Origin of the sequence: Paenibacillus sp. FSL W8-0426 (assembly GCF_037969725.1) — a bacterium.
Classification (GTDB): domain Bacteria; phylum Bacillota; class Bacilli; order Paenibacillales; family Paenibacillaceae; genus Paenibacillus; species Paenibacillus hubeiensis.
Map to the genome: position 1 here is coordinate 3,484,021 of NZ_CP150203.1, position 57,671 is coordinate 3,541,691.

Here is a 57,671-nt window from a genome sequence, read left to right on the forward strand (position 1 = left end):
TGAACTCGGATCCAGAAACAATATGACGTGAAAAAGGAGGTGCTGCAATGCGTTTGGATCTTACGGGCAAAATCGCGCTTGTCACAGGCTCCACCGGTCAGTTGGGACGTGTTATTGCTCGTACACTGGCTGATTGCGGCGCGGATATCGCGCTTCATTACATAAACAATCAGGCCCAGGCCGAAGAACTTCGGCAGCAGATCGAGGCCGCCGGCCGCAAAGCCTTAACCGTGCAAGGGGATATCACGAAAGAAGAAACGTCTCTTCGGATTCGCGATGAGATCCTGGCGGGTTTGGGCCCGGTCGATATCGTCGTTGCCAATGCGGTGATTCAGTATGCGTGGACGACGGTGCTTGAACAATCTCCGCAGGATTACATGAGTCAGTTCGAGTCTTGCGTAATGCAGAGCGTGTACTTGGCCAAAGCGTTCATTCCGCACATGAAGGAAGCCGGGAGCGGACGTTTCATCGGTATCAACACGGAATGCGCCATGCAAAATTTTGCCACGCAGTCCGCATACACTGCAGGCAAACGCGGCATGGATGGTCTGTATCGCGTGCTTGCGCGCGAAGTGGGGGAGCATCAGATTACGGTCAATCAAGTCGCTCCGGGATGGACCATCAGCGATCGCGACCGCGCCGCAGAACCTGGTTACGATCAGGCTTACGCCGATCAAGTTCCCTTGAAACGCAGAGGCGAGGATCAGGAAATTGCCAATGCCGTCGCTTTCTTGGCTTCCGATCTGTCTTCGTTCATTACCGGGGCGTACATCCCGGTGAGCGGCGGCAATGTCATGCCAGCCATTTAATGGCGAAGTTTGTGTTTGATTTGAAATATGTTCATCATGGTGCGCTGCCCGTGTGGGCAACTGTTCCATATATGTATCCGCATATGTATCCGCCTGTCTCTGCGACAGGCGGATTTTTGCGTCATCTGGTTCGGGTTGAATGATTTCGGGTATGCGAATAGGTATATCGGCGAGGTGGAAGCATAACTCATATTCAGCGAATAAAGGAGATTGTCCATGAAGAAGACAGTAGCGGATGTTGTCATTAAAGCCTTGCTAAACGCAGGCGTTAAACGTATTTATGGTATTGTTGGAGACTCGTTGAACGCGATCCTCGATTCCATTCGCCGTTCGGGTGAAATCGAATGGATCCACGTGCGTCACGAGGAAGTCGCGGCGTTTGCCGCCGGAGCGGATGCGGCCGTTGCCGGGAGCATTGCCGTTTGCGCCGGAAGCAGCGGCCCGGGGAATATGCATTTAATTAACGGTTTGTACGACTGTCACCGGAATCGCGTTCCCGTTCTGGCCATTGCGGCACATATTCCGAGCGACGAGATTGGAAGCGAATATTTTCAATCCACGCATCCGGAATATTTGTTTCAGGAATGCAGCCATTATTGCGAGGTCGTCACCACGGCCAAGCAGATGCCGCGTTCGATTACGATGGCCATGCAGACCGCGGTGGCGCGTTCGGGCGTTTCGGTTATTGTGTTGCCGGGCGATGTTGCTGCTCTGGAGGCGGCCAATCTTCCCGTACCCGAGCATGTATTCCAAACCCCCAAACCCGTCGTTCACCCTTCCGTTCCCGAACTGCAAAAACTCGCAGAGTACTTGAATAGCGACCGAAAGATAACGCTACTCTGCGGGGCCGGATGCGCTGGTGCACATGAGCAGCTGATGCAGCTGTGCGACAGGTTGAAATCGCCGATGGTCATCGCGCTCCGGGGCAAGGAGCATCTGGAGTATGACAATCCGTATTCAGTGGGATTGACCGGATTGATCGGATATTCATCCGGATATCATGCGATGATGGATTGCGATATATTGCTGATGTTGGGCACAGATTTCCCGTATCGGCAGTTTTATCCCGAGGAGGCCATCGTTCTGCAGGTGGACATTCAAGCTTCGCACCTTGGCCGAAGAACCAAGCTGGATTATGGGGTGTGCGGGGACGTGAAGGCTACCATCGAAGCATTGCTGCCCTATTTGACACAAGAGCACAGCGACAAACATCTGCGCAAAAGTGTGGAACATTTCGAAAAGGTGCGTAAAGACTTGGATGAGTTGGCCGTGGGCAAACCCGGCAAAAAGCCGATCCATCCGCAATACCTTACGCAAGCGATCAGCGACGCAGCCGCGGAGAATGCCATTTTTACGTGCGACGTAGGCACGCCTACCGTATGGGCGGCACGTTACTTGAAAATGAGCCAAAATCGCCGTCTGCTCGGCTCGTTCAATCATGGCACGATGGCCAACGCACTGCCTCAGGGCATTGGGGCGCAAGTAGCCGATCCTGGCCGGCAGGTCATTTCTTTGTCCGGCGACGGCGGATTAGCCATGCTGATGGGTGACCTGCTTACCCTGAAACAGCACAATCTGCCGGTGAAGGTTGTGGTTTACAATAATGGAGCGCTTAGTTTCGTTGAACTTGAAATGAAGGCGGCCGGTTTTTTGGAATCAGGCACCGAGCTCGTCAATCCCAACTTTGCGACGGTGGCGGAAGCTATGGGCATCAAAGGCATTCGAGTAGAAGATCCGGCCGATGTCGAAGGAGCGATCCAGCAGGCGCTGCAGCATGACGGCCCTGTCCTGATTGACGCAGTCGTCAACCGGCAAGAGCTGTCCTTGCCACCAAAAATCAGCATCAAACAAGCGGAAGGCTTCACGCTGTGGATGATGAAGGCTGTACTTAACGGGCGTGGGGATGAGCTCATCGAGCTGGCCAAAACGAATTTGCTGCGCTAACGGCTTGGAGGGAAATTCCAGGCGCGTTATGCTGTGCATCATCTGCAGCGTTTATCGGATGCGTAGGGAGAGCGGGTTCAAAACATGTCCTGTTTTGGACGCTCTCTTCTTTGCACCATTTTTATATACTTATGAAACGATATTATATGTACCAATATAAATATAATTTGATTTTTTTGTCGTAAGTCATTTACAATAAGTAAGTCAGGAAGGATACTTTTTTATCTTACATAGGTTATGTTTGAGCTGCTTCAAATCGACTTAACCATCCGATGACGAAAAACGTACAGACATGGAGGAGATCAACATGAGTCACACCGGAAAAGTAGCTATCATTACTGGAGCAGGAAGCGGTTTGGGACAAGCTGCCGCGTTGAAGCTGGCGGAAAAGGGAGCATCCATCGTTGTCGTTGATCTCGTAGAAGAGACAGGTCAGGAAACGGTTAAACAAATCAAGGAACTTGGCGGAAAAGCCATTTTCGTCCAGGCAGACGTAAGCAAGGCTGCGGACGTGGAAAACTACGTAAAAAAAACGATCGATGAGTTCGGACGCATCGACATGTTCTTTAACAATGCCGGAATCGCGGGCCCAGGCGTCAAATTGATCGAGCACACGATTGAACAGTTTGACAAAATCATCGACATTAACTTGAGAAGCGTATTTTACGGATTGAAATATGTCATTACCGAAATGCTCAAAACGGGCGGCGGTTCGATCGTCAACACCGCCTCAACGGCAGGCGTAGTCGGCGTACCCGCCGTGGCTCCTTATGCGGCGACGAAACATGGCGTGGTTGGTCTGACACGTACGGCGGCTATCGAATACGGCAAAGATCAAATTCGCGTAAACGCCATTGCGCCGGGAACGATCGAAACGCCAATGGTTGTGCAATTCGGCAAGGACAACCCGGAGGTGTTCAAGGCTACCGTTGACAGCATCCCTTCGGGACGCCTCGGCAAGCCGGAAGAAATCGCGAACCTGGTTGCTTTCCTGCTTGGAGACGAAGCTCCGTACATCAACGGTGCTGTATATCCCATTGATGGTGCCGTAACGGCACAATAATGGATGAACAAAGAAAGAGAGGCGCTGTATGTGACAGAGCCTCTCTTTTTCTTATTACCAAGTGATTATTGTTCCTTATGCGGCACTTGAAGCATTTGAAGTTACTTTCCTGTGTGCGGATCGATAGGAGACCCCAACCACCACAAAAGCAATGGCGACTCCGGCTGCACCGATCCAGGTGATGGACGATAACGATATGGCGCTGACGGCAATCCCCCCAATACCGGCACCTGCAGCCATGGAGAGCTGCATAACGGAGCTGTTCAGACTGAGCATGATGCTGGAGGATTCAGGAGCCATCGTAACGAGATGATATTGTTGAGTCGGACCGGACGACCAGGCCGCAAAAGACCACAAAATAAGTACGGCTACGATGGCGAATGAAGAGTGGGATGTCCAGTTTAACATCGCAAGGCTAAACACATGCAGAGCCATTCCCACAAGCAGCGTGCGTTTTACGCCTTGACGGTCTGCACTGTAACCTCCTGCCTTCGAGCCGATCAGACTTGCAATGCCGAAGGCAAGCAAGGTGGTGCTTAACAGGGCTTCACTCATGCCGGAGATTTCGATCAGATACGGCGAAATGTACGTATAGGTGATCGAATAACCGCCCAGCCAGAAAAAGGTCACAAGCAGGGCCAAGCCGATTCGGGGCTGCTTCAAGAGGGACAACTGTTTTTTCAATGGAACATGAGCTTCGGCTTCCAATGGCGGAATGGTTGATGCAATAACCAGCATGGATAATAGGCCAAGGAACGCAATCCCTGCAAAAACGAGTTTCCAATCCCATGAGGCGGCAACGAGCCTTCCCAAAGGCACACCCACGATCAGGGAAGCGGTGAAGCCGGTAATGACCGTAGCAATGGCACTGGCCTGTTTACCCTCAGGGGCGATTTTGGAAGCGACGGTTAGCGCGGTAACGACAACCACTCCGGCGCCAAGCGCCATCAGAATACGGGCAGCAATAAACCATTCGTATCCTGGCAGCAGGAAGGCTAGCACATTGGCGATGACGAAAAGACCGAGGAAATAAAGCAGCAATTTTCGCCGATCGAAGCGGGAAGTCAGGGCGATGATCACTGGAGTACCGAGGGCGTAAACGAGTGAAAATACGGTAATCAGCTGACCGGCAGCAATCAGTGAGATGTGCATCGTGGCGGCGATGCGATCCAGAATGCCGGCAATGATATACTCGGAAGTGCCGACAAGAAAACTGACCAAAGCGAGAACAACGATTTTCAGCTGTTTAGACATCAAGATCAACCTCTTTCGATAATAGTTTTTTGATATTATTAGAAATATAGAAATAAAGACAAAGAAAAACCGTTATACCATCCATTGAATGCATTGAGTGAGCTAACATGCTGATGTTCATCCGAACAGCCCTATTTTCGATATTTCTAGTTTTATAGAAATAACGATCAAAATTTTTAGCTGTTTAACAGATAGGGAGCATACCGCTGTACGGTGTCTGTATTCAGGCTGTAGTAGATATAGGTTCCTTTTTTTTGGGATGTAAGCAAGCCGCAATCGGACAGCTGCTTCAAATGATGAGACAAGGTGGAAAGGGCCACCGTGACAAGGCGGTTCTCCAGATCGGCAGGACAAAGATTGCTTTCACCGGACAAGATCTGAACGATTTTGTACCGTGTTTGCTCACCCAACGCTTTATGAATTTTCACGGCTTGTTCCATATCAATCGGGTTATTCACCATTATGGTTAGTCCCTTCATCTTTATTTCTTATTTCTAGGAATATAGAAATAAGATAGCATGGAACGATGAAAATGTAAACTCCCTGCTGAAAATTCGTCTTAGACAGCAAGGATGCATGCCAAGAGCGTAAGGATTTCCGCAGGGAGTAGGGGTGATACTATTTAGTTTCGTTCAAGAGCTTCAACAACATCCTTGGCATCCTTGAGCGACAGCCTTCCTGCCTCGCGCAATTCCTTGATAGCCCTGATTGTGTTGCCAGCGCGAATAAGTTCGATCAGCCTGTGCTCAAGCGCTTGTTGATCCACAGACAACGCTGCCGGCTCCGGGTTTGTTGTTGAAAGATCGGTTTCTGTTTCTAGCTTAGTTGAATAGGGAGGGCCTTTACCCCTCTTACAATCAGACCTGCCCGCCATTCCAGCGAATCCACGTCGGATGCAAGACGCATGTGCGGAAATCGTTTCAACAAGGTTGCAATGGCGATTTCCCCTTCCAGGCGGGCGAGCGGCGCTCCGAGACAAAGGTGAATGCCTGTTCCGAAAGCCAAATGCGGGCTCTTCTCGCGCGTGATATCGAACAGGTCTGCATCGCTGAAGCGTGCTTCGTCCCGATTGGCCGAATCCAGCGCAACGATGACAATCTCTCCTTTGGCAATATGTTGTCCGCGAAATTCAATATCTTCCAAGGCCCAACGCGTTGTGCTGAATTCCACGGGGCCATTATAACGCAGCATTTCTTCGACGGCTTGATGGATCAACTCCGGCTGCTTGATCAACAGATCGCGCTGCTCCGGATGTTCCAGCAAAGCAAGAACGCCGTTGCCGATCAGGTTTACGGTGGTTTCGTGGCCGGCAATGATGAGCAGGGCGACAACGCCAAGCAGCTCTTCTTCGGACAGTTTCTCGCCCGCTTCCTCTGCCGCTACAAGCTGGCTGATCAGATCCTTTCCTGGCTCCTTCCGTACTTTGGCGAACCATTCGGTCAAATAAGCCCTGAATGCCTCGCTATGCTCCTGAAACGTATCCGCATGCTCGGCGCTGTTTGCGTCAATGATGGCATTGGACCAGACCCGGAATTTGTCCTGATCCTCCAAGGGTACGCCCAAAATTTCGCTAATGACGATAATCGGCAGCGGGAATGCATATTCGTCGATCAAGTCCACGCGTTCCGTGGATGACAGATTGTTGAGCAAGTCGTCGGCAATGTCCTGGATGTGATCGCGCATGTCCGCAATGAGTTTAGGCGTAAATGCCTTTTGCACGAGTCCTCGCAGGCGTCGATGGTCGGGCGGGTCGGCGAACAGCATGTTATTCGTCATCATGGTTGCGTGTTCCGCCCCGTATCGTTTGACCACGTCCTTGCTGAATCGCGGATCTTTAAGCACTTGTACCGCATCTTCATATTGCGTGATAAGCCAGACGTATTGCCCATCGGGGAACAAGATGCGAAAAACGGGTTCCTGTTGTCTCATTTTTGCATAAACGGGATACGGATTCCGGGTGAATTCGGGCGTGAAGAAATCGGAATAATTCGAACCAGGCTGATTGCTCAAATGAATATCCCCTCTCTTTGCTCGTTTGGATACAACTCTATTTTTCCAGATGCTTGGGCAATATGCAAATGTTGCTACGAATGATCCCGGATTGGTCTGGACAGGGACAATTCTGTTACGTATTTATACGCGGATCTGTGTCCAAGGGCTTAGTATAGATGCTGATAAGAAGGACATTTCAACCATTTTTGGCGTTTATGCCTGTAGGCTGAAAAGGAGTATGTTAATATAACATCAATAAGAACATACGATCTGTTATGTGAGAGGAGAAAGCTTCACGATGGAAATGATTAAACCACCGGCCGAAACATTGTACGAGGAGCAGCTGCGTGCACTGCGGGAAGAAGACAAGGGCAAGCGGCCTCCAAATTGGCTGTTATCGCCTGTGCATGTGCGGGACTTCATCATTGGGCGCGACGAGCCGGCGGTGCTGGACGGCAAGCAGGTGCCGATTACGCGAAAATTTTACGGCAACGACGTGCTGATCGAGCGGGCCGTGGTGACGCTGGCGGGAAACCGGGGGCTCATGCTGGTCGGGGAACCGGGAACGGCCAAAACGATGCTGAGCGAGCTGTTGACCGCAGCCATTTCAGGTACCAGCCTGAACACCATTCAAGGTACGGCCGGCACGACGGAGGACATGATCAAGTACTCGTGGAACTACGCGATGCTGCTTGATAAAGGACCTTCGGAAGCCGCGCTCGTGCCATCCCCGTTGTATAACGGAATGAAAAAAGGCATCCTGACCCGTTTCGAGGAAATTACGCGTTGTCCTTCGGAAGCGCAGGATAGCCTGATCAGCATACTCAGCGACAAGGTCATGAGCATTCCCGAACTGGATGGCGGAGTATTGTTCGCCAAACCGGGCTTCAACGTGATCGCCACCGCGAACATCCGGGACAAAGGCGTTAACGAAATGAGCGGCGCGCTGAAGCGCCGATTCAACTTTGAAACGATCAAGCCGATCAACAGCGTGAAGATGGAAGCCAAAATCATCGAATCCCAGGCACGCAGCCTGCTGATGCATAGCGGCATCGAGGCAGAAATCAATACCGACGTGGTGGAACTGCTCGCGACGACCTTCATGGAGCTTCGCACGGGCATGAGCCGCGAAGGGTACAAGCTGGACACGCCGCAGGCTTCCATGAGCACGGCCGAAGCGGTATCCGTTTATGTGCAGAGCGCGATGACATCCCATTATTATGAAGGGAAGGACATTGCGCTCGACCGGCTGGTGCAGAACATGCTGGGTACGATCGCCAAGGAAAACGACAAGGACTTGTCCGTGCTCAAAACGTATTTTTCCAAGGTGGTCAAGGAGCGTTCCAAAGATGAAGGCATTTGGAAGCAGTATTATGAGGAAAAAAAATGGATCGGGTAAACGCCGCGTCCGGCTTGGACATGGATGAGCTGCTGCGTCTGTTTGAGACCAGCGTGTTCAATACGGACGGCGGAACCTTGTATTTTCCAGTGAGGCATCACAGTCCTGCTTGTTCCTACCATTTATTGAAGCTGATTGATCTGTATAAGCCGGATATGATCCTGATCGAAGGCCCGGAAAGCGGAAACCCGCTGCTTGGCGTCCTGGCAGACGAAGCAACAGTTCCTCCGGTCAGCCTGTATTATACGTACGAAAATGAAGACGGCAGAGATGCTTGCTATTATCCGATGCTGCGTTATTCTCCGGAGTACGTGGCCATCAGGGAGGCAGCCAAGCGCGGCATCCCGGCCCGTTTCATCGATCTGGACTACCACCACCTGGCCGGAACACAAACATCGGAGCGAAGGGAAGTGTCGGGCCAGGATGAAACATTGCTCGCCGGATCGGAGTTCATTCAGCGCTTGTGTCAAAAGGCGAATTGCCGCAGCTTTGACGAGCTTTGGGAGAAAGTGTTCGAGATCGGCGGTTTGGCCAAAACGACGCGCGAATTTGTGCTGGACGTATTTACGTACTGCACATGTTCTAGAATGTGCTATACGCCGAGCCAGCTGCTGGCATCCGGCGATTTGGCAAGGGAAGCCCGGATGCGCGAGCACATCGCGGAAGCCGCCGGCGCATATGAACGTGTGCTGGTGATTACGGGAGGATTTCATACCTATGGCTTGCTTATAGAGACGGCAACCGCACCGGGCGGCGGAGCATCACATCAAGATACGTTACCTCAGACAGCTCCCGTATCGCATCAGATTTACCCAATGGTTTATACCTATGCAGAGGCGGATCGGTTGAACGGTTATGCCAGCGGCATGCCTTTCGTCAGCTATTATGAATGGATCTGGGAACATTTGCAGCGAAAGAAAAACCGCCCATACGAACGAGTCGCCGTCGATTTGCTGGCCAAACTGACGCGCAAACTGCGGAGTCGCGATGAACATGTGTCCACAAGCGACGCCATTGAAGCGTATCGCATGATTCAGGACCTGGCGGCGCTGCGAGGCAAAACGGAAGGCGGGGTCTATGAGCTCATGGACGCGGCGTTGTCCGCCTTTATCAAGGGCGAGCTTACGCTCGCGACGGAACAGCCTATGAAAGAACTGCAGCAATTGCTGACCGGAGATGCCATCGGCACTGTGGCACCGAATCCTTTCAGCGTTCCAATCGTTGAAGACTTTAAAGCTTGGTGCAAAGAGCTAAAACTCCAGATCGGAACGACGGGCCAGCATAAAAAGGTGTTGGATCTGTATGCGAAAACGGAACATCGCCGATTAAGCCAGCTCTTTCAATGCGTTACATACTTGGTGCCGCATTTCGCGGAGCGGCAATCCGGTCCGGATTGGGTAGCCCGGCGCGATATGAACCTGGTTCGTGAAACGTGGGTCTATGCGTATTCATCACGCGTTGAAGCCCGTTTGATTGAAAGCTCGCTGTATGGAGGCACCCTTCGCGAGGCGGCAGCCCGCAAAATGGAAGAAGAGATGCAGGGTATTCCTGATCATCACAGCGGAGAGCTTGCCCAGCGCATGCTGCGTGCCCTGTTGATGGGGCTGCAGGATACCGCCGAACGGTTATACAGTCAGGTACGCGCCGCTTTGCGCAAAGACGGCCATTTCCTTTCTTTATGCGACAGCCTGCACACGCTGAACCGGATTCGTCAGCATCGCCACTTGCTCGGAATTGCAAATGATGACGGGCTGCGATTGCTGGTGGTGGAGGCATATCGAAATGCGGTGGACAAGCTGCCGCAGCTAGCCCATACGAACCAGGACGAGCACGCTGCCATCATTCAGGGATTGAAGCTGTTATCGATGCTGGCGGACTCGGCCGAACAGCCATTCGAGGACGAAACGTTCCGTTCCTACTTGAACGATCTGCTTATGGATCAGGGACTTCCCCCTCAATTGGAAGGGGTCTGCGTTGCCATATCCTCCGGGCTCGGCGACAGGCCAAAGCAGGAAATTGCCCAGCGCGCTCGGTCTTATATTCGCGGTACACCGGAGCAAATGCTGCAAACCGCGCTGTATTTGCAAGGTGTTTTTGCGATTTCGCGCGATGCATTCCTGTATGAAGATGAGCTGTTGCAGGAATTGAACTATTTGGTGGCGCAGCTGCCTACGGAGGATTTTATCGGCATGGTTCCCGAATTGCGCCTGGCCTTTACGTTTTTTACGCCGATGGAAGTTGCGTTGATTGCGGAACGGGTAGCCGGCCTCTTCCAAGTTCGGGTGGACGATCTTTCCCTTCCCGCTATGGACGAAAGAGTGCTGGTACAGGCAAAGGCTTGGGATGAAGCCATCCGAAAGGAGTTTGAGGCATGGAAACTGATCTGAATATGCATGAAGCCGCTGGCGAGTCGGCGAAACGCAGTTCATCGGAAGCGCTCAATCGCTGGCGATTGATCCTCGGAGAATCGGCGAGCGAAGGTTTATGCCAGGCTGACGGGTTTGACGAGCAGCATTTCCAATATAACGAAGTGGATGAAATACTGGACTATTTATACAGCCGCGAATACGGGGAAGATCAGGGCTATCGGCAAGAAGGGGGCCGAGGTCCTTCCAATCTGACGGTACCCAAATGGCTGCATAAGGTTCGGAAGCTGTTTCCGAAACAGACGGTCGAGATTTTGGAAAAACAGGCATTGGATCGTTACGGACTCACCGAACTGTTGACGGACAAAAAATTGCTTGAGTCGCTTGAACCCAATATGGGCTTGCTCAAAAACATTATGCAGTTCAAAGGCCGCATGAAGGGCGAGGTGCTGAAAAGCGCCAAAGAGATCGTGCGGCAAGTCGTGGAAGACTTGCGCAGAAAACTGGAGTCGCAAACGCGCGCCAGCATTATGGGCAAACGCTCGCGATATGCACATAGCCCGGTTCGCTCGCTGCGCAATCTGAACTTCAAGCGAACGGTGACCAAAAACCTGAAAAACGTCGATCGCGTCAATCGAAGGTTCATCATAGACCGGCTGTATTTCGACGGCAATATTCAACCGCACAATAAGTGGAACGTGATCATCGGCGTGGACGAAAGCGGCAGCATGCTGGATTCGGTAATCTACAGTTCAGTGATGGCGAGCATTTTTTACCGGCTCAATGCGCTGCGCACCAAACTGTTCATTTTCGATACCCAAGTTGTTGATCTCAGCGACCGGCTCGACGATCCGGTGGATCTGTTAATGAACGTGCAGCTTGGCGGGGGCACGCATATTGCCAAAGCACTGCGTTATGGTGAAACGTTGATCGATAACCCCGGAAAAACGATTTACATCCTCGTCAGCGATCTGGAGGAAGGTTATCCGATCCAGCACATGTATAAAGCTTGCAAAGATATTCTGGATTCGGGCTGCAAGCTGCTGGTGCTGACGGCGCTTGATTTCAACGGAGATTCCGTCTACAACAAACATGCCGCACAGACACTCGCCAATATGGGAGCGCACGTTGCCGCCATTACGCCGAACGAGCTGGCAGATTGGATCGGAGAGATCATCAGCTGAAAGGACGCAATTTTTGTATAAATTTGTTTGGATGAACCAGAGCTACACATTTAAAAGGAGGCATGTATGATGTTAACCGCAGATCGTGCAGTGGAGGCCTTGATCGAAAAATTCGCCACCGAGTGTTCGCGGGAATACTCGATACAAACGGATCGAAGCGGCTCCATCTATGACTATATTATGGGCAATACCGACGAATTTCCGGATATGTTGGGCAAATCGAGCCACTATGCCTATTACAGCATGGAAACGCTCATGAAAATTGGCAAAAAGGATGCGGGAGACGTGTTTTTCCGTGCCGGCTCCATTCTCATTCATCTGGAGTCCCGATACTCCCGAAATTCGTGGAGACAGGATGCCTTTTCCGTTTGTCTTGGCGACGATGCCAACGCGTACGGATTGGGAGGCAAGACCAAAGGCAAAGATCGGATGGGGCCTGTTATTGCCCGTCTGGACAAAATTCGTGCATTTGCGGGCGAGCGCGAAATCGTGGATGAGTTGAAAAGCAGGCTGGGAGCGATCCAGACACATCTGAAACAAAAGAAAGCCAATCGATCCAACAGCTGTTATGACATCGTAAACGCGCTTCTTTTGCTCCGTGCCTATGCCGGCCTGAATGGCGATGCACAGCACGGCGCACAGGTTCAGCTGTTCCATCAAGGTTTGCCGGAACTGTTCCAAGCGGTCTTCGCGGGAAATGTTTCCGAGCTTCGTACGCTTTTGCACCGGATGTGCGAACCGCTCGTGGTCGGCTACATGCAGACGAAGGACAATCGATCATGGTATGAGCTGGATCATGAATACCTTGAATCCAAACGCAAGCAACTCATCGATGAAAAGTATGCGGATACGGTTTTGCGGGAAAAAGATCGGGTATCTGCCGGCGATTTCCATTCCACGATGCTGCTGATCAGCAGCGCTTTGCTATACGTGATCAACATCAAAGGGGGAAAGAACGCATTTCTAGAGCACCAAGACGAGCTGAGCCTCGTCTTGCTTGAGTCGATGCGAGAACTGCACGAAATCTATCCTTTGGAGGTGCGTCAATACCTGCTCGCGATGGATTACCGCGCGAAAAACGTGGATGAGCTGCTGAGCGGATTGGTCCCGACGGACGAGCCTTATCAGCTGATCGAGCAGCTGCGCACGGATCTGTACAGTTATTTTGTGCCGTGGCAGTCGCTGGAAGCCGCCGTGTTGGCCGACGCTGAGCGGGCAAAGCGCACGTATGCGCTCTCGCGCTCTGCTTATTTCAAATTATATATTCACTACGTGCTTGAAAAGCATGACATTTCGCTACCGTCCGGATCGGGAACGATCGAAGAAGCCGTCTTCGCCGCACTCGCCCATCCAACGGACGGAGGCCGGCACGGCCTGAACATGTCCCGATATTTGAAAGGGGAAACCTCGCTCGAGGATTATTGGAAAGATAACTTGAATCGCGGGTTGTTCACCCATTTGAATCGGGATGCCAAACGTATTGCCAACCTGATTGCAATTACGTTCCTGCCGGTACGTTCCGAAGCGATGCGGCGGTTTGCCATCCTGATTTCCCGTCCCCAAACCGGGACGTTGGAGGCTTTGTCCGATCTCTACTCCTCCTATGCGTTCAGCGGAGAGAAGCTGCTTGATGCGTACAGCAACGATCCGGACGTGGACGATGAAAACCTGCTTTCGAGTTTGCTTCAATTGAACGGCATTCGTGAATACAGCTACCGATCGATGCCTCAGGATGAATATACCCGGATCATCGGAAACCATCTGGATGCTGCATTCAAACAGTACAAAAACCTGCCTGCAGAAACGCGCCAGCTTGCGCTGGAAATTGCGTTTGCGGAAGATCAAGAGCTTTCGGTCGAGCAGTTGTCGCAGGCGCTTCGATTGGGACTGCAGGATTCGTCCAAAAAAGCCAATGCGCTCGCCACGTCACGCTTCAACCGCACGCCGGATGCGGAGCTGTACATTCACATCTATCGTGCGGAGAAAAAGGCCGGCATCAAGGAAATGGTGTTGAACGCCATTCGCGGGCTGCCTGATCCCAAAACGGCCTATCAAACGCTTCTACAAAGCGAGAAATCCGCAGAGTGGAGAGCATTGATTCAAATTCTGCTGGATGCCGCCGATTTGAGTCCGGTACACGCCCATGCCGCACTGGCAGACCAAGCCGATGCCAAAAAAGTATCCCGTTTGAACTGGCTGTCGTTGAAGGATCTGCCTGATCTTATGGATCACGAAGGAACGCCGCTCGATGAACGAATCAAAAAATATGTACTGCTTCAGTCCATGGACTATACGGCCGCCCCGAATGAAAGCTTGAATGAAGTACGTACCTATGCCACCGAGGAATCGCTCTCCCGTTTCGCCGTTGAATTGCTGCAGCTTTGGATTCAGGAAGGGGCGCCTGCCAAAGAGAAATGGGTAATGTATCTGTCCGTGCTGTTCGGCGATTTGCAGCTCGTTGCCATTTTCAAGCGTCAAATCAAGGAATGGACCGAGTCGAGCCGGGGAGCGATTGCCGCCGATGCGGTCAGAGTATTGGCTTATTTGAAGGCTCCTGCCGCTCTAATGGCGATCGATTCGATCAAACGTACCGTGAAAAATCGCCAGGTCAAGGGTTCCGCAGAGGAAGCGTTGCTGCTGGCCGCCGAAAATATGGGACTGACGACGGAGCAGCTGGAGGATCGGCTGGTTACTTCACTCGGTTTTGACGAAAAAGGGACGCAGCGGCTCAGTTATGGCGAACGCACCTTCTTGATCAAGGTGAACAGCGATTTGCAGCTTGCGGTATGGAATGAAGAAACCGGAAAATCGGTCAAATCGCTGCCCGCGCCTGCGCAAAAAGACGATCCGGAACTTGCTGCCAAGGCGAAAGCCAGCTTTGCCCAATTGAAGAAAGACCTTAAAGCCATGGTCACCATACAGTCTCAACGTTTGGAGGAATCGTTGTCCAAGCAGCGTCTGTGGACGGCGGAGGAGTGGAAAAACCTGTTCGTCGATAACGTGATCATGCAAAAGTTTGCGGTAGGCTTAATTTGGGGCGTGTATGAGGACAATGAACTTGCAGCAACCTTCCGCTATATGGAAGACGGCACGTTTAATACGGTGGATGAAGACGAATATGAATTGGACCCTGCCTTCATGGTTGGTCTGGTTCATCCGCTTGAATTGGAGGCATCCGACATTGCCGCATGGAAGACGCAGCTGGAGGATTACGAGATCAGCCAGCCGTTCGCCCAGCTTGAACGCGAGATTCATGTTGTGGACGAGGAAGATCAGGCGAAGAGCGAATATGATCGTCTGCCGGAGTCAGACCTTTCACCAACGGCGTTTCCGAAAGCTTTGGAGAAATACGGCTGGATCAAGGGGCCTGCCATGGATGGCGGCTGGTTTAACGAATTTTACAAAGAATACGGCGAGCTTGTTGCAGAGCTGCGATTCAGCGGTACAAGCATTACGTATTATGAAGGAATGGAAGACATTACGCTCGAATCCCTGATTTTCTTTAACCCAGGGAACCAGAAACAATATTATTACAGCGACCACAAAGCGATTTCTCTGGGCAAGGTCCCGGGGCGCGTGTTTAGTGAAACGTTGTATGACATCTTGAGAGCATCGGGGCGCTGATTACGTGACGTCATTTGAACGGAAATTTCAGGCATTCGTCGAGCTGTGTACCGAAGATTATTTGATCCGCCATGCCAATAAAGGATTGTACAAGCGTTCCTTGAAGGACATTGCCCAAGGCGTGAGCGTGCAGTACGAATGGGGAGAGACAGCCGTAACGTGCCATCTGGGCGACGGCATCACGTGCACCTTGGAAAGCACCTTGGATCACTGGAACTGCTCATGCCCTTCGGATCATTTGTGCAAACATGTGTTGATCTCCATTTTGTTTTACCAACAGACGCATGCCGCAGCCGAGGTGCCTGCCGATAAAGCACATGACGTTAATCCTGAACAGGCCTTGACGGAGGCGGAATCCGGATCGGTTAAGACTCATGTGGCGACTGACGGGGCTGATCGAGAGAACGCTGTTGCCCCGGAAGCCCGGTCGCGATCCCGGTTCGAATGGATGCTGCACGCCGACTTGCTTGCATTGATCCGATCGTACAGTGCCTCTGCCCTGGAAGAAGTCATGTTCCGTCTGAGTTATCCCGAAGACATTGAAGTCATTCATGACTCCTTGCTCACGGTGCGGCTTGTTCGGCAAAACATCGAAGTCTCTTTCACGGAAGAACCTGGTTTAAGCAAAGCGCTATGCAAGGTGAAACAGGCTGCCGGGAATATGGCCAAACTGGAAGCATTGCTTCGTTATCGGAAGAAGCACGGACTTCACGATGCGGACACGCTTGGCGGAAAGGCATATGAAGCTAAATTCTCGCTGGAGACGGTCAAAGAGTGTCGTCGCATGTTAGCGGAAATGTTACGGGTAGGGTTAGCCCGCTTGCCAGAATCGTACATGGCCCAGCTCGAAACGTTGGCGATCACAGCCCACAGCGGCAATCTGCCGGATATCGAACGCAGTTTGCGAGGAATCCAGGGGGAGCTGCAGCTTTTTCTGACCAGGCATATTCGTTTCTCCATGCCAACCATGCTTGATCGGGTCACGAAGCTGTACCTTGCTCTGCAGGTATTGGAACAGAAACAGGTATCCACCATGCAGCAAAGCCAGCTGATCGGCAGCTTTCGCAGCAAGTATTATACAGTCCCTGATCTGCATCTATATGGACTTGGGGCAGATGCTTGGGAGACGCAGTCGGGTTATCGGGGGATCACGTACTATTTTTACGGGCTGCAGGACCAGCAAATCTATACCTTCAGCGACGTTCGCGCCGTATATTACGACCAACAGCAATTCCAGTTCGACGATCATTACCGTTCGACGATTCCGTGGCTGCCCAACGTAAGCTACCGACAATTTGCAGGCGAAGAGCTGTGTTTCCACGGGATTAAGGTCAACGAAGATCGCAGACTCTCCTCCGGAGAGGGAGCCAAGCTGAAACTGTTGACACGCAGGCCGGTAGAAGACATGGATTTTGGCCCCTTTACACAAGAGTTTTCTGCCCTTTCGAATAGTGGAGGGCCAAGATCGTGTCAACTGTTCTCCATGCCTCAGGAGCAGCTTGCTCTGGTAAAAGTCACCCGTATTTTCGATCAAGCCTATGACAAACAGAAGCAAGAGCTGACGCTTACGGTAGAGAGCGACACCGGAGAACTGCTCGATCTGTCGTTTCCTTACGACAAGGATTGGAGCACGATGATCCAGCGTCTGGAGTCGGGGCACGGCATCGCCAAGCTGGAACATTTCCTCGTATTTATGCGTGTCGAGGCCGGACGCTTGCGTCCCATCAGTTTTCTGAAAGGGCAGCAGGTGATCAACCTGAAGCTGGATGCCGGTTATGGAAGGATGGGACGGTTTGCAAGAATATAATGCCATATTGGAACGAATCCAAAGCTGGGGTGAAGAAATGCTGCTGCGGGGACTGACCCAATTCAGCATGAAGGATGTTGACGTACTGGAAGCGATTCTTGAACAGGTAAAGCGCTTTGAGGCGTCTTTCCTGCAAGAGTTAGTGGGTCACCTCGTGGATCAGGGGAGGAAAATGGCGCTGGGTGATGGCGATGAGGTTCAGCTCCTGGATCTGTATTGCCGCATCACCCAATATGTGAGACTTGGATTGCAAGAGCCATCCTCGTACAAATAGGCAGGATCAAAGATTTGCAGGGGAGGAATCCTCTGTAAATCTTTTTTTGTTGGCATTAAGTAAATTCGAGGTTTCATTCGTATATAAAGTGAATTCGGTTTGAGCATTTAACCCTATAAGAAAGGAGGCTTACGATGACAGATCAGAACATACGGGATGCCATCGTCAGGCGTGATGCAAATGTGATGGAAAGTCTGATGAACGAATACGCTGGTCTGCTGTGGAACGTGGTACGGTCCATTTTGCGGTTAGCACCTGAAGAAGAAGTTGAAGAGTGTGTGGCAGACACTTTTTTTGCGTTTTGGCAAAACCCGCACGCCTATGACCCGGAGAGAAGTTCATTGAAAAATTACTTGGCGATGGTGGCCAAACGCAAAGCGATTGATCGTTATCGCAAGTTGATGCGGGCCAAAGAAGCCAAATACGAGGAACAAATTCATTTTCAGTCCAGCCCGGACGTGCTTACTCAAGTCATCCGTCAAGAAAATCGGGAAGAACTGGAACAAATGATAGACCTTTTTCCGGAACCCGACCGGGAAATTATGAAACGCCGATTATATGACGATCAGAAGCCCGGCGAAATATCGGAATCCATGTCTTTGCAGCTTAGACAGGTACATAACAAGCTATACCGTTCAAAACAGCGACTCCGCACTTGGTGGGAAAATCGAAAATAAAGGAGGTGTGATTTTCATGTCCAATCCGAATCAACCATTCACCGCACGTAACCTGGCAAACATCAAACGAAGGTTTTATGAAAAAACCGATGAGGCCGGATTGTTACCCGACAAGACCCATGAACAACAAGAGCCGACCCTCCGCCGAACGCGAATGCGTAAAGCCGTATCTATCCCCATCGTCGCGATCCTTTCGATCGGCGTACTTACTGGAGCCGCGGCGGCCATGAACATCGTTGATCTGTCAGCCGTTCTGCATTTCCTGGACAAAAGCCGTTTGGACATCTTGTCTCCCGTAAACCGTTCCAGCGAGGATCAAGGCATCCGCATGGATATACTGGGTGCGGTTCGCGACGGAGATACGGCTGAAATATATGTCGCCCTTACAGATCTAACAGGCCATCGCGTAACCGATACGCTCGATGTCTATGATTTCAGTGTGACTGGTGGCCGGGCACACAATGCACAGCTGGTCCATTACGATGAAACAACGAAAAAAGCCATTGTTCGATTCCTGGTCCAAGGGGAACATCTCAAAGACCGAATTACGGTTAAGATCAGTTCTTTCCTGACTGGTGCACAAACGAATGAAGATATTGACGTGGATTTGAACTGGTCCGCATTGTTGGAACAACAAACAGAAGACTCCATTATCACCTTGGATCCAATGAAAGATTGGATTAGCGGAGGGGGAGGACCGCAGTATGATGAAATCACGAGTCAATCCACGATCCCTGTACTTAAGCCAGATCAAATGCATATTCCCGTGCCGGGCCTGGAGTGGATGTATATTTCCAACGTAGGAATGGTTAATGGCAAACTGCATATTCAGATCAATCCAGATGCTGAAATGGGCACCTATAATCATGGCTATTTTTACTTTGTGGACGACCAGGGACAGGAGCAGGATATTCCCTTGTCTTCCATCAGCTATGGCTCATATGAAAAAGACGGCGTTCGAATGGGTGGGGATTTTGAGGAGTATATTTTCGATATTCCGGATATTCGCGAGCTCCAGCACCTTCATTTGAAAGGAAAGTTCACCAGTTACGATGCATTCGTGAAGGGAACGTGGAAGACCACGTTTGATTTGAAGCAGAGCACCGTCAAGAAAAAGGCAGCGCTCCAGCATGCCTCTACTCATTCAAATTCAGGGCCCTTGAACGTGGAAGTCTCTGAGTTAGGCGTGACGCTTACAGGGGATTTATCTGAAATCGATTCGGAGCACCTCGATCTGCGAATTGTTATACAGGACGGAACAACCATTGAGGCCGATTCAGGGTTTGTGCAGTTGGATCAGGAAATCGTCAAATGGATCTCAACCGAAACGATCCCCGTGAGCCACGTTAGGGAGCTTATTTTGAACGGAATATCCGTTCCGCTGCACGATTAAAAAAGAGGAAACGCTGCGAGAAAATTAAACAGCAAATGTCATATCCTGGCTTATCCCGCATACGATAGGCGTACGCGGACATAAGGGAGGAAACAGGCATGTCCATGAGCGAACCGCTATTGATTCAAATTGTGAATGAACAGCTCCCGGCAGGAGCCACGATGGTCACGATCGAGAAACCGGTCAAACACCCGGCTGTCTATGCGGCAGACCTTACCGGGGACGGCTCGCCGGAAATTGCGGCCGTATATGAGCAGGACGGGCAGCTGATGCTGCTTGTATTGACGTTTATCGCAGGCAAGTGGGTTAAAATGTCCTTGACGAAAGGCATGGGCTATGGCGTTACGCTTCTTACAGCCGCACAAGTTACTTCCACGGCACGAAACAACTTGATCGTAGGATGGCAGATCGGAGCGATCTGGTCCAAATTGTCCGTCTATGAATGGACCGAATCCGGACTGACGGATCTCGCGCCAGAGGACATGGTCTACAGCATGGCTGAAATTATGGATATGCCTGGCCAACACGGAAGAGATGGAAAAGCCGAAATCGCATTATGGGTGCATGATACCGGAGAGGCATACCGAGTAGATGTCGTTCGCTGGGATCACCAGCACTGGGTATCGGCCCCGGACATCTACCCGTATTACTTTCCAAAAGTGGTCCAATATTATGAACAGTTGGTACGCCAGCATCCGGATTATCCGTTCTATTGGAGTTATTTGGCGGAAGCGCAGTATCGGGCGGGGTTATGGCATGCAGCGCTTATTTCGGTACAAAAGGCCCTTAGCTTCGATCAGCCTTATCCTTCGAGAGCGGCGCTTCTGGCACTGGAGCAACAGATTAAACAAGCGCTTGGCCATCATGGCCACCATGAGCGTGCATTGACGTGGCTGTATCCCGTTTCGGTCCGGACGACCAACGGTACCAAGTGGGGATATATGGACGCTGACGGACGTATCCGCTTGGAACCCGTGCTCGATCAGGCGGAGGCTTTCCAACCCAACGGGTTGGCCGTCGTTGAGAGTCGTGGCAAAGCCGGAATAATCGATCTTCAGGGGCGGTTTGTTGTTCAACCGGTTTATGATTCGATCTATCCTTTTTCGGAAGGCCGGGCAAATGCCATTGACGCCCAAGGCTTTAACATGATCGATGAACAAGGACGCGTGCTCACTTCCAGAGCCTATCCGTATATCGGCGATTTGCAGGATGGCCGGGCTGTATTTTACGAATCCATTCAAGGCCAAGCGAATACGAGCGAGATTCGTTACGGTTATCTGGATGCATCCGGTCAAGTCGCCATTCCGGCCCAATTTATGGCTGCGGGTGATTTCCAGCAAGGTAAAGCTGTCGTTCAGACGAAAGAACGGGAATACGCCCTGATCGATCAACGTGGACAAAAATTGGCCGTGTATCCATACGCCTATGTCGGACCGCTTGGAGAAGGGCTGCTTTCGTTTCAGCAGGAATTGTCCGGTCCTTACGGTTACATCGACGAACAGGGGCGCATCCGCATCGAGCCCAAATTCAATACGGCATTTCCTTTTAAAAACGGGCGTGCCATCGTAAGCATTGCAGAAGATTCCAATTGGAAGTATGGCGTCATTGACCCGCAGGGGGTATATATCGTCCAGCCTTCGTATAACGACATTCGGGATTTGGGTGAACACCGGCTTGCGCTGGGCAAAGCGATCAAGGCGGAAGAACCGTTTCTTGGCTCCGTTTATGCGATTGCAAATGCGGATGGCCGCAGGCTAACCAAGTTTGTGTATACGGGCGTGGAGGATTATAAGCATGGGCTTGCTTCCGTAACCGACGGCAAACATACCTTTCTGATCCAACTGAACGGCCAGCCGGCCGAGGGATATCCACGTGTTGAAGGAGCCGGAACGCTGGAGGTATTGGAGCCTGATCTCATCCGGGTGTTCGTCCAGCAACGCTTGTCTTATGTGAACAGGGCAGGGCAGACCATTTGGAAGCAAAATACCGTCGTTCCGCTTCGTCCGCCGTTTCGCGTCGTGGAGCGGCAGTTCAATCCGAATCCGGACTACTTTGTGTATTACCCGCAGGTCGAAGGCTTTTCGAGTCCTGCCGTTGAAAAGGACGTCAATACCAAACTCAAAGCGATGTCCGGGATAAAACCGATTCCTTCTGACCAGAAGCTTGATTATAGTTATACGGGCGATTTCGACATCACCTTTTATCAATATAAGCTCCTGCAGCTGCAGCTTACCGGTTACAATTATCCGTTTGGCGCCGCTCATGGCATGCCGACCATGGTCTACGCCATCATCAATCTCGATACCGGGGAAATGTATGAACTGAAGGATCTATTTAAACCCGACAGCGATTATGTCAAGGTACTCAGCGACATCGTTGGTGAACAGATTAAAAATGATCCGCAATATTCGTATGTGTTTCCCGATACGTATAAGGGCATCCGTCCCGATCAGCCGTTTTTTGTTACTGCGGACGCGCTCCATGTTTATTTTGCGCCTTACGAAATTGCCCCATATGCGGCGGGATTCCCGACCTTCACGATTCCATTCGCGCAGATCCGTGAGATCATTGATACCGAGGGCTCGTTTTGGAGAGCTTTTCACGCGCCTGAACCGACGCTGTATCATCCATAAAATCAAAATCCGTGAAGCCATATGAACATATGGCTTTTTGGTATGGTCAGAACATCGTCGCTCCCGCCGATTTGCTCGGACTTCATCGATACCGCACCGCGCACCGGTGGAAGAAGTGAACAGGTGAACGTTAGCCCCCATGTCGCCGTCGTACATTTTAACCATGTAACGGTACGTAGGGACGTAACTATTTTCGGGCCGTGGGCGTTTATTCATTTGAGGTGATTTCAAAAATGGCAGGGAGTATCGTTCGGCGTTTTCTGCTGCAAGGTTTGTGTTTCATGATTGCTGCATTCGGAGCTGCCTTTGCGCTGGAAGCCATTGAGGGCATGAAAATCGGGACCACGGAATACTATGGCTTAATGAATGCAGGGAACATGTATTTTCTTTTAATGCTGTTTGCCTTCGGTCATTATGTGGCGGCATTTTACATGCTGGTGGCGTTTCCGTTTTCTTGGGTCATGCGTAGATGGATTCCAATTGTTGCAGTAAGAGCCATGATTTACACGGGGATTGGCGGATGGGGAGGCGGATGGATCTTCCATCAGTTGTACAGCGATTATTTTGTTACCGGATATGATTTGAACCAGAGTACGTCACGCTGGCTTTTTGCGATCGCAGGGCTGGTGTATGCCTTGTTGGAGTATTGGGTTTGGCATAAACCTGTGGCAGTGGACGAACGTAATCAGCGTAATCAACCCGTGATGAAGTGATGTATGGAACATCCAGGCTGCTAATGGTGGGTGATTGGTCATATCGGGAGAGGATTTGCGTGAAATGCATTGAATTGCGCTAGCGAGAGGGATATAATGGGATTTATCTATTGAATTGAGGTGAAGTGGATGTCATTCCGTATCGTTCGAAGTAACTAGTTCTCGGGCCGGGTCAAAACGCGTACCGGCTATCAAGGGGGTGGTCTGCCCTTTTGATCCACGAACTGGAGCTTTGAACGGTGCCAGGCATTCATTGAGTGAAAGTCAGGACACCGACAACGGGTGGAAACAGGAGACGTTTGTATAAGAACGTTCTCTTTGTTTGCCATCGGTCACGGGTGTGCTGGCTTTTTCTATTTTCAAAAGATAAGGGGTATGAGTATTGTGTTAAAAACGTGTCTGCGTCAGTTGAAATGGTGGATACTTATCTATATAGGGATCGGTTGCGGTATTCAGTTCCTCAGCAGCTTGGGGATTGTATACTTCCAGAAGGTGCTGGATTTGGCGGTTCAGGTTCGGCATTTTGACGAAATTATGGATCACATCTGGATCTACGGGCTTTTGCTTGGCGGGATGGTCATCCTGAATTACGTCGATGAATATCCAAGCGTGCATCTGTCCAAAAGCATTACCGAAAAACTGAAGATTATGGCGTTGTCCAAAATCTCGCGAATGGACTATCAGGCTTATCAGAACCTGGGGACCGGCCAGATGATCAAAGTGATCGAAAACGGGGCGGAAGCCGGTAATGAAATCATATACGGTTTTTTTCTGAAAACGTTGCATGAGCTGCTGCCGACCTTATTGTTCAGCTTGTTGTTTATCAGCTTTTATGACGCACGGATTATGTTGGCGATTGCTGCAGGTTATGTCGTCATTTTTATCGTGACCAACCTGATCCTGAAATTGTTGTACCGCATGAAAGAGGCCGTTCTTCGTCAGCAGGAGTCCATGTCCCGTCATTCCATACGCGGATTCATGGAGCTTGTGGTGTTCCGCACAAATAAAAGGTATGAAACAGAGCTGGCCAAGCTAAGCGCTTCGGCTCGTCGAATGATTCAACAAAGCGCGAGCATGCGCATGATCCATGAAGCTTTTTTCACGATTTTTGAATTGTTCGTCACGATCATTAAAATGATTATTCTGATTGTAGGCATCCAGAGCGTCATTCAAGGTGAATCTTCCATCGGCGTGATTGTTGCATTGTTCATGTTCATTGAGAAAATCTATTCGCCGATCGCCATTTTCAACGTGCTGTTTGTGGACTATCGCTTGAATCGGGTGACCTATCGCAGGTTTCAGGATTTCATTGAGGCGACGGAGGATCGAAATCTGAATAGCGGTCGTGAAGTACACGTATTGGAGGGAGAAATCGAATTCAAAAACGTTTCCTTTGACTATGGGAGCACCCGCATATTGCATGATGTTTCGCTTACCATTCCTTCAGGAACTTCCGTGGCGCTCGTTGGTTTGAGCGGAGGGGGAAAATCCACCATGATCAAACTGATCATCGGTCTGCTGAAAAAGAAAGAAGGCGAGCTCCTGCTGGACGGCATCGATATCGATGATGTAAACCTGAACAGCTATTATGGCCATATTTCGTATTTGTCTCAGGACTCCCCGATCTTCGATGCAACGATTCGAGGCAATATCGCTTTCGATCACCCTGCCACGGACGAGGAACTTTATGCCATTTTGGATAAAGTAGATCTAAAGGAAAAAGTCCGGAAGCTGCCGGACGGATTAAATACGCTGGTCGGCGAAAAAGGACTGAAGCTGTCCGGCGGGGAACGCCAGCGATTGGCATTTGCCCGTGTGCTGTTTCAACGCCGAAACGTGTTGATTCTGGATGAACCGGTATCCGCACTTGACAATATTACGGAGCAGCGCATGATGGACCTGATGCTGAGGGAGTTCCGCGGCAAAACGATCCTCATCATAGCTCATCGGTTAAACTTTGTTCAAAACGTCGATAAGATTGTCGTCATGGATCAAGGCTCAATTGTCGCGGAAGGCCGTTTCGACGAATTGATTCGCGATTGCGAAATGTTTAAGGAGCTTTGGAACAAACAGGGGAAGGAAGACATGGAGTCCGGTGCGTCTGCTTCATTATATTGAGTTTTAGGCAGCCTGGATTTATCGGATGAAATAAGGATGTGCAAAGCCGAGGATTTTCGTAATTTGTTGCGGAAGTCCTCGGCAATAAAGAAGCTGCTGCGGACCGAGTGTACTTTGGAGAAAACATATAGGTTATAGCCAGATTGATTCCTTTTTTGCAAGCGATTTCTAAATTAGTGGGAAGTATTCTTGGACCCAACACAGAAGATTGGTTAGAATTTTAGCACGACTATTTAGACAACAGCATCAAGAGATATCACAACAACGATTATCATATTTATCCATATAGAATGAAAAATTTCTCGGGGGTAATATTTATAGAAAGGTACATTTATCCATATAATCGGGAAAACTATGAAGAATTATTTCTTGGTGATCGTTGGATGAAAATTTTGGCATCCAGAATACATCGAAAAAGTATTTTTACCAAAATGTATGCACACCGAGTGAAACATTGATTCAGGTTTTCTTTATGGCAAGCATTAATCTCAATCGAACTTCGAAGAAAAAGGAAAGGAACGGATTATTCAAAAAACAATCAACCAAGCCAAACCAAACAAAATCAATTTTTTATAACTATTTCACAAAACTCGTATTTTGTACATATGTAGCGAGTAAACATTTGTAACGTAAAGCCGCTATATTAGCGACTTTAATGGGAATATGTTCTTGTCCCTCGACATCAAACAATCAACAGGCTAAAGCCATAAGAAAAGTTCTCGCTAGTCCAAGCCTCTGCCATTGACCCCCGGATATATTAATCCCATCCAGCTCTACGTCAAGCGAAGTATCTATTCCTAATTTCAATGCGAATTCGCCCTGTGCATCCTTTAATGCCCTGCAAATTTGTTCATCTGTTGAGGTGCCTTCTTTACCGATGGCAACATTGTCCCTAATGGTTTCATTCAATTTAATGAAGTTTTGAAAGAACGCACTACCTTTCGGCACTTTACACTGCTCATCGAATTTAATATTCCCTTCTGAAGGATCAAGAAGTGCTAATATCAATTTAACTAACGTAGATTTCCCAGACCCATTTTCCCCAACAATACATATTACATCACCTTTACTAAATTTAAGATTTACATTGATTAAAGTGTTGGTTTGGTTGGGATATGCATAAGAAACATCATTGCACTGGACATATTGAGGCTCAGTAGCTGGGTAAAACACATGTTTTGCCCTCGGGCTATCTTCCTCCATAAATGCTGACACTTTACGAAATAATCCCAGGCTTTCCTGCAACCTTGTAAATAATTCAGCTGCACTGAAAACTCTCGGGATGAGATAATACATAGAACCGAATAAAATAACAAACTGACTTATACTAATTTGATCATTCATAATAACAATAATTGCGACCAAAGGTGGACTCAAATGCCAAGTCGTACTTAACAAATGATTTAGCGTCTCCAGCTTCATGCTTTCTCTCAATTTTACTCTTCTTAATGCACGAAATTTGTGAAGCCAGATTTTTTTGACCCATTTGTGATAACCCATTATGCTCATTTCAATAAATCCCTGTCTTGAAAATATGTCGTTTTCTAGTGTATTAATCGTATTTTGCTCCCTGGCGTAGCCGAATAATACACGATCGCGGTAATTGTTATTCGCTTTAATCTGGAGAGGGAAGATGATAACCAAAAGCATAAGGATGATAAGTGGTGCTATAAAATTTACCGTGATTAAGTTAACCATTATAAATGTCACCGTTAAGACAACAATAAGGCTCTCGATCATCAACACGATCATATTGCTTATTTGTCCTGGTGAAAGCGCATTTTGTACTGTTGCGAGACTATCATGAAATTTTGGTTCTAAACGGTTGTTTAGCGAAGTTTCGTTTACCTTTTTAATTACATCTTCTTCAATGATTTGCGCAAAATCCAGTTTCAACTTCAACTGAGCTCTGTTCTTAAAATAAGCTGCGATGTGTTGTGCAAAAAAAGTGAATAAATAAAGGATCAAAACAAACATCATCTCTGCATCAGTACCACTAAGCATCTGCATCACTAAATATCCCAATAAGCTAACCTGTACAACAGGTATTAGCGAGTCTATAACTGCTACCAGGAAGGTGTGAATGATTAATCCTTTTTTTTGGAAAATTGAAGTTCTAATTTTGTTTGAAAAAAATGTGTTCGAAGGATTTTTCATTAGTCCACCTCACTTAAAGTCCGATATATCTGTCCTTGTGACTCAAACATGTCTTTAAATAAGCCCTCTTGCTCTAATAATTCTTTTGGAGAACCATCCTGTACAACTTCCCCATTATTTAAAACGATGACTCGATCAAACTGAAGTGTAATGCCCATCCTGTGGGTTGTTAAAATAACCGTACGATCTTTTGAATGGTGAAGCAATTTAGAAACAATTTCTTGTTCAGCTATTGGATCTAATGCAGCAGTTGGCTCATCCAAAATTAATATGCCATTCCCTAAAATACCCTTAAGTATACCCAGCTTCTGTATCTGCCCACCTGAAAGTTCAACTCCTCCAAGATGTCCTCCATATAATTGATTCGGATTATTTTCAGAATCTGTGTAAAAACGATTAAACGTGGAAAGATCAACTTCTCGGCCTAGATCTACATTCTCCATAATAGTGATTCCCTTATATAAATGTGTACTCTGGAAGACAGGAGAGAAGAGTAATGCCCTTTTTTCTGGACTAAGCCGGTGAGGTACATGACCTTTGATTCGAACCGATCCTGATACAGGTTCTAATAGGCCCATTAGACAGTGATATAGTGTAGATTTTCCTGCACCATTTGGTCCAACAACCGCTATTTTCTCCCCCTCTGAGAACGTTAAAGTGATATCCTGAAGAACCATATCATTTCCTTTAGGGTAAGAATAAGATAAGTTTTTTATTTGTAAATCATTTGAATTTTCTTCGGTTACATGATTACTTGCTATGCTGCTGTTTTGTATATTGTCGTTATCGGAAGAGTTCACAATATAATCCTTGTACATCATATATTGGTCACATTGAAACCCTATCATTTGTATTTGTGAGAATATTTGTTCGCTGCTTAAAATAATTATAATTGCTCCTGTTACCACCAAAAATAAATCTCCAGGGTTTGTAGTGATAGCTTCTGTTAAAGTTACATTTGTAATGTAAATAGAAATAATTACAGCCAATAAGACGCCAAGTAATAGACTCGATTTATATCGTTTAATACCTGTCCTGTAATCTCGCTCATTAATGATGGACATATGTTGGTTCCATTTGTTAAACATAAATCGTGAAGAACCATTCATTATAATTTCAGGAGCTAAACTTGTGTTGAGTAATAAGCCTTTATAATACCCTGACTTTATTGCGTTATAGGAATTGTGCCAGTCTAGCAAAAGTGAAGTTCGATTGATATAACCTCTAATAATCGAGATTGGGATAATAAAGACAACCAAAACTAAAGTGAGCATAATATTATTGATTAGTGAAATCGTCGCTAGTAAAGCTATAACTTTAATAAAGCTAGAAATCGCTCCATTAACAATGACAAAAAAATTTTCAACGCAATTACTCAAGCCATATCTTATTAAACTGGACTTTTGTTGGAATTCCGCTGTATCATAGTCACTTAGCTTATGTCTCACAAAATAATCCATTACAAGAATTTTCGACTTTTCCTCATTATTAGAATTGTTCCAACCCATAATTATAGCAAAAAACCAATTAGCAGTAGCCGAGACTATAATTAATAAAAGCAGTACCTTTATATATCTCAGTATCTCTGTTCGATCTGCAGAATTATTAAAATGATTAATGACATCCCTCGTTACATCTAGAATCCAAACTTCTAAAATGGGCACCCCAATGCTTAACAAAATAAGGATCAGGACCAGCCTACTCTTATATCCGTTAACAAACTTGAAAAAAGACAACACATTAATCCATTTTCTCCTGAAAGTCATATATGAAGGGCTCCTCAAATTATTAATTATGAGTACGTTTTCATTTCACAATATTTAGAAGTTTTTTCCTCTCCGTAAACAAACCTTTCACCATACACTTCCACCCAAGCGTGCGCAGCAAATGGCGGAAATTTTATACCGGTTTTGATAACAACAGGATATCTTCGCTTTTTCAACATTTTGTATGCTACTATGCTTTTAAATATACAAGGATTATTTCTTTCTAATTTACTTACGATACTTTCAATTTCCCTTTCAATTCGCATGAGGCTCGTATCCATTCTTCGATGGTTCATTTTGATTGTTTGCTGAACTTCAGATATATATTTTTCAATTGCTGCATACCCATCTCGTTTAATAGAAAACTTAAAGTAAAAATACAATAACAATACTTCTAGTTTTAGTAGCAAAATTTCACCTCTTATCTATTATTACTATGAGGGGCTCTACTAAAAGGATGATCAACTAACAATCTGAATGGTATTAAGGTTGTTAATGGACCTGTTCCCCATCTAGTCGCACCCAAAACAAATGCTAGTTCTATACAATTTTTATTAGGAATGAATAGAGGGTCTGAAATTTTAATATTTAGTATATATTCCTTTTGATTCAAAGTCCAAGAACATCCTTCTGGTTTCTCCTCATCTCTAAGTTCATGATCTTCAACTATAAAACAACATCTTTTGTCTTCAATAAAAATCTCAAATACATCACAATTTTGACCAGGCATTATGTCGTTAAATTTAATAATCAAGTTAAGCTTTTTTTCTTCAACTTTCACTGATAAATAATCTATAAGTCGAACACTATGAGAATTGAATTTATTAATATTTTGAATTCTCACTTCAGAACCGCCTTGATTTAAAATAATGGGTTCAGTTCCTAAATGGTTAACAAACTCCTCGATACCATAATATATATATTCTTCTGACTTGGATGGTATGTACATGGCTCCAGAAAATTGAAGTATTTTAGGAAACACCTCACCAGTTAAAGAATCTGCACCATACTCTAAGATTCTGTTTACATCCTTTATTCCAAACATTTGATCTATTAAGTAGCCTACAAACCTTACAGAAGTGAGACCTTCTTTCTCTTCAATAATCTTATTAAATTGTTTTAAATGAAATGATTCGTGATTCAAAAGATCAACAATATCAAAAAGTTCTGCAATAATAATATGTGAAGCAAAGAGGAATTGAGAATTAACAAAATTTCTGAATACATGAGTACAGAGAATGAATATTTGATAGTGTATGTCAGGTACAATTACTCCTCCTAGATGGTCACATAATTGTGCTCCTTGAATGAGATCATCATAATAAATTTGATTCTTTTTTAGTGTTGGGTACTCAAAAAAAATTTTTCTATTATTTTCATATGCCTTGATTTTTTTTTGGTTTATATCCTCTGAATAATCAATAATCGACACATATTTATGAATTTCAATGGCAGCATCTTCTCTAATCATTCGACAATACTCATGCTCGCTAGGAAATTCATCTTTTTGGAAATTCAGCTCTATAAGAATATATTCGAGCATTTGGGGATCTGAATAGATCAGATCAATATCAGCGCTTCTTCTCAAATTAATGTTATTTCTTGTTAGACCGAATACAGAGAAACCTTTAATGAGTATCGGATAATCATGTAAACCTCGTTTATCAAATTCGCGGAAAATTTCCTGCATTACGCCTAGATGTCTTTGAAAAGTATTTTTTATTTCATGTTGCGAAAACATTAAACTTGCGATAAATTGTTTTGTCAGCATTTGAGAGTTATTCATTTTCAGTAGGTCCGCTATATTTATTCGGCCCTCTAGTTTGTGATTTGTAATAGCAAGCAAAACCCTTAAACTAAAATCATCGTTTCTTTTATCTCCAGTAAACTTTTCTGCATAATAGTTAAACATACCCTGTAACCAATCATAAATTTTTGTATCAGACATTGTTGCCTCCTGTTTTTGTCTTTTGCAATTTATGCACTTTGTTTGAATTAGTGTACATTTGTTATTCAATTCGCTCAAAAATATTCTAATTTATGTTGAAATATATTAAAACCTGTCAAAATATTGTTGTTAGTAGTAAACCTATAGATACTCATGATCAAATTAACCGTACCCGAGCCATGGTCAAGCCCCCATTTAATAGACATTGAAAAAATACCCTATATAAATTGAACCAATGATTTTTACACGGAGTCACTACGTGGTCAGAATCATCTTCCGATTGCTATTATCCCCAGATTTTTTTAATCCCCTTTTTAAACGGGAAAATCCGGTGATAGGCCTATGCTTCCGACGCAGCTTTCCTTCAGAAAGCTTTCAGGCGAACGCTCCGCTTCTCCAGATTCTTTCTGCCCTCTCCGTTTTATCGTATAATGTCTAGTTCAACCTATATAGGTAGGCTATAAACTGCTTCCAGAACGCTACCGGAGGCAGTTTATTTAGTTTTCGTTGTGTTGATATTGGTTGTAAAGCTAGCTATAGGTTTCAATTCGCCTCTGTGCCTCGTCCATATTTTGGATATCAAAAGGATAGAGCCCTTCCGTCTTACCGGAATCCCTGATCGCTGTGAATGATCAGTCTTGTCACGTCTTTTGTATTGCTAAAGGCGTGCACAAAGGTCTGTAACTCCAGTTGATTTTATTTTCGCTGACTCATGTTAGCTTTAAAGTCGCGCTTGAACAGGTTTTTGGCAACACGCCCTTCGGTTGAAGAACCGTATTTACAGCGATGCTTACGCCGAATTCTTGAGCGGACTCCAAGCGTCTGCATGAGCCGTATTCCTTTCTTAAAGAGAAAATATATGTTGCCATCAAGTTTGGAAATACGTACATCGTGTCAGTTGTCCACATATATGATCGTACTTAATAGTTGTCATTTAAAGTGCATGTACTCAATGTTAGATATCCATCTAATCGGAAATCGGTACAAGTTCTTGTCCTTGGCTTGTGACACGAACTTGTACCGATAAAATAAACAAAGCCGCTAAAATAGCGACTTCCAATAGGACCATGTTCTTGTCCCCTGACATTAGTTCATGCTGATAAGGACATTATGTGCATCACTTGGAAAAAAGTTGTGTATGGCAACAGCTCGATACCAAACGAGAAAATACCTACCCCTCTCCCGGGCAGGTATCAACATCGATCACTAAATATTAGTCCAGAAGGCTGTAGATCTGAATGCTCTCCACCTTGGCATCCTTGATATGAAACGACATCACATCCACATAATTGGATGGCTCGTAACGGAAGTCATCCTCCTCATCAGGGGCTCCATCACCAAGCAGTTTCCCCTCAGGGTAGGCATTTTTGAGTGTATCCAGGCTATCTCCTGCTTTAATGTTTCGCACTGTCGCGTACTTAGGATCTGTAATTTCGATATGAAAGATGGAGTCTTGCTTCCCCTCCGGTATACTAATTGTTTTAATCTCCAGACCAGGATACGTATAAACCTTTTCTGTAAAACCGATTAACGTATCCATGTTTGTTCCATCGTCGGCACTGTACGTATGAGATTTCAGGTTATCCGGTTTGCCCAGCATCTGTTCCATCTGATCTTCATTCGCTGTATCCGAAATCGCAATGGTGTGCTCATTATAGACAAAAGCAAGCTCTTTCAGCACCACATTGCCTTCCTTCTCCATCGAACCTTCCTTAATAGCTTCAGCATCCTGTCCTTCCGAATTTTCTGAAGCAGGCGCAGTGGAATTTGATGCCCCTTCGTCTTTGGCATATTCGTCGGGCGTGTTTTTTTCAGCCGAGTTCTGCGCCGCTTCTGGAGACTTGGCACCATTGGACTGACAGCCCGTCAGTGCTATCGTTAGTAAAATACTCAGCAGGATAACAGCTGTAGCTTTGTTTATCCATTTCATCATGATCCCTCCATAAATGTGTGATTTCTTCTTTATGAAGTGATTATAAAAAAAGCATTTGTTAGTCTCATAACAGAATTGTATCACTCTTGTAACGTTAACTATTTACGCGCATGTTTACGCACGGGGTAACACAATCGTAACGGTCGTTCCTTCCCCGATTTGACTTTCCATGTCGATATATCCATTAAACCGATCTACAATCTCTTTGCAAATCGAAAGTCCAAGACCTGAACCGTTCGCTGTGCTTGCATTTTTCGCCCGGTAAAAGCGTTCCTGCACTCTCTCCAGCTCATCGCCCGCGATACCGATTCCTTGATCACGTATCCGTATAACTACCTCGCTTGGCGTATGTGTAAGCTTCAATTCGATTAGCGATGGACTGCTTGAATATTTGATGGCATTGTCCACAAGGTTGGCGATCGCATGGGACATCAGCATTGGATTCACGTTGGCGTGGACTCTCGTCAGAAGCTTATCCTCCGGTTCCGCTTCCGCCTCCCTGAACATAATCTTGATCCCTTTATCCTTAGCCTTCGCTTCCATATTCATTGCCACTTGCTGAATCAGTTCGTTCATTTCCGTTTTCCGAGCTTCCAGTTCGTTAGAACCAGCCTTGTCAAAGCGGGATAGCAGCAACAGTTCATTAATCAATCGTGTCAACCGATCCGATTCCTGCAGCAGATGACCATAGATTTTTTGCAGTTCCTTGTTCTCATTCTCTCCTTCAAACAAGTATTGAGAGAAACCACGAATGGCTGCCAAGGGTGTTTTTAACTCGTGAGATACGTTGGAGACAAATTGTTTCTGGTACTGAATGTAATCATGAAGCTGCCGCCCCATGGAATCCAGCCCATCTGCCAGCATGCCCAGCTCGTCCTTCCGGTTAAGATGAACTCTTCGAAACTCTTGTCTAGAGAAACTTTGCACTGCGCCAAGCAGCAGTTTAATCGGCTTGGTTGTGCTGCGGGCAATCCACAGACTGGATAACGTAATCAGTACAATAAATCCGCCTGCACCCGCAAACAGGACATAACGGATTTGATCCATGATTGCATAAAAGTACGAAATGTCCTCCACGAACTCATACACATAAGCGTTTTCGTAATATTGATTCTGAATGGGTGTCGCAAAATAAAGCAAATGATCTTCCGTTACGGTGTAGGCATAACTGCCGTTCAGCGCTTTCTCAATATTCTTTTCAAAAATAAGAGGTTTTCCATCATTAATGATGATGCCATCCACAGCCAAACCCAGCAGCTGCTTGGAGCTATCATAGATACGCACTTCCCTGCCTGAAGCTTTCAGCTTCTCCAGAGCAAGTCTGACAATTTCTGTGGTCTGTGGCTCTCCTATCGATGATCTATGCTGATTCAACACCTCACGGAAGGACAGCTCGGACAGATCCGCCTTCTCCATCATCTGTTTTTCAATGGTAATGAAGCTGTAATAATCGATGGCTTTATTCACCGCAAAAATGATGATGCCAAAGGACAGCACGGAGAAAAATAAATAATTCAGCAGTAACCGGGTTGCATACTTCAGCCCTCGCCACCTCCAAGTTGATAGCCAAATCCATAGATCGTCCTGACATACTTCGGTTCGTCCGCATTATCCTCCAGCTTCTTCCGTAATCGCATGATGGTCATATCCACACTGCGACTGTCTCCCATAAAGTCATATCCCCAGCCGATCTGCAGCAGCTCATCCCGGGTAAAGATTTTCTCTGGCCTTTTGAGTAACGTTTCCAAGATTTTAAACTCTTTGGCCGTTAAAGACACGGGTACACCGTTTTTCAGCACCCTTCGGCTTTCCAGATCAAATGTCAGATCTTCATGAATGATGCGTGTAGATTTCACTTCTGCTCCTTCACTTGATTCTTCCTTGCTCTCGTTTCTTCTCAGAATCACCTTGATTCGAGCAAGCAATTCACGATTGTCAAAGGGTTTGGTCATATAATCTTCCGCCCCTAGCTCTAGTCCGAGCACCTTGTCGATTACCTCATTTTTGGCAGAGAGCATGATCACAGGAACGGCACGTTTCCCGGTGATTTCCTTGCACAGGTCATATCCGGAGCAGTCAGGCAGCATCAAGTCAAGCACCACCAGGTCCGGCCCAAAATCATCCAGCAGCTGCAGGGCTATTTTACCGTCCTCAGCCGTTTGAACGACGTAGTTTTCTCTTCTCAGTACGAGCTCAATTAAATCTCTGATTGCGACTTCATCGTCAATGACAAGTATTTTCTTCAATGTGCACCCCTTTTAGCCTTGTTCCCCAGCTTGAATCATAATTTACCCTCATCTTAGCACAGACACTTTAGATTCCTCCACCAACTGGAAGATGAGGTTTATTCCACTGAGCCCAACATAACTTGTAATAAACCCGAATAATTCCAGCCAACGTTGGCTCAATTTTTGCCCTGCTCATCTTCTTCGCTCTGGCACGCGGCGGAACCGTTAACAAAGAGAGGCGGAAACCGATACCGTCGTTCATTAGATATTTTTATAAAGATGCTGCCAGGGCATAAAGGTACAAGATAAACATAAAAGGACCGAAAGCATTCATCGATGGAAGATGAACACTTACGGTCCTTTTTTATTTTTGTATTGAAATTTCATCCATTCTTTCAGTGCCTGAACAACCTGCTGAAGCTGTTCCTAACCTGTACCTTAGGTGCGCTGTCTCCCTTTTGCATCCAATAGTAGCCAAATTGACCAATCATTCTTCGTTTGTTTAACGATGATGTTAATTAAACGATCGGCAGCAACGGACGTGCTATTCCTTGTTCGAGCTCGCCCGGCAGATTCCTAACCCGCTTCCGCTACACCTTCAAATCTCTCTTTCTGTACGAAACATATGTCATTCTGAGCAACAAAGCGACGATTATTGTGGACAGCAGCACGAAAATCGAGCTGAACCCGCCTTGAAAAAGCAACTGCTCCGCTTCGAAATATTTAATGGGAGTGAAATATTTCAACCCATCCAAATTGGGATTCATGTCGATCATCTTGGCCATCATCAACGAAATCAATAATGCGACAATGGCCAGTGGAGAAGCGGATTTGGGGTTTCTGCCCATCGCCGCTATGCCCGCACCCGTCACCATAAAGATCGACTGTAGCATGAGCATGCCCGCCATAAGGTTCATAATTTCTCTGGCAAAAGTCTCCCCATCGTTAAAATATCCGACCATGAGAATCGATGAAATGCCCGTCATGATATTTAACGCCAAAACATTGGAAAAGCCGGCCGACAGCTTCGCCGTTAAGATCCGGCTTCTGGAAACCGGCTTGACGATCAGAAATTCCGTCGTTTTGTCGCTCTCTTCTTTAGCGATTACGCCAGCTCCAATCATCGCGGCATGAATCGTTGCCATCACGACTAGATAGTAGTAGCATAAACCGTAATATCCAGCGGTGGTCGACAGGTCGAAAGCGCCCCGCAACCCGAGCAGCACCTTCACTGCCGCTGGAAGCTGGGTTACAAGCTCGTTGAGGGACTGGTTCCCGCTATATTCCGTGCCAAATTTCCACATGCTGGCCGCAACGATATAAAACACGCCGATGCACCAAATGATGAGCGATTTTCGATAGGCTTTCATTTCTCTCAGATACATATTCATGTAACGATTCCTCCTCAAGCAGCATGAATGTCTTTCTTATCGTAAACGGCATAGCCGGCGGCAACGCTTGCCGTGATCAGCAATATGGCGGTCAGCACAAAAGGCGCTTCGTACGATCCGTAACGAACGATCCATTCGCTGTCGAAATAGTGGAACGGAATCAAGTATCTTACGTTATAGCCGCCCATGACGGGCTTGAGTGCGTTATATACGATTACGCTTAACAGCAAACTGCCTACAGCGATCCCTGTCGCTGATTTCATGTTGGGGAATACGACCGCAATTAGCAAGCCCAAGGACATAAAGATCAACTGGACAAACCATAAAGACATGTCGATCATAAAAAAAATTATCATGTTGACGGCGTCTCCGGAAATAATGATGGCCGTCATGATCGTAACCGCAAAGCAGACGAATGTAGTGAAAGTCAGACAAACCGTTGCCGCGCCGAGCTTTGACGTCATGATCTGCTTGCGGGAAACCGGCTTGGTAAACAGAAAATCCGCCGTTTTTCCGCTTCTTTCTTTAAACAAAACGGTAGCGCCCAAGATCATCGCCTGCACCGCTCCCAGCTCGACCACGCCCTTAAATACGAACGTATAAAACCCCATATAGCTAGACAAGCTATCCTGGGAAAGCCCCAACAAGCTTCGAACCGCTTCCGGATAACTTTCCAAAGCTTTCTCTATGATGGCGGCATTCTCGGAAAACGCCGGGTAGAACAAGGAAATCAGAACAATCCAGGCCGATAAGGCGAAGGTCCATAAAATCGTAAATCGGGTGTTCGCTTTCAATTCGCGCGCAAACATATTCACCGCTTCTCACTTTCCTTCCCGTAGTAATGCATGAAAATTTCCTCAAGACTAGGCTCTTCGATCAGAAGATTCGATAGCGGAACTTCCGAAAGCTTGCGAAGAATCGAATTGATATCCCCCTTGTAAAGGAAGCTGAGCTGTTTCCCCTGCGCTACCGCATTGCTTACGCCGTCTATCGAGAAAAGCTTCGGATCGGCTTGGTCCGTTAGTTCGGCTTGAATTCTTTTATAGCTGTTTGCCCGCAGCGTGCTTATCTTTTCGAGGCTGATGATTTTCCCTTCCTTGATAATGGCAACGCGGTCGCACATTTTTTGAACCTCGCTTAGAATATGCGAAGAAAACAAAATCGTCGTCCCTTTTCGGTTTTCCTCCGCAAGAAGATCGAAAAATCGTTGCTGCATCAGCGGATCCAAGCCTCCGGTCGGCTCGTCGAGGATGATAAGCTTCGGTTGGTGCTGCAGCCCCTGTACGATGCCTACTTTCTTGCGGTTCCCGTAAGACAGATCATCGATTTTCCTATTCAGATCGAGGTCCATGATTTCTGCCAGCTCCATCATCCGTTTGCCGCAGTCCTTCTTGTAAAAGCTGGCCGAATACTTCAAAAGATCGATGACTTTCATCTTGTCGTAATAAAAAACTTCCGAGGGCAAGTATCCGATTTCCTTTTTGATTTCCACGCTTTGCTTGATGAAGTCTCTTCCGAAAATTTCTGCTCTCCCGCTTGTAGGATAGATGAGCGACAGTAACGTTCGAATCGTGGTCGATTTTCCGGCTCCGTTCGGTCCGATAAAACCGAAAATTTCGCCTTCCTTCACGTCGAAGCTTACATCTTCAATTCCTCGGGCAGCGCCGTATCGTTTGGTCAAGTTATTAACCTCGATTGCATTCATACAAATCTTCCTCCTCGCAGGATATGCATTACACTGACTAACCGTACGGTCAATATAATTCAAAAAAAATATTGGCTCCTACCGATAATGATTCCCATAAGTCGTTTTATAGCTTTGGACGAATGCATCTTTGCATTCTTCATCCGACATTTTGTAGTGGGCTTTCCATTCATCAAAATAAACAACAAAACTAAGCATCGGCATAAGCCCTGTGAAAAACCGCTCCACCAATGACTTGTTGTCGATTTGCAAAGGATATCCGTGTTGCCCCAATGTGTTCGGTATGCCTTCCTCTTCTTGGTCGCGGAGCAGGTCGGTAATTCGGAATAGGATGGAGCTGTGGCTTCCTTTTTTCAACGACTCGTCGAACAAGATGCGCAATATCGCTTTTCTATTCAAAAAGAAATCCAGGGACTGACGGATGGCGGCATCCATATGCCGATCGATCGCTTCGTTGTCTGAATGGGAATACTTGAACTTGTCGAGCTGGAATGTTAATTTTCCTTGTTGTTGCATGTCGTATCGTTCCTCGGACAGCCGCTTGATTGCCTCTTGCTTCATTTCGAGAATGAACGTGTCCAGAAGACTCTGCAAAATCTCTTCTTTATTTTTGAAATAATAAAAAATGAGCGCTTTCTTGACGTTGGATTTTTCTGAAATTTCCCTTACAGAAGTGCCGTCAAAGCCTTTCGTCGAAAAAAGCTCCTTGGCCGCCCTCAATATTTTCTCTCTGCTTTCTCTGGCTTGTTCCGATAAATCGCTCAAAACGCTACCTCCATGTTAATCAACTAACCGACCGGTCAATCGGTATTATGGCATGCGTACGACCTCATTGTCAATCCTTTGCCCCCCTTTCGGGTAGCTTCGCCGTGTCAACAACCTACCGGTTACTTTCGGTAAAGCTTCATAGCGCAGTTCCAGTTTGGGAAAACCGGTAGTTCATGGGTTCGGTGGGTCTAAATACAGGACACGAAATTGTACCGATAAAATAAAAAGGCCGCTATAATAGCGACTTCAATGGGACCATGTTCTTGTCCCTCGACAGCGCCGCAAGGTCAATGACCCTACCACCGACCGAAGAGCTTTGAAATTTGGAGAAGCAAATGACCAACGCCCCAGGGTCAGTCCAATTGCTTTCATCCTTACTCATGTTTCTTCAGGCCCGATAACCGGATCCGAAATATCAAGATATTCTTGTACTTCCGGTCACCCCAATTTATTAAATACGAGTGCTTTCAAATGAGCGGCCTCTTCTTATATATTTTTCAAGAAATCACTTATTTATGATATGATTCTCCGGAATAACTGGAGCGGCAAGTTTTAAGGCAACTTACCACTACTTATGGTACGGTTCGGCGTATTATCTGTAGAGCGAAATCGAAGGCACCCAGTAGGGTGCCTTCGATGTTCTTACTGTCTCTCTTTGGCGAGTTGGATAAACGAACTCAAATCCATCAACCAACCTTGTTCGGACACTCGTTCACTGTACAGAACGTGCAAGTGCTGCAACAGAGCCGCGGAAATCGGGTCTGCCGTCAGCCGTCCACAAAAGCTCTGTCACAAATGTATGGCGATTCGGATCGTATAGCGGATCTCCTATAATGTTCTTGTATGTTCTTGCGTGGAACACAAATAGCGTCATTTCGCCCGTCTCTGACACCGTGAAGGAATTATGACCGGGACCATACATAGAGATGCTCTCATCTGTCGAGAAAACCGCTGCTTGCGACTTGCGCCATGAGGCGGCATCGAGCAAATCAGCATCCGCATCGGCTTCAAGCAGGCCCATGCAATAATTGAAATCTGTGGCGCTAGCCGAGTAAGAGAGGAATACCCGATTACCCTTGCGAAGAAATGCCGCGCCTTCGTTCACTTTATAACCAATGATCTCCCAGTCATATTCCGGCATCGAAATCATCGTTTGCGGTCCAGTCAGCGTCCACGGATTGCTCATTTTAGATATATACAGATTAGAGTTACCTTCGATATTCGGATCCTTTTGTGCCCATACGTAATAACGGCTGCCATTATGCTCAAAGGTAGTGGCATCGAGGGAGAAGCTTTCCCACGCGGTACGAACCTGCCCTCTTTCCGTCCAACTGCCTTCAAGCGGATTGGCACTTTCATTCTCTAGCACGTACATCCGATGGTCGAACAAGCCTTCATTCGTATCCGTCGTGTGTGCGGCAGCGAAATATACGTACCATTTGTCATCAATAAAATGCAGTTCAGGCGCCCAAATATTGGCACTAAGGATACCCGTCTCGCGCTTTCTCCAGATCACTACAGGAGTTGATGTAACAAGCCCCTCAAGGTTCTCAGCTCTACGGATTTCAATCCGATCATACTCCGGAACGGATGCTACGAAGTAATAATAACCGTCCGAATGTCGGTACATAAAAGGATCTGCTCTCTGCTCGATTAATGGTTGAATGTCGTTTAACACTCTTTGTTGGAATTCCATCTTATCACCTGCTTCATCATAATATTTACTACCCTTTAACAGCACCTGCAGTCATACCGTCTATGAAATATTTCTGGAAAGCAATAAACAGGATGAAAATTGGAAGGATGGAGAAGAAGGAGCCCACGATCAAAAGGTCATAATTATTGCCATAAGGAGTTAACAACGTTTTCAAACCGATTGGAAGTGTAAATTTACTCTGATCTCCGAGCACCATGAATGGCCACAACAGATTATTCCAGCTATTCATACCATTCAGAATGGCCATTGCCGCAAAGGATGGCTTCATAATCGGCATAATTAGTCTGAAATAAATCGCATACTCGTTTGCGCCATCAACCCGCCCAGATTGAATAATTTCTTTGGGTATGCTTCTTAGATATTGCCTGAAGAAAAATATGGTTGCGGCATTGGCTATACCCGGCAGAATGATTGCTGAATAGCTATTCACCATTTTCAAATCATTAATTAGGCTGTACAAAGGAACCAGCAGTATTTCGAAAGGCACCATCATAATGAGCAAAACACATATAAAGAGGAAGTTCTTACCTTTAAAATCATATGCTGCAAAACCATATCCAACAAATGCGCTTACAAAAAGTGTTAGAACTACTTGAACGATTGTTAAAGTCATGCTGTTCCAAAACCATACAAAGTAATCATGTTCTCCAGTAAACAGATAGATGAAATTGTCAAAACTCATAATACTAAAATCCAAACTTAGGTTAAGACCATATCGAATTAATGATTCACCTGGTTTAAAGGAAGATAGGGCCACTGCATAGAATGGAATCATAATTATAACGAATAGTATAATGAACAAACAAATAATAACTATTCTGGAAATTAAATTATTCATCGTCTGACTTTTGCCCACTTTAATCCTCCTCCTTTTTGAACATTCCACTAAATTTCAACTGCGTTAAATTGATAACCATAGCAATGATTAACAGAATGATACCAACTGCAGCTGCGTAACCCAGCTTATTTTTCTCAATCCCCTGTCTATATAGATATCCGACAATGGTTAAGCCAATATTTTTGGGTGAATTGTTACCGTTAAACATCATCAGGCTCTCGGTAAACATGGCTAAACCTGCATAAACACTAATTGTCGTAACATATACCGTGGTCGGCTTCAATAATGGCATTGTGATCGTTCTAAACTTCTGCCAGGCAGATGCTCCGTCAATTGAAGCAGCCTCATAATATTCATTGTCAATGCTTTTCAAACCGGATAGATAGTAAAGCATATTAACACCTGTCCATCTCCAACATGCGAGGATTAACAGTGCTGCCATGCTCCATTCTCCGTCTTTCAAGAATTTAATAGGCTCTACACCAAATAGACCCAGGAAACTGTTCATTAATGAACCTTCCATTTCACCGAATGTAAGGCGGAAAATGGTACCCGCAACTGCGACAGATGTCAATGCAGGGAGAAAGAACGAAGATTTAAAAAACTCTCTTCCCATCATTAACTTACTGTTGATCATAACGGCGAATAACATGGGAAAGGGAATTAACAGCACTAAGGTTCCTAACATGTACACAACGCTATTTTTAATAGCCGTCAAAAACACTTTATCTGTAAGCAATTTCGAATAATTCGCTTCACCAATCCATTTAGGATCCTGTCCCAACATCTTATCTTGAAAGCTCATGACGAATGAATTTAGAAGCGGATAAAACCAGAAGATCAAAAATACGAGTATAAATGGCAAAACAAAAACATAAGGCGCAACTTTTTGAGAGTATACAAATTTCTTTATCATATTCTCAATCTCCCTTGACTATGGTTAAACCTGCCGGCCACTATGCCTGCCGACAGGTTTAATCAAATCATTTACTTATTATATTTATTTCAATTCTTGTTCAATTGCTTCTTGTGCTTCATCCAGCGCTTCCTTCACGTCTTGGCCATCTTCAAAGATCGCATTCAAAGTAACCGTATTGAAGACATTGCCGATCGTCGGTGAAGCCTTAACGGATTTGATCGCTTGAATTTCGTCTTTGATTTCATTCAAAGTATCAAACGCATTTGTTTTAAAGTATTGGACGTATTCATTATCAGGGTTTTTCGTTACTGCATCATCTTTCCATACTTCCATGTTGATTGGATCGAATCCAAGTGTATTCCAGATTTCAGTAGTAGCTTCTTTCGAAAGCTTAGCAAAGGCTACAAATTCTTTTGCCAACTGAACGTCTTTACCATTCTTAGTAACAACTGTGCCAGTACCGCCTAAGCCAACAGAACGAGGATTGCCTTCTTCAAATACAGGCAATGGAGCAATGGCATACTTACCTTTCAGATCCTTCATTTCGTTTACAAAGCGGGACATGTACCACTCAGGCATCAATGCGCTTGCGTAGTTTCCTTTGTTGTATTCGCCTTTTGCTTCTTCTGTGTCGGGTTGCCCACCAGGGATCGTATGAATAACATTGTTCTTCTGCAGATCGACTAACATTTCATACGCTTTAATCATTTCAGGCGAGTTCACTTTTGGATTACCATTTTCATCTGTAAAATCAGCGTTTTGCTGAGCTAGCAGCAGCGAAGCTTGCCACGTTGCTGATGTATCAGCAGTACCTAAGTACTTGCCAGTTTTTTCATAAACCTTGATACCTGCTTGTTTGTAATCTTCCCAGGTTTTGATTGTCTTGTAGTCAACACCTGCTTGTTCGAGAATTTCAGTGTTGTAGAAAGCAAGCGTAGCACCTACGTGATAATCAAAGCCATAAACCTGGTCGGCTTTGGAGTAAATCTCGACACGTGAAGGAACAACAACGTCTTTGTATGGTGCAAATACATCATTCAAAGATTCCAGTGGAACGTTGTCACCTTCCAAGAATTTAGGAAATTGACCAAGCTCAATATCCGCGATATCAGGAGCACCTTTTCCGCTTGTAACTGCCAATAAGAGCTTGTTGTGCATATCATCGTAAGGCATAACCGTTACATTCAACTTAATCTGTTTGTCTGGGTTCTGTTGGTTCCATAACCCCAGCATTTTATCCAAATGCTTGCCGTGCAAATCTACAAATGTCCAAAATGATAATTCTGTTGCATTCTCACCGGCATTAGCGCCTAACTGCTGTGTTTCCGTTTTTGAATCAGAAGGAGTACCACATGCTGTAAAAACAAGTGACATAATAAGGAGTGTAACGATGGAGATTAAAGCACTGCGTTTTTTCATTTGTTCGTCATCCTCTCTTTTTTTGTTATGCATTTGAAAAGTCGGCTGACTAGTTAGTTCTGTTAATTTAAGCGGGTTCAATCTACCTTGGCACCACCATCCTTAACATAATTCTAACCGTTCAAAGAAAAGACCCCTTCGCAACAATTTTTCAGATTCCATATTGTAAGCGCTTTACATGCCGTATTATAATATAGATGAAATATGCTTTATATAACCAATTGATTATAAAATCATAAAGTTTATGGGGAGATGCAACTTTTTGAAAAAGCTGGCGCTCTACAAACAAATTCGAGAAGATATTATACAGAAAATTAAATCAGGGCAGCTTCGGCCAACGGACCGCATTCCTTCTGAGCAAGAACTAATGGACGAATTCAGAGTAAGTAAAATTACCGTCAGGAACGCCCTAACCCTACTAGCTGACGAAGGATTAATTATACGCGTACAAGGCAAAGGCTCATTCGTCTCTTCTAGTCTTGTTGTTTCTAGCATCAATTCTCCACCATACTCACGCAGCGCGTCCTCCATGCCGCTCATCGGCTTCATCATTCCGACGATGAGAACCCGTGTCATTCAGAAGCTCGTTGACTACACGGAACACTTCCTGCAAGAAGCCGGTCTCAGCATGGTACTAAGCATCACGCGCGAGTCCTCCTCTATCGAATCAAACGTCATTCATACACTAACGGAGCTCGGTGTGAAGGGCCTGATCGTTTTTCCAACCGAAGATGAGAAGTACAACGAATCATTACTGCGTCTGTCGCTAGATAAATTCCCGTGCGTGTTCATCGACCGTTATCTGCGCAACATTGAGACGTACACCATTACATCCGACAATTACGGCGGTGCGTACAAGGCGGTCTCCCATTTGCTATCCAAGGGTCATCAGCAGATTGCGCTCATCTCACCTGAAAATGCCAATACAGCCGTCGAGGATCGCACGCTCGGCTTCGAGCAGGCGTACACAGATCAAGGCATCTCGATTGACAAGAGCTTGTGGTGTCACATCCCTCTCGACATTCTACGCGGAGAGCAAGCATTGGACTATGTATGCGACTTCTTGCAGGACCACAGTGGAATTTCGGCAGTCTTCTCCTTGACTGAAGAAACTGCACGTCTTACATCGGCTGCTATAAGTCGTCTGAACGATCACTCAAATATCGATTTGCTATCTTTCGATAATCCACATCTTTCAGGCGTAGCTTATGTGCAGCAGGATGAACAGGAAATGGCACGAACAGCCGTAAAGCTGTTACGTGAACAAATGGAAGATGTTTATTCTCCTAAGAACGCCGTCATTCCCGTGCAGCTCATCTTCCCATGACACGACAAACGTTGCGGCGATAGATGAATTGGGCATATTGATTGGTTTTACCAGCGATGTTGTTCATGATTGTCTGCCCAGTTATTTTAAGACTCACTACCAATTTGGTCGTGCCCCTTGCAACGCGAATTTCTACGCGAATACTAATAAATCTCCGAGCATAACGGTCATGAATGGTCCAGATGAATGGCGGAGCTGTTGTGAAAAGGATGGCAGTTCGCTCTAGTTTCTCGCCACAACAACACGCCCATCGGTTGTCTTTATGTTATTACAGGTCAACGCTGGGAAACATCATTACCAAGAATAGTGAAAAAGCGAAAGTGCCGTCAAAAGCATGTTCGCTGTAAGTATCGACACTTCTGACACTGTTCTTTCTCAGCTTCGGGGAGTCTTCTCCATTCACGAAGACCTCTTCCCTCCGTGGGATGTGACAATGTATCCAAACACAAAGTACAGTTCGACCACAATATATACAAAAACCACTCCTGAAAATGGAGTGGTTTCTTTGGATTTAACTTCTCTTTTATGGAACTTTCGTTCCGCTAAATCAAGGGGGAGTAGTATTTCTAACATATTTTATTCCAACTCTAAAACTGATTCGACTATCGCCTGATCAATCTCATCAAGCATCCCATCATAGATGTCATCAAATGCGCTCGGCGAGGCCGTGATTGCTTCGGCAATCCGTTTGTGGATCATATCCTGTGTTTTCTGAAAATGACATTGTAATCACCGCTATCCGAAGGAATCGGTATTTATAGGCAGCTCCCCACTCTTAACAGGTACTCTTCCTCAAAAGGGAATAAATCCTTCCACGTACTGATACCGTAATCTGCAAGAGCTTCTGTTTCCGCATTTGAATAACTTTCTTTGCTGTATTTGTTCAGGATAATTGGTTGTGTAATAGTTGCCAGTAGAATCTTTTACCCCGTCTCCGTAGTGAGCCCCAAAAAGTATGTATTACAAAAAAACCGTTAATTTTCAAATGATGAAACTAACGGGGGTTTAAAATTGTCTATTCCATCAAATCTGTTACTGCACCTTTTGAAGCAGAGGAAACTAATTTGGCATATTTGCCGAGTACACCGGATTTTACTTTCAGTGGAGGTTGTACCCACGCTTGCGCTCGAGCGGCTAACTCTTCTTCTGACACCTCAACCTTAATTTCCTGAATGTCACTGTTAATGGTAATAATATCTCCATTTTGGAGCAAAGAGATCGGCCCGCCTACTTGTGCTTCAGGTGATACATGGCCGACTACAAATCCATGCGAACCACCAGAGAATCTACCATCTGTTATGAGAGCAACTTTCCCACCGAGACCTTTTCCTACAATTAGTGCTGTAACGGAAAGCATCTCAGGCATACCTGGTCCACCCTTCGGACCACAATAGCGTATGACCAATACGTCCCCTTCTTGAATTTCATCGTTCATGATCGCTTCTGTCGCTTCATCTTCGCTATCGTACACCTTTGTCGGGCCGGAAAACTGCTGTATCTTCATGCCTGACATTTTGGCAACAGCGCCTTCAGGAGCGAGGTTTCCTCGAAGCACAACCAGTGGTCCATCTGGCTTAAGCGGATTATCGAGTGGTCGTATAATCTCTTGATTATTCTGAAGTGGAGCAGCTTCCGCTAAATTCTCCGCCAACGTTTTACCAGTTACCGTGAGGCAATCCCCATGAAGTAATCCCTCAGCGAGCAATAGCTTCATTACCCCTGAAACACCGCCAATATCATTCAAATCCTGCATCACATATTGGCCACTTGGCTTCAGATCTGCCAGATGAGGAACACGCAAGCGAATTCGCTCAAAATCATCCAAGGTTAAATCCACTTCTACGGAGTGCGCAATAGCTAGCAGATGGAGAAATGCGTTGGTTGATCCCCCTAGAGCCATAACAACGGTGATCGCATTCTCAAATGCTTTCTTCGTCATAATGTCTCTTGGGTAGATTTCCTGTTCAAGAAGTGAGATGACCTGCTTACCGGCTGCTTCGCATTCCAATGCTTTATCCGCTGAGATCGCTGATGTCGAAGAAGAACCAGGCAAACACATACCCATTGCTTCTGCAGCTGCGGCCATCGTATTAGCGGTATACATGCCCCCGCAAGCCCCTGGACCCGGGCAAACACTACATTCGACCTTATGCAGCTGTTCATCTGTCATTTTTCCATCTTGATATTGACCAACTGCTTCAAAAGCTGAAACGATATCCACTTTTTTACCGTCGAGATTACCAGGTTGAATGGTTCCTCCGTAGACATAAACGGAAGGAATGTTCATCCGTCCAATAGCCATCAAACATGCAGGCGTATTCTTGTCACAACCACCGATTGCAACAATGCCGTCAAAACGCTCCGCTCCAGTCACAATTTCAATCGAATCAGCTATAGCTTCCCTACTTGGCAGCGAGAACAACATCCCTCCATGCCCCATTGAGATCCCATCAGAAACGGTAATCGTATTAAAAATTAATGGAGCACCGCCATGATCGCGTGCTCCCATCTTGGCTTGCGTCGCTAAATCATTGATGTGCATATTACAAGGTGTTACCTCACTCCACGTACTCGCTATTCCAATCATTGGCTTTTTAAAATCATCATCCTGAAAACCAACTGCACGCAGCATGGCTCTGTTCGGTACCCGGTTAGCACCTTCACTGATCACCTTGCTTCGAATACGAAGATCTTTTTTATTCTCCATGTCCCTTACCCCTCATTTCAAAGTATTTCGTTCAGTTCCTGCATCGGTCGAATAAAATTTTGTTTCATTAGTACGTGAGCATCATCACTATTTTTGCCTTCAAAAGCTTTAATAATCAAATCATGCTCTTCGACTGAAGCTAGTGTAGCCGTAATAGGTTGTTTTAAAAACACATATTTAAATCGCCTAATGTGAATCTGGAGAGAGGCATTAAATGTGGCCACATAAGGATTATCTGAGAGCTCCACGATATAATTATGAAATTGCTCATCCACCTCCATAGCCTGATAGACTTGTCCATTTTTAATGGAACTTGCAAATTCCAAATTTATAGATCTTAGTTTCTCGATCTGTTCTGGAACAATAATTTTGGCGGTGATTTCAGCAGCCAAGGCCTGAAGAGCAGCCATGGTTGAATACATCTTAAAAATATCGTTTTTCTCAATATTTGTTACTCTTGTTTCTTTTCCTGGGTGCATAGACACGAGGCCTTGAACTTCGAGTAACTGAAATGCCTCCCGAATCGGTGTCCGGCTGACTCCAAGCGATTCAGCCATTTCCGCATCAATAAGTTTTTCACCTGGTTGCAGTGTTCCATCAATAATCCATCGTTGAATCTGTGAAAACGCTCTTTCTTTTGCGGACATACGGACGGGTAAGGAAAAATCTTTAGGAATTGGCATTGTTTTTCATCCTCATTATAATTATTCTTATATGCAATATATCGCATACACAAGTGAGAAGCAATAATTATTTCATTTTTTACTCGCTCAATAAGTTTATCCAGATAATTACCTGTTTTTCGGAAGCTGAGCTGCACGGGATGTGGGTGCAATATTTAAAATCTAGGCTATGCTAAATTTTGATACTATGATTTGATTTGATCATAACAAAACCACCTGCGAAAAGGTGGTTTTGTTATGGTCTCATAGCTCAACAGTACACTATACATTGTACTATCTAGTACAGCCTTATAAACCCAATCATTAAACTATCCTGTCCGTTAGTTTAATGAATTAAAGGGCAAGATGCCGATTAGATACACGTCTAATCGGCAATAGGAACATGTTATTGTCCAATGCGGTAGCCTTCTTAAACAATCCTGCCAGCTAGCGCAACGAAGGCAGTCGATTTTTGTAGCCAACTGCCTTCTGGTCATCATTAAGCTATAACCCTCTCATGCTAACAGTTTAAGATGGATCATTTAATTTACCTGTTTCAACTAATTGTTTTAACCCCTCAAACATTAAATCCCATCCTTGTTCAGAACCATCATGGTATTCTGTAAGAGCTTTTTTGATATCTTCTGAAGTCCAACCTTCTTCATGAGGAACGATAATCACCTGTGTAAAGGTCATCTCGCAACCCTTTTCATGGGGTTTAATCTCTACAGTAATTCTATCCTCTAAGTCATTAAACTGAGGCATCCTAAATGTGAAAACTAATTTAGTTGGTGGATCAATTTCTAGGTACTCACCAATCGCTCTGTAATCTTTACCACCGCGATGATCAACAATTTCCCATGTCCCACCGACGTGAGGTTCGTTCTTTGTCACTTTATTTGTTGTTTCCAAAGTAAAAAGCCATTTTTTAATCATTTCTGAGTTCAACCATGCATCAAACAATTTATCTGCATTAACATGAAAATAACGTGTCATCTTTAGTTCGGTAGTTGATGTATTAACCATTTCGATCATCCCTTACTAATTATTTCGCGCTTTAATTGTACCCATATTATTTCACGACGGCAACCGATCGTTCTGAGACCGTCTGCCGTCGTTTGAACTTGAGCTATTGTTCCCCGTTAGTTCAATCATTTTCTTCATCTTGTTTAACTGAGATACAAAAACATTGCTCAATCTCCGCTAGTCCATAATCATATCAACAACTTTTTTAGCGAACGCAGCATAGGATTCGATCAGGTCCGGATTTCGATCAATGGCCCATCTGAGGTTATCAAACGCGCTTAATAGCAGCAAATGTCTCATATCAGTCAGGTTTTCTTCACTTATTCCGTACCCGTCTAGAAATGCTTTGAATTCTTCTATATTCGGATTTCCGTCTAGGATATGGCACCGCATCAGCCAAATAATTTCTCCATGCGGCACCGTTCTTACTTCTGCATTACCCCAATCCAATAATATTACTTGTCCAGTCTGATTGACGATCGTATTCTTCAATGAAATATCTCCATGAATTAAACCGAAGCGGAACGTTTCTTTTTTCAAATTCTCAAACAGTTTTCGCACTCTCTGCGATTTCATTGGATTGATTACTCCAAGCTCAATCAATCGATCATACTCCGTCAAACTATTGATATTATATTGCACATATCCTAGCCAACTGCCGTCCGACCCTGCATGCGAGGGTGAATGAAACTCACCATGGACTGGATCTATCAGATTTTCCCCATATCCCTTCACTGGGATCGAATGAATAAGTTTGGCATATTGGCCAAGCTGCCTCCAAATATCGGACTTAAAAACCGTACTATCTACCCCGTTGTCTCCATCAACGAAAGCTTGAATCATATATGCAGTTCTATCAATTATGCCAATAGACAACACCTCAGGTCCGGGAATGCCAATTGCCGCAGCTTGTTCAATACACCATTTTTCTTTCACATAGCTTGGATATGTACCTGAGTCGTTCATGCGAACAACGACTTTACGACTCTCTGTTTCGACTACGAAAACCTGATTTACGAAGCCTTTCCCTATGACCTGGTATGATGTTTTTACTTTTTCAAGAAGTACATCGCTTACAATTCGTTCTGCTTGTGTAACTACAGAGTCTCTCACAGTTTTTCACCTCCAAAAGTATCTTGTTTCGAATAGTTTACCACACACTTTTTTTGGAAAGTACGGTTATGACTAAACTAACCTGCCCGTTTGTTAAACCAAAGCAGCCGATCACTTGGATCGGCTGCTTTCTTGACTTTATTAAGCTACAGTTTCCCGTTAGCTCAATGAGTATCCTCCTTTTAAATCCCAGCTCCTATGCATAACGACAACCACAATGATTTCGCGAAGTCTAAGGAAAAGCTTCAACAAATCCTTCAAGTTATCTGGTGTGTGTCGGCCATCCTCTCCTAGCTCGAAGTGCTTTATGATAAGTTCATACTGGCCCTTTCGTTCGAGACTGATTATTATGCATCATTCATGTTCAGCCTGAATCCGAAGACATGAATAATAATGAAAATAAACTTCTCTCATGGGTTAGAGGCTTATTTTCTTTTCTTCCATACCTTGCGGCTTGTTTATTCAAGCCATAAACCTCACACTAATTACCGATGAGCTTACAAAAAAACAAAAAGAAAACCGAACCTTTTTCCGATAGAGAGACAATATAGGGTGTAAGCTGCTTACAGGAGGGCCCTCTGAATGGAAAGTGATATGTATCAATTACTCAAAAGGATGAAAGATGGTGATCAACAGGCGTTTCATACGATATATGATGCCACTTATCAGGACGTCTATCGGACCGTCACCTTTCTGGTGGATCATCAGCAGGATCGGGAAGATGTCATGAATGAGATTTATATGCAAATGTGGACCTCACTTGCCAACTACGATACGAGTAGACCTTTCCACTTCTGGTTGCACGGCTTGGTGATCCGTCAAGTGCAGAGACTTCGGGTCAAGAGCTGGCGGAGATTCCGAATTTTTGAACGGATCCGTTCCTTCTCTCGGGAAGAGCCTCATTGGGATCAACCCGCGGTGTTGATGGATGGGACGAACGACATGATATCGCAGGCCATTAAGAAACTGACCGACAAACAGCGAACGGTGATTATCCTCCGCTTTTTTCATGACTATACGCTCGAGGAAACCGCGACTTTGCTCGATATTCCATTGGGTACAGTCAAGTCGAGATATCATGCTGGCCTGCAGGCGCTTCGAAAAAACATATGGAATCTCCCTCCAGAAAGGATGGAAAAAATCAATGACTATTGAACGCAAAATCCGTGAACATCTGCACAAAGAAGCCGAAACGGTGGAGTGCCCACCGGCCATTTCCAATCGAATAGAACAATCCTATTCTCAATATTTGCAACAAAAAAGGAGCGGAAGACCCATGAAAAAACGATTGATTGGTGGAATTGTTGCTGTTGCTATTTTGATTCCAAGTGCAGCATTTGCGGCACCTACCTTGATTGATATGTTTACCAGAACACCATTGACTGCTGAGCAAGTCAAAGCGGATGAGATTGGCAAAGCAGCACTTGAGAAGCTGTATAGCGCATTTCCCGAAACAAAAGCGTTTGAGATCATCGATGCAAGCAACGTTCAAGGTGTTCAAACAAGCATCATCCTACAGGAGAAGGGAGGAACCGGCAAAAAGATTACACTTCATACAAACGGCATTACCGGTGCGATTGAACACGTGATTCAAGAGAATTGGGAGCCTAAGGAGAAGCCGCTCACTGCTTTAACCGATCAGGAAATCAGGTCGAAGGTAGATTTTCTCATTGATAAATTGTATGGTAACATCGAAAAGTACGAGTTTTCTATGGAGCAAATGGAGAACTCGAATCAAAAAACGTTTATATTGAATTACAGCACTAAGGGATCAACAACACCGTTCTACCAGGCATTTGTTCAGGGCAATTCCATCAGTGTTTCTCTGATCGGAGTTGAGACTACACCTTCAAACAAGGTAGAAGGTTTCTTCTCTACAAATGGTAAACCAGATTATTTTGCCGATGCCTATCTAAATGATGAAAAACTGTTTGCTTTACTTAAAATCAGCCCAGCAGAATTAAAACAAGAATTAGAAAAGGGTAAATCTGTTGTGGAGATTGCAGCATCTAGAAATGTATCAAAACAACAAGTGATTGACGTCATTGCAAAAACGCAGGCTGACGGACAGATTCAAGGTGAAAAAAATGGCGATGTTCCAAAAAGCAATCGTTCAAATGAACAAATGTTAAAAGCTGTTGAACTAAAAGTATTACAAGTTATTGAGCACAAAACTGAAACACCTTCAAAGTAATTATCCATTCAACTAAGAGGATGTACGCGTAAATATCGAGATTGGTAAAAAGTAATACGAGGCCGGTATCCTTAGCATCCAGGAAACCGGCCATTTTTAGTTCAAAAGAGGCTAGCGACTTCAATGGGAAAACGTTCTTGTACCTTAACAACATTAACGTTTACTTCCTCTTTCCACTCCTGCAGACCAATAAATCAATACGAAGCAGCCGATCACTATGGTCGACTGCCTCAAGGGTTTTACTGGGCTAACGTTTTCCGTTAGTTTAATACATCTTCATTATCACCTAAAGTCGCAGCCGGCAGCTGGCAACTTATTGGGTGGCACTTTGTTCCTGAGCCTGGACCATCCTACCAAGAAAGACATCCTCTCGCAATTGCAGAGTATTTTTTATATACGGCGGGTTGGAATCCGGTCTGAAACAACAAGGGTATCATAGTGTTCAGGAACATTCTCTCTACTACCTAGCCTTATACCTTTTGAAGCATATGATTGCGATTTCGATTAGCGGCATACAGCATGGGAATGGCAATCAGCAGGCTGATGATAACCGGAACTACAGACCCCTCAAGCCCAAAATCACCTCCAGTGAGAAGATAAGGACCTTGCATTTTCACAATTAACAGACCGGCTGTAGTGTGTCCAGAAACAGGAATACCAAGCAAACCTTCAAGTGCATTCCAAGAAAAGTGCAGTCCCATGGCAAACCACAGATTCCGTCGCCACATAAATGCGGCTCCAAGCAGAACACCTGCTTCTAAGGTTATGGCGAACGCACTCCATAATGTTGCTCCTGCATTCCCAAGATGGGCGATTCCAAAGAATAGAGAAGTCACAGCGAGTGCGGCCCAATTTCCCAGCAATTTATTCATGGCTTGAAACATTAGTCCACGAAAGATAAGTTCTTCGACAATGGCTGCGCCTAAAGCGGCTTCAATAGAAGCGATTAGATTAGTAACCGTATCTGCGTTATTCGCCCATTGAAAGGAGTAACCTCCCAATGAAACAATAATAATCGTGGATAAGGCAATAAAGATAACCCCGGTTAGTGCTCCCATAATAGCTTCAAACCCTGCGCCCTTTTTTGATAACTCAGGAATGGATCGACGGGCCAAATATTTCATGGTGAGCATATAGACTATGATGGCCAGAAAGCTCATCGTTAGTGTCAAAAGAAGAGAAAGCAAGCCCGGTACTTGCTCCCCTAGCGGCCGGATGAATGCATCAACAAGAATTATGCTGATAGCCCCCGCAACCATCCAGACTATTGGAAAGCGCCAAAATAATCTCCATTTGCTTAATTTCTCATCCATCTGCGAATGTTCTTTTTGTGCAGATCTTTTCTTCATGTCTTAAATCATCTCCTCTATGGCTTGATCATAGTTATGAGTATAGGGTGAAAAAGTCATAAAGTGACAGTGCTCTTTTGTCATATTAAAGTCATGTGACTATACCCCTAAGAAGCCGGCAACTATATACGTTGCCGGCTTCTTAGGTAGGTTGTCTTAGTATTTCATGATTCCCGAGTCTCTGGCTTTACGGGCTGCCTCTTGTCTTCCCTTAACATTAAGTTTTGAGTAAATCGTTGAAATGTAATTCTTAACCGTTCCTTCGCTAAGAAACAAAGCCTCTGCAATATCTCGATTGCGCATGCCAGAAGCCAGCTTTTGCAATATTTCAATTTCACGGCTGCTAAGCCCGTATTCATTATTTTTAATAGCGGATCCCGTATTCATACTTTTGATCATTTTACTCGCCATCTCCTGCGAGATTAACGTCCCGCCCGCATGAACCACCCGTATACCTGCAGCCAGATCCCTGGGATGGATGGCCTTAAGAAGATAACCTTCTGCTCCATGGCTTAAAGCCGCCATGACATACTCCACTTCCTGATAGGAGGTCAGCATCATCACTTTGATGATAGGCATTCGCTCTTTGATCAGAGCTGTTGCGTCAACGCCATTCATGACTGGCATATTGATATCCATCAATACCATATCGGGCTGAAACTGATGACAGCCTTGGACTGCTTCTTCCCCATTTTTAGCTAATCCAACGATTTCTATATCATCTTCCATAGACAATACGATATATAGGCTCTCCAAAATTAATTCCTGATCATCCGCAAGTAATACTTTAATTTTCCCCATGCAGCCCCACTCCTTTTAGGGGTATCTCGCATCTGACTTCGGTGATCGTTTCATCTCCCATCTCTGATGATACGAACAGGTTGCCCCCCAACCGCTCAACGCGATGTTTCATTGAAGTCAACCCGAAGCCATATTCCAATTTGTCAATCGGTTTCCCATTATTTCGAACAACCAGGTACAGAACGAATTCAGAAAATTGAAGCTCCAAATACAGTTGAGACGCTTTTCCATGTTTTAGTGCGTTCGTAATGGACTCCTGGATGACTCGCAGAATTGCCTGTCGTACTTCAAAATGCGTGTGCTTCTCTGTTCCTAGTACATTTAACGTCAAGAGAATTCCTGTATGTTCCCGAAAATTGGCCACATAGGCCTCAACCTGCCGTACAAGATCAGACTCTTCCTCTTCTTCTCCAATCTCATGAACAATACTTCTCATTTCGTCCAGATTTTGTTCAGCCAGTGCTCTTAAGCGAATTAACCGTTCCTTGACCTCTGCAGGCTTACGGTCCATAAGGGCGATGGAAGCATCAAGACTCATAATGATTGAGATAAAGGAATGCCCCAGGGTATCATGAAGTTCCTTGGACATACGATTGCGTTCTTCAAGCAGAGTCATTTTCTCAATTTCAGCAGCGTAGTGGGTTAACAGCTTATTTTGCTGCTCTACTTCGACCACAAGTTCATTTTTCTGGTGGTACGCTTTGGCCACGAAGCTGGCCCACATGCCGATGAAGCAGAATAATACATTATCTGTCCCGCTACTAATGGCTTGTTCCCAAGGTACCTTTAAATAAGACTGGAAGATAAAAGGAATGAACAGAATTACGGGAATGACCCAGAATGTCTTCTTGGTCAATAAGTACCCCATTATTAGACTCGGCAGCAGGTAGTCTGCTTTGGAAGTCAGTTCCGGATGAATAACCGAGTTCACATAATAAGAACCACCCAGCATTAGCTCCGCGATACAAAACCAGACCTTGTTCGTCCGCCGTTGAGGAAACCAGAATATCATTGGAACGATAAGTGCTGCCATTAGCCAAATGACATTTAACCATGTTCGGTTTGACAGGTCACTTTCTGTAATCAGCCGTGATGAAAGCAAAATGTAATGGTATAAACGAAGAGCAAAAATACCCCAATCCATAAAAGATAATATCTTTCTCATATCATCATCCTACACTGTTTTTCAGTAAAAACATCAGAACCCGTGAATTTAGTGTATCACTTTTTGTTCGTTTGTTTACTATTAATTACATTCCTTAATTCTCGATTCTCCTAGAGGTGGACTCCATGACTCAATTTCTTGATGCAAGATCAGCCAATTACATTGTAGCCGATCTAACCGATTCCGCCAGCATCGAACGGGCGGTTCAAACGACCGTTGAGCGTCACGGTCGCCTGGATATAGCATTCAATAATGCTGGAATCGGGGCTCCCCTTTCGCCCTTAACAGAGGTCTCAGAAGAGGATTTCGACCTTCTTCAAGCTGTAAATTATAAAGGAATCTGGGTGGCAATGAAAGCGGAAATCAAGGCAATGATCGATACTGCAGGTACCGGTGCCATTGTCAATAACAGCAGCGTCGGCAGCTTCAGAGGTAATCCGGGGTTGTCTGTCTACGGAGCCGCCAAACGGGCTGTTAATAGTCTGACCGAGACGGCTGCCATTGAATACGGACCTTCAGGTATCCGCGTAAACGCTGTTGCACCTGGCACCACCATGACTGAGATGATCGAGGGGTTAGTTGCACAAGTTCCAGATATAATCGAAAAAAGCAACTCTGTGACGCCTCTTAGGCGTCCTGCCGATCCTCATGAGATCGCACAAGCGGCTGCCTGGTTATTGAGCGATCGCGCCTCTTACGTAACAGGCGTAGTTCTGCCGGTGGACGGTGGAACAAGAGCGTAATCCCATACGGAAGGAGTATCCCAAAGGGTCCATTGACCTGGGATGCTTCTTCCGTATGTTATCAAACGCTCCGAGAATGAATCCTTCCCACAAAAGATGACGGCTGTTACTTATCCCTGAATTCTTGCATCTTCCTAAGCTTTGGGCACCGGGATCCTAAGGGCATTCGTCTATAAAGCTCCTGCCAGCTTGCGGGAGGTCAGCCGGTAGGTGGTCGGAGACATCCCCAGCTTGGCCGTAAACTGTTTGATGAAATAAGTATCATACTCAAACCCCGTGGCACGGGCAATTTCAATCAGGCTCATATCGGTATGGGTCAGAAGGTCACGCGAAACCTTTAACCGATAGGCAATCAGGTAACCCATCGCCGTATTTCCGCACCTTTCCTGAAACCGTTTATTCAGCGATACACGGTTCAAATGGGCGCAATCCGTTAGTTCCTGCAAGGCAATCTTTCGCGAGTAATGCGTATGGATGTAATCCAGCACGGCATCGACGGGCGAGTGCTCCCTCTGCTGATTCAATTCCTCGAGCAGGCCTAAAAT

At 45.7% G+C, this 57,671-nt stretch carries 45 protein-coding genes (1 of these 45 running past the window's edge); 18 read left to right on the top strand and 27 right to left on the bottom strand.

Annotated features, from left to right (window positions below; translation table 11 throughout):
• The first annotated feature begins 47 nt into the window (after positions 1–47).
• The 3 genes from MKY59_RS15715 to MKY59_RS15725 all read left to right on the top strand — a co-directional run bounded on the left by MKY59_RS15715 (position 48) and on the right by MKY59_RS15725 (position 3,816).
• Positions 48–809, top strand: coding sequence for an SDR family oxidoreductase (locus MKY59_RS15715; protein WP_236414280.1), 762 nt, complete (start codon positions 48–50; stop codon positions 807–809).
• A gap of 216 nt (positions 810–1,025) precedes the next feature.
• Positions 1,026–2,753 (top strand): ubiquinone-dependent pyruvate dehydrogenase, encoded by a 1,728-nt coding sequence (poxB, locus tag MKY59_RS15720; RefSeq protein WP_236414281.1) that lies wholly within the window; start codon positions 1,026–1,028, stop codon positions 2,751–2,753.
• A 307-nt stretch (positions 2,754–3,060) separates the two neighbouring features.
• Positions 3,061–3,816, top strand: a complete 756-nt coding sequence (locus tag MKY59_RS15725) for a glucose 1-dehydrogenase (protein WP_339272192.1) — start codon at positions 3,061–3,063, stop codon at positions 3,814–3,816.
• Between the two features lie 75 nt (positions 3,817–3,891).
• Here MKY59_RS15725 and MKY59_RS15730 read toward each other — a convergent pair whose 3' ends face one another.
• The 4 genes from MKY59_RS15730 to MKY59_RS15745 form a co-directional block, all read right to left on the bottom strand.
• Complete coding sequence (locus MKY59_RS15730; protein WP_339272194.1) at positions 3,892–5,070, bottom strand: MFS transporter; 1,179 nt, start codon at positions 5,068–5,070, stop codon at positions 3,892–3,894.
• 176 nt (positions 5,071–5,246) lie between these two features.
• Entirely contained in the window at positions 5,247–5,531 is a 285-nt protein-coding gene (locus tag MKY59_RS15735; RefSeq protein WP_236414284.1) for a metalloregulator ArsR/SmtB family transcription factor, read from the bottom strand.
• Between the two features lie 161 nt (positions 5,532–5,692).
• Positions 5,693–5,842: a hypothetical protein gene (locus MKY59_RS15740; RefSeq protein WP_339272197.1), complete on the bottom strand. Its 150-nt coding sequence runs from the start codon at positions 5,840–5,842 to the stop codon at positions 5,693–5,695.
• A 44-nt stretch (positions 5,843–5,886) separates the two neighbouring features.
• Positions 5,887–7,080, bottom strand: coding sequence for a cytochrome P450 (locus tag MKY59_RS15745; protein WP_339272199.1), 1,194 nt, complete (start codon positions 7,078–7,080; stop codon positions 5,887–5,889).
• Between the two features lie 280 nt (positions 7,081–7,360).
• Between MKY59_RS15745 and MKY59_RS15750 the strand changes: the two genes are divergently transcribed.
• From MKY59_RS15750 to MKY59_RS15800, 11 genes are all read left to right on the top strand, one after another.
• Positions 7,361–8,461, top strand: coding sequence for an AAA family ATPase (locus MKY59_RS15750; RefSeq protein WP_236414290.1), 1,101 nt, complete (start codon positions 7,361–7,363; stop codon positions 8,459–8,461).
• Positions 8,449–10,848 carry a DUF5682 family protein gene (locus MKY59_RS15755; RefSeq protein WP_339272201.1) on the top strand — a complete coding sequence of 800 codons (2,400 nt, stop codon included), beginning with the start codon at positions 8,449–8,451 and terminating at the stop codon, positions 10,846–10,848. Before MKY59_RS15750 ends, MKY59_RS15755 begins: the two co-directional genes overlap by 13 nt.
• A complete protein-coding gene (locus MKY59_RS15760; protein ID WP_339272203.1) occupies positions 10,833–12,011 on the top strand; it encodes a VWA domain-containing protein in 1,179 nt (392 codons plus the stop codon). Before MKY59_RS15755 ends, MKY59_RS15760 begins: the two co-directional genes overlap by 16 nt.
• A gap of 69 nt (positions 12,012–12,080) precedes the next feature.
• Positions 12,081–15,635: a DUF4132 domain-containing protein gene (locus MKY59_RS15765; protein ID WP_339272205.1), complete on the top strand. Its 3,555-nt coding sequence runs from the start codon at positions 12,081–12,083 to the stop codon at positions 15,633–15,635.
• A gap of 4 nt (positions 15,636–15,639) precedes the next feature.
• A complete protein-coding gene (locus MKY59_RS15770) occupies positions 15,640–17,442 on the top strand; it encodes a hypothetical protein (RefSeq protein ID WP_339272207.1) in 1,803 nt (600 codons plus the stop codon).
• On the top strand, positions 17,429–17,716 hold the full coding sequence (locus tag MKY59_RS15775) for a hypothetical protein (RefSeq protein WP_236414300.1): 288 nt from the start codon (positions 17,429–17,431) through the stop codon (positions 17,714–17,716). The genes MKY59_RS15770 and MKY59_RS15775 overlap by 14 nt, the downstream gene beginning before the upstream one ends.
• A gap of 134 nt (positions 17,717–17,850) precedes the next feature.
• Entirely contained in the window at positions 17,851–18,393 is a 543-nt protein-coding gene (locus MKY59_RS15780) for a sigma-70 family RNA polymerase sigma factor (RefSeq protein ID WP_339272210.1), read from the top strand.
• 16 nt (positions 18,394–18,409) lie between these two features.
• Positions 18,410–19,786: a hypothetical protein gene (locus MKY59_RS15785; protein ID WP_339272212.1), complete on the top strand. Its 1,377-nt coding sequence runs from the start codon at positions 18,410–18,412 to the stop codon at positions 19,784–19,786.
• Positions 19,787–19,884: 98 nt separating this feature from the next.
• Positions 19,885–22,419 carry a WG repeat-containing protein gene (locus tag MKY59_RS15790; protein WP_339272214.1) on the top strand — a complete coding sequence of 845 codons (2,535 nt, stop codon included), beginning with the start codon at positions 19,885–19,887 and terminating at the stop codon, positions 22,417–22,419.
• Between the two features lie 233 nt (positions 22,420–22,652).
• Positions 22,653–23,132: a hypothetical protein gene (locus MKY59_RS15795; RefSeq protein ID WP_236414309.1), complete on the top strand. Its 480-nt coding sequence runs from the start codon at positions 22,653–22,655 to the stop codon at positions 23,130–23,132.
• Between the two features lie 384 nt (positions 23,133–23,516).
• Positions 23,517–25,250: an ABC transporter ATP-binding protein gene (locus MKY59_RS15800; protein WP_339272216.1), complete on the top strand. Its 1,734-nt coding sequence runs from the start codon at positions 23,517–23,519 to the stop codon at positions 25,248–25,250.
• A gap of 690 nt (positions 25,251–25,940) precedes the next feature.
• Here MKY59_RS15800 and MKY59_RS15805 read toward each other — a convergent pair.
• The 15 genes from MKY59_RS15805 to MKY59_RS15875 form a co-directional block, all read right to left on the bottom strand.
• The gene (locus tag MKY59_RS15805) at positions 25,941–27,407 is read right to left on the bottom strand and encodes an ABC transporter ATP-binding protein (RefSeq protein WP_339272218.1); all 1,467 of its coding nucleotides are present in this window, start codon (positions 27,405–27,407) and stop codon (positions 25,941–25,943) included.
• On the bottom strand, positions 27,407–29,173 hold the full coding sequence (locus MKY59_RS15810) for an ABC transporter ATP-binding protein (protein WP_339272220.1): 1,767 nt from the start codon (positions 29,171–29,173) through the stop codon (positions 27,407–27,409). Before MKY59_RS15810 ends, MKY59_RS15805 begins: the two co-directional genes overlap by 1 nt.
• Positions 29,174–29,199: 26 nt before the next feature.
• The gene (locus tag MKY59_RS15815) at positions 29,200–29,583 is read right to left on the bottom strand and encodes a lasso peptide biosynthesis B2 protein (RefSeq protein WP_339272222.1); all 384 of its coding nucleotides are present in this window, start codon (positions 29,581–29,583) and stop codon (positions 29,200–29,202) included.
• Positions 29,584–29,594: 11 nt separating this feature from the next.
• Positions 29,595–31,121 (bottom strand): nucleotidyltransferase family protein, encoded by a 1,527-nt coding sequence (locus tag MKY59_RS15820; RefSeq protein WP_339272224.1) that lies wholly within the window; start codon positions 31,119–31,121, stop codon positions 29,595–29,597.
• Positions 31,122–32,334: 1,213 nt separating this feature from the next.
• Positions 32,335–33,054, bottom strand: a complete 720-nt coding sequence (locus tag MKY59_RS15825) for a hypothetical protein (protein ID WP_339272225.1) — start codon at positions 33,052–33,054, stop codon at positions 32,335–32,337.
• A gap of 114 nt (positions 33,055–33,168) precedes the next feature.
• On the bottom strand, positions 33,169–34,521 hold the full coding sequence (locus tag MKY59_RS15830; protein WP_339272227.1) for a HAMP domain-containing sensor histidine kinase: 1,353 nt from the start codon (positions 34,519–34,521) through the stop codon (positions 33,169–33,171).
• Positions 34,522–34,592: 71 nt separating this feature from the next.
• Entirely contained in the window at positions 34,593–35,300 is a 708-nt protein-coding gene (locus MKY59_RS15835; RefSeq protein WP_339272228.1) for a response regulator transcription factor, read from the bottom strand.
• Between the two features lie 572 nt (positions 35,301–35,872).
• Positions 35,873–36,673 (bottom strand): ABC transporter permease subunit, encoded by an 801-nt coding sequence (locus tag MKY59_RS15840; RefSeq protein ID WP_339272229.1) that lies wholly within the window; start codon positions 36,671–36,673, stop codon positions 35,873–35,875.
• Positions 36,674–36,687: 14 nt separating this feature from the next.
• Positions 36,688–37,482 carry an ABC transporter permease subunit gene (locus MKY59_RS15845; protein WP_339278407.1) on the bottom strand — a complete coding sequence of 265 codons (795 nt, stop codon included), beginning with the start codon at positions 37,480–37,482 and terminating at the stop codon, positions 36,688–36,690.
• Positions 37,483–37,484: 2 nt separating this feature from the next.
• On the bottom strand, positions 37,485–38,378 hold the full coding sequence (locus MKY59_RS15850; protein WP_339272231.1) for an ABC transporter ATP-binding protein: 894 nt from the start codon (positions 38,376–38,378) through the stop codon (positions 37,485–37,487).
• A gap of 78 nt (positions 38,379–38,456) precedes the next feature.
• Positions 38,457–39,143: a TetR family transcriptional regulator gene (locus tag MKY59_RS15855; protein WP_236412832.1), complete on the bottom strand. Its 687-nt coding sequence runs from the start codon at positions 39,141–39,143 to the stop codon at positions 38,457–38,459.
• 715 nt (positions 39,144–39,858) lie between these two features.
• Positions 39,859–40,842 (bottom strand): family 43 glycosylhydrolase, encoded by a 984-nt coding sequence (locus MKY59_RS15860; protein ID WP_339272235.1) that lies wholly within the window; start codon positions 40,840–40,842, stop codon positions 39,859–39,861.
• A gap of 28 nt (positions 40,843–40,870) precedes the next feature.
• Positions 40,871–41,701, bottom strand: a complete 831-nt coding sequence (locus MKY59_RS15865; RefSeq protein WP_339278408.1) for a carbohydrate ABC transporter permease — start codon at positions 41,699–41,701, stop codon at positions 40,871–40,873.
• 19 nt (positions 41,702–41,720) lie between these two features.
• Positions 41,721–42,617 (bottom strand): sugar ABC transporter permease, encoded by an 897-nt coding sequence (locus MKY59_RS15870; RefSeq protein WP_339272237.1) that lies wholly within the window; start codon positions 42,615–42,617, stop codon positions 41,721–41,723.
• An 84-nt stretch (positions 42,618–42,701) separates the two neighbouring features.
• Positions 42,702–44,039 carry an extracellular solute-binding protein gene (locus MKY59_RS15875; RefSeq protein WP_236412829.1) on the bottom strand — a complete coding sequence of 446 codons (1,338 nt, stop codon included), beginning with the start codon at positions 44,037–44,039 and terminating at the stop codon, positions 42,702–42,704.
• Between the two features lie 262 nt (positions 44,040–44,301).
• On the opposite strand from MKY59_RS15875, the gene MKY59_RS15880 reads away from it, so the two are divergent.
• The gene (locus tag MKY59_RS15880) at positions 44,302–45,366 is read left to right on the top strand and encodes a GntR family transcriptional regulator (RefSeq protein WP_236412828.1); all 1,065 of its coding nucleotides are present in this window, start codon (positions 44,302–44,304) and stop codon (positions 45,364–45,366) included.
• A 1,015-nt stretch (positions 45,367–46,381) separates the two neighbouring features.
• Here MKY59_RS15880 and ilvD read toward each other — a convergent pair.
• From ilvD to MKY59_RS15900, 4 genes are all read right to left on the bottom strand, one after another.
• Entirely contained in the window at positions 46,382–48,073 is a 1,692-nt protein-coding gene (gene ilvD, locus MKY59_RS15885) for a dihydroxy-acid dehydratase (RefSeq protein WP_339272240.1), read from the bottom strand.
• Positions 48,074–48,090: 17 nt separating this feature from the next.
• The gene (locus MKY59_RS15890; RefSeq protein WP_339272241.1) at positions 48,091–48,756 is read right to left on the bottom strand and encodes a GntR family transcriptional regulator; all 666 of its coding nucleotides are present in this window, start codon (positions 48,754–48,756) and stop codon (positions 48,091–48,093) included.
• Between the two features lie 507 nt (positions 48,757–49,263).
• Positions 49,264–49,761: an SRPBCC domain-containing protein gene (locus tag MKY59_RS15895; RefSeq protein WP_339272242.1), complete on the bottom strand. Its 498-nt coding sequence runs from the start codon at positions 49,759–49,761 to the stop codon at positions 49,264–49,266.
• Positions 49,762–49,938: 177 nt separating this feature from the next.
• Positions 49,939–50,874 carry an aminoglycoside phosphotransferase family protein gene (locus MKY59_RS15900; protein WP_339272244.1) on the bottom strand — a complete coding sequence of 312 codons (936 nt, stop codon included), beginning with the start codon at positions 50,872–50,874 and terminating at the stop codon, positions 49,939–49,941.
• A 582-nt stretch (positions 50,875–51,456) separates the two neighbouring features.
• Here MKY59_RS15900 and MKY59_RS15905 point away from each other — a divergent pair.
• Both MKY59_RS15905 and MKY59_RS15910 read left to right on the top strand, forming a co-directional pair.
• On the top strand, positions 51,457–52,029 hold the full coding sequence (locus tag MKY59_RS15905; protein ID WP_236412818.1) for a sigma-70 family RNA polymerase sigma factor: 573 nt from the start codon (positions 51,457–51,459) through the stop codon (positions 52,027–52,029).
• A complete protein-coding gene (locus tag MKY59_RS15910) occupies positions 52,019–53,068 on the top strand; it encodes a hypothetical protein (protein WP_339272246.1) in 1,050 nt (349 codons plus the stop codon). Before MKY59_RS15905 ends, MKY59_RS15910 begins: the two co-directional genes overlap by 11 nt.
• Positions 53,069–53,538: 470 nt before the next feature.
• Here the strand turns inward: MKY59_RS15910 and MKY59_RS15915 are convergent, their stop codons facing one another.
• The 3 genes from MKY59_RS15915 to MKY59_RS15925 all read right to left on the bottom strand — a co-directional run bounded on the left by MKY59_RS15915 (position 53,539) and on the right by MKY59_RS15925 (position 56,383).
• Positions 53,539–54,417, bottom strand: a complete 879-nt coding sequence (locus MKY59_RS15915) for a type II CAAX endopeptidase family protein (protein ID WP_339272248.1) — start codon at positions 54,415–54,417, stop codon at positions 53,539–53,541.
• A 156-nt stretch (positions 54,418–54,573) separates the two neighbouring features.
• Complete coding sequence (locus MKY59_RS15920; RefSeq protein WP_339272250.1) at positions 54,574–55,218, bottom strand: response regulator transcription factor; 645 nt, start codon at positions 55,216–55,218, stop codon at positions 54,574–54,576.
• Entirely contained in the window at positions 55,205–56,383 is a 1,179-nt protein-coding gene (locus MKY59_RS15925) for a sensor histidine kinase (protein ID WP_339272252.1), read from the bottom strand. Before MKY59_RS15925 ends, MKY59_RS15920 begins: the two co-directional genes overlap by 14 nt.
• 125 nt (positions 56,384–56,508) lie before the next feature.
• On the opposite strand from MKY59_RS15925, the gene MKY59_RS15930 reads away from it, so the two are divergent.
• On the top strand, positions 56,509–57,126 hold the full coding sequence (locus MKY59_RS15930; protein WP_339272254.1) for an SDR family oxidoreductase: 618 nt from the start codon (positions 56,509–56,511) through the stop codon (positions 57,124–57,126).
• Positions 57,127–57,296: 170 nt separating this feature from the next.
• Here MKY59_RS15930 and MKY59_RS15935 read toward each other — a convergent pair whose 3' ends face one another.
• On the bottom strand, positions 57,297–57,671 hold the final stretch of the coding sequence (locus MKY59_RS15935) for an AraC family transcriptional regulator (protein ID WP_339272256.1). Its footprint extends 477 nt past the window's final position; only the last 375 of its 852 coding nucleotides appear in the window; its start codon lies off the right edge, out of view; the stop codon is at positions 57,297–57,299.

Excerpts from the sequence above, each read along its gene's own strand:
- MKY59_RS15715 (WP_236414280.1), top strand. The coding sequence starts at position 48 with ATGCGTTTGGATCTTACGGGCAAAATCGCGCTTGTCACAGGCTCCACC.
- poxB (WP_236414281.1), top strand. The coding sequence starts at position 1,026 with ATGAAGAAGACAGTAGCGGATGTTGTCATTAAAGCCTTGCTAAACGCA.
- MKY59_RS15725 (WP_339272192.1), top strand. The coding sequence starts at position 3,061 with ATGAGTCACACCGGAAAAGTAGCTATCATTACTGGAGCAGGAAGCGGT.
- MKY59_RS15730 (WP_339272194.1), bottom strand. The coding sequence starts at position 5,070 with ATGTCTAAACAGCTGAAAATCGTTGTTCTCGCTTTGGTCAGTTTTCTT.
- MKY59_RS15735 (WP_236414284.1), bottom strand. The coding sequence starts at position 5,531 with ATGGTGAATAACCCGATTGATATGGAACAAGCCGTGAAAATTCATAAA.
- MKY59_RS15750 (WP_236414290.1), top strand. The coding sequence starts at position 7,361 with ATGGAAATGATTAAACCACCGGCCGAAACATTGTACGAGGAGCAGCTG.
- MKY59_RS15755 (WP_339272201.1), top strand. The coding sequence starts at position 8,449 with ATGGATCGGGTAAACGCCGCGTCCGGCTTGGACATGGATGAGCTGCTG.
- MKY59_RS15760 (WP_339272203.1), top strand. The coding sequence starts at position 10,833 with ATGGAAACTGATCTGAATATGCATGAAGCCGCTGGCGAGTCGGCGAAA.
- MKY59_RS15765 (WP_339272205.1), top strand. The coding sequence starts at position 12,081 with ATGTTAACCGCAGATCGTGCAGTGGAGGCCTTGATCGAAAAATTCGCC.
- MKY59_RS15780 (WP_339272210.1), top strand. The coding sequence starts at position 17,851 with ATGACAGATCAGAACATACGGGATGCCATCGTCAGGCGTGATGCAAAT.
- MKY59_RS15785 (WP_339272212.1), top strand. The coding sequence starts at position 18,410 with ATGTCCAATCCGAATCAACCATTCACCGCACGTAACCTGGCAAACATC.
- MKY59_RS15790 (WP_339272214.1), top strand. The coding sequence starts at position 19,885 with ATGTCCATGAGCGAACCGCTATTGATTCAAATTGTGAATGAACAGCTC.
- MKY59_RS15795 (WP_236414309.1), top strand. The coding sequence starts at position 22,653 with ATGGCAGGGAGTATCGTTCGGCGTTTTCTGCTGCAAGGTTTGTGTTTC.
- MKY59_RS15805 (WP_339272218.1), bottom strand. The coding sequence starts at position 27,407 with ATGAAAAATCCTTCGAACACATTTTTTTCAAACAAAATTAGAACTTCA.
- MKY59_RS15810 (WP_339272220.1), bottom strand. The coding sequence starts at position 29,173 with ATGACTTTCAGGAGAAAATGGATTAATGTGTTGTCTTTTTTCAAGTTT.
- MKY59_RS15820 (WP_339272224.1), bottom strand. The coding sequence starts at position 31,121 with ATGTCTGATACAAAAATTTATGATTGGTTACAGGGTATGTTTAACTAT.
- MKY59_RS15825 (WP_339272225.1), bottom strand. The coding sequence starts at position 33,054 with ATGATGAAATGGATAAACAAAGCTACAGCTGTTATCCTGCTGAGTATT.
- MKY59_RS15840 (WP_339272229.1), bottom strand. The coding sequence starts at position 36,673 with ATGAATATGTATCTGAGAGAAATGAAAGCCTATCGAAAATCGCTCATC.
- MKY59_RS15845 (WP_339278407.1), bottom strand. The coding sequence starts at position 37,482 with ATGTTTGCGCGCGAATTGAAAGCGAACACCCGATTTACGATTTTATGG.
- MKY59_RS15850 (WP_339272231.1), bottom strand. The coding sequence starts at position 38,378 with ATGAATGCAATCGAGGTTAATAACTTGACCAAACGATACGGCGCTGCC.
- MKY59_RS15860 (WP_339272235.1), bottom strand. The coding sequence starts at position 40,842 with ATGGAATTCCAACAAAGAGTGTTAAACGACATTCAACCATTAATCGAG.
- MKY59_RS15865 (WP_339278408.1), bottom strand. The coding sequence starts at position 41,701 with ATGAATAATTTAATTTCCAGAATAGTTATTATTTGTTTGTTCATTATA.
- MKY59_RS15870 (WP_339272237.1), bottom strand. The coding sequence starts at position 42,617 with ATGATAAAGAAATTTGTATACTCTCAAAAAGTTGCGCCTTATGTTTTT.
- MKY59_RS15875 (WP_236412829.1), bottom strand. The coding sequence starts at position 44,039 with ATGAAAAAACGCAGTGCTTTAATCTCCATCGTTACACTCCTTATTATG.
- ilvD (WP_339272240.1), bottom strand. The coding sequence starts at position 48,073 with ATGGAGAATAAAAAAGATCTTCGTATTCGAAGCAAGGTGATCAGTGAA.
- MKY59_RS15890 (WP_339272241.1), bottom strand. The coding sequence starts at position 48,756 with ATGCCAATTCCTAAAGATTTTTCCTTACCCGTCCGTATGTCCGCAAAA.
- MKY59_RS15895 (WP_339272242.1), bottom strand. The coding sequence starts at position 49,761 with ATGGTTAATACATCAACTACCGAACTAAAGATGACACGTTATTTTCAT.
- MKY59_RS15905 (WP_236412818.1), top strand. The coding sequence starts at position 51,457 with ATGGAAAGTGATATGTATCAATTACTCAAAAGGATGAAAGATGGTGAT.
- MKY59_RS15910 (WP_339272246.1), top strand. The coding sequence starts at position 52,019 with ATGACTATTGAACGCAAAATCCGTGAACATCTGCACAAAGAAGCCGAA.
- MKY59_RS15915 (WP_339272248.1), bottom strand. The coding sequence starts at position 54,417 with ATGAAGAAAAGATCTGCACAAAAAGAACATTCGCAGATGGATGAGAAA.
- MKY59_RS15920 (WP_339272250.1), bottom strand. The coding sequence starts at position 55,218 with ATGGGGAAAATTAAAGTATTACTTGCGGATGATCAGGAATTAATTTTG.
- MKY59_RS15925 (WP_339272252.1), bottom strand. The coding sequence starts at position 56,383 with ATGAGAAAGATATTATCTTTTATGGATTGGGGTATTTTTGCTCTTCGT.
- MKY59_RS15930 (WP_339272254.1), top strand. The coding sequence starts at position 56,509 with ATGACTCAATTTCTTGATGCAAGATCAGCCAATTACATTGTAGCCGAT.